Below are 53,540 nucleotides of genomic sequence, written 5' to 3'. Positions count from 1 at the left end.
TTGGGGTCCAGACCAGCCTCGGTGATCACCACACCGCCATAGGAGTGCCCCACCAGGGCCACCGGCCCGTCCTGCTCCGCCACGACCCGCAGCGTCGCCGCCACGTCCCCAGCAAGAGACTCGGTCGGATTCTGCACCACACTGACGTTGTAGCCCGCGTCCACGAGGCGCTTGTGAACGCCCTGCCAACCGGATCCATCAACGAATCCACCATGAACGAGGACCACATTCCGTACTGCAGGATGAGCAGTCACGACGGCATCTCCCCCTCAATATAGGGAATTTATTCGGACTCGCTCAGCTTAGGGATTCGCCCGGTGCATGGCTTCTGTCAGATGGCCTAGATCGGCCCCTTGCCGACGCCTGAACCGCGCGAGTGTCGGCGAGGGACGCCACCCATCCGTGCGCAGCCAACTTCTCTTGACAGTACGGTCGTTGTGCGGTCATTCGGTTGAGCGGGCCATGGGAATCGACTGGTACGCGGCCAGGGGGCGCAGAGTCTTACCTTCTTGCCGCTGCTGAGCGAATGGTGGCTTGCGCCCGGGGGCGGGGTTGTCAAGGAACCGGTTACGCATGGGCTGCCCGAGCGGCACCGGCATGTGTCGCTTCTCGTAGTGGACGCGTTGACTCATGTGCGGCGTGGACAAGGTGATCATGTCGCCCTGGCATCACGCCCCGTAAGACAGCATGCTTCTCAGCTTCGCCAGACAAGCGCCACTGAGGAGGAGTCGCCCCCGCTTCGCCGCCTCGCGTGCTGCCGTTTGCGCGGTGCACGACTCGGCCCAGTGGGCAGTTAGCCAACCGACGGCAGAGGCTCAGCGCTGGTCGGCCGGGGGCGGGACTGCGCCAAACCTGGCTTCGCTCGGTGTCATGCCGAACTCCTGCCTGAACACGGTGGCAAACGATGAATGAGAACCAAAACCGCATGAGTGGGCGATCTGGGAAATCGAATGATCGGCCCAGCTCGGGCTCGCCAGCCGGGTCCGGGCGAGCTGTAGTCTCTCCCGGCGAATCAGCTCACGCGAGGTCGTGTTGGCTGCCTGCAGCACCTGTTGGACGTAGCGTGTCGACCAGCCGAGAGCCCGCGCAATGCTGCTGACGTCAAGGTCCTCGTCGCAGGCATGTTGCCGAATGTAGCTCCGGATCTCCGCCTCGACGGTTGCCCGTTGCCCCGATGGCGCCGAGTCAGTGGCGCCATCGGCGGCTAGGCACACCAGATCGAGCAGGCGTTCGCACGCTATGTCGAAGGTTACCTCCGAGAACTGTTCGCGCTCCTCCTGCAGCGTAGTCATCATCGTGTGAATCACCCGGCCCAGGCCGCTGGCCCCGCTGAACAGTTGCGCCTCACGGGTAGCCTCAGGGCTGCGGTCAACGACTGCCTGGCCCGGCACGATCAACGAGATCGACTTGAAGCCGGCATCGTGCGCGTATGTCACTGGCCGATCAATGTCGCATAGGGCCATGAATCCGGGACGGATTTCGACCGACGACGGTCCCTGCTCCACCCAGGCCGCTCCCGAGAGCGGAACGAGCAGTTCGTACGTACCCCGAGGGTCGGACCGTATGTGGCGGGCCTGCCGGGTGACCTTTTGCTGACCGCCGTAGCACAGCGCGATGCCGTGCGCCCGAGACTGCTGCCACTCCAGGCGCCCCATCCACGGGGCGAGGTGATCCGCGATTGTGATCCGGCTCGCGCCGTGCAGGCCAGTGAAAACCTCGTCCCACGCGCCCGCCGAAGTGATGGACTCAATCCTCTTCCACTCGTACACACTTCATTCAACCACTTCGCCAACCACGCAAGCAACTCGGCATGTAAGAATTCATGACCACCATCTCGCAATTCAAATTGAATCCGCCGCGACATAGCCGAAGACGCAGAACGCATAATCGCCATGCGAGATTCCATCTTCTCGCCGGCACATGACAGCAGGCTTCAGAAATCCCCGCCTGCGAGTATCGCAATCGCCAACGTCTAATAGAGCCGTTTCCTGTGCGAGCACTGCAAAGGATAGGCCGCCCTCGACTGCTTCAGCGTGCCACGCAGACGTCGAGCCAGGAAAAACAGGGACGCAGAATTCAAGATGGACTGCTCTCTCCACCGCCCAGCTGGCACATCGGCAACCGGAAACTGCCGCGCCCCTGACCATTCCTCGCGAGGAGGATCAACGTAAGGGGGGTGGGTCTCCTCACCGTCACTACACTCGCGATTTCGCGAGTCAACTCACCCAACGGCCGTGGTGAAACCGTGAGCCTTTTACGACTTGGTGCGTGATAGCGGTTGAGATGTCTGCGTTGGCGAGTGTCATGATCTGTGTTTGGCGATCATGGTCAATCGAGCGGTCCTCGCGCATCGGCTGTTCACCGAGGTCTCGTAAGGTCATCTGGGCCGCCTGGTCGAGGAGTTGGCCCACCATGGCAGGCCGCGATCGAAGGCCGCCGTCACGCTGCACGTGGCGGTGTCAGGAAGCGGGCGGCGGGTGCCGGCGCCCGGCATCAACTGGTGTTCGTCGACCGGGTGGTGGCCACGCTCATTCATCTGCGGCATGACCTTCCGCATGCCGTGCTCGGGCGGCTGTTCGGCGTCGATCGTTCGACGATCACCCGGGCCGTCGCAGAGATACGCGCCCTCCTGGCCCAGCGAGGCTGTGCGGTCCCCGACCACCCTGACCTGCGGCTGCCCACGCTGGCGGACGTATTCCTCAGGCACCGGTCGACATGGCGCGGGAACCCGCGTGGCTGGACCTGGAACAGCACTTGGAGCACTGGTCACCGCCTGCGGCCCCTATGGCGCCTGCCGGTCCGGTGACGTACTGCGGGAGCTGCGGCTACGGGTGGGTCACCGGTGAGGACGGCCGAGCCAGCAAGAGCCCATGCTGGACCAGCGGGCCGCCATGACCGGGCCCCGATTTCACTCACCGAAATCAATGGTGACGTGCCGTGAAACTTCACCGCCCCGCATACTCAGGCAAACACGGAGGGAATGGGTCAGCATGATCATGATCCCTATTGGAAGCGGTGAGTTGGCGCCGTACGGTGCCACGTACATCGCACCGCGACACCCGCCGCATGATGCGCCGCCGTCTCGGGAGCACCATTCCCGTCACGTGCGTCGGGCGTCACCGAGGTTACGCAACCGATGCCAGGGGGAGGCCACCCGTGCCGAGCACCACCGACCAGCGCCACCTTCAGCTCCGCCGAGCACGCCAGGGCGCAACAGTGGCCGTAACCGTGATCGCGGGCATTCTCGCCCTGGCCGCATGCGGCGGCGACAAGGAGTCCACGAAGTCGGCCGCTGCCCCGGGCTCTGTGCAAGCGACCACCTCGAAGGCGGCCGCGGCGTCGCCGGACCCGTCGACGGCCGCGAAGGACCGGGCCGTGGCCGCGTTCCAGGGCCTGGTCGACGCGGAGACCGCAGGGTTCGCGAAGGCCACGTTCGAGGGCACCGACATCGAGCACTACGCCTCCGGTCAGGTGCTGGCCGACGGGAAGAAGACGCTGGTGATCAACCGGGCCAACGGCATCGTCACCAAGGGCAAGCCCGCGTTCACCGTCACCAAGGCCACCGTGGACCTGTCGGTGAGCCCGCACCGGGGCTCGTTGACCGTGTGCTGGGACGACACGAACTGGACACCGGTGAAGAAGGCGACCGGTAAGAGCGTTGCCGCGCCGAACCAGGCCCAGCGGTACGTGGTGAACTCCAAGCTCCGCACGATCGGGACCCGGTGGGTTGTTACCGACAGCACCGCCGCGCGGGACCAGACGTGCTGACGCGGATGCTGGCGGCCGCCGCCATGGCGGGCGCTCTCGGGCTCGGATCGGTCGGTCCGGCTGTTGCCGACAACGGGGTGGTTTGCCCCGCCATCGGCGACTGCTCGGTCGGGGTGACCGTGCCTGGCAAGCCCGGCGGCACCACGACCAGCGACACGGGAACAGGGGGCAGCAACGGTTCCCGCCGATGCGAGGACACCCTGCTGAACGTGGAGGTGCCCTGCTACCTGAAGGATCTGGGGTGGTGGAGTCCGAACTGCTACTTCAAGGTCATGGAGCCGCAGCCGCCGGCCGGGGATCCGGCCTGGCAGGGTCACAAGCCCGGTGACGGCGCCGTGTACGACGCGTACTGCCCCGATGAGGGGCCGCCGGTGCAGTGGCGTGCCGCTCCGCCGCCGGGCATGGACGGCGGAGTCGACCCGGCCCAGCTCGCTGCCGAGGCCGTGAAGCGGCTGCCGATCGACGGTCCGGACATCGGGATCGTGCCCGAGCCCGGCAGGACGGGTGTGGTCGGGATGCCGGTGTGGCTGTGGAACCGCACCAGCGCCCGAACCTGGGGCCCGGCGGCAGAGTCCGTATCCGCGGGCGGCATCACGGTGACGGCGACCGCGCACGTGTCGCAGATCGTGTGGGACATGGGAGACGGCCACACCGTCACCTGCGGCGCCGGCACCCCCTACAAGGAGTCGGAAGGCGCGAAGGACTCCCCCAGCTGCGGCTACCGCTACGCCACCACGTCCGACGGCGGTAAGGGCGATGTGTTCTGGGTGACCGCGACCGCCACCTGGGACGTGCACTGGGCCGGCGGCGGACAACGCGGCGACCTCACCACCACCCGCTCCTCCCAGGTCCAACTGCGCGTCGGCGAAGTCCAAGTCCTCGGCCAGTGACCCGCTGACCTCCCCACACAGGAGGCACCCTCATGAGCAGCATCACCCGATCCGTCGCCCCGCCCTCCGCGGCCGCGGACGCGCCGACAGCCCCGGCGGGGCCGCAGGCCGGACCGGTCGCCGCACCGCGGATGGTCCGGCAACGCCGGCGCCGCCCCGGGCTGATCGCCCTGTCGGTCGCGCTGATCGCCTCCGGGGGCCTGTCCGGAGCCGTCCTGTACTCCAGCTCCGGTCACCGCACCCCCGTGGTCGTCGTCGCCCGGGACGTACCGGTCGGCGCCCGCCTCACACCGCAGGACCTGACGACAGCCTCGCTCGCGCTGGATCCGGCCGTGCAGTCCGTGAAGGCCTCCCGAGCCGACGGGCTGGTTGGGCAGCGCGCAGCGACCGACTTGAAGGCGGGATCGCTGCTCGCGCCGTCCCAGGTCACCGACCGGTCCCTGATCGGACCCGGTGAGCAGCTGGTTGGGGTCAGCGTGAAGCCGCCCCAGCTTCCGGCGACGCCTCTGGTGCCCGGGGAGAAGGTGCTGATCGTGTCCACCCCCGACCCCAGCGCCGCACCAGGCCGAGACGCGACCAACGGCGACGGCCCCATGGCGGAGAACGGGGTGGAGCCGGTGACGCTGTCGGCGAAGGTCGTCGCGGTCGGCCGGCCCGCGGCCGTCACGGGAGCCGTGGTCGTCGACGTCGCCGTGCCCGCCACCGAAGGGCCCGCGCTGGCCGCCCGGGCAGCGACCGGGAACGTCGCCCTGATCGTGGTCGCCCGGGACGGTTCGTGATGGCGGTCATCGCGCTGGCCGGGGGCCTTGGTGCGCCCGGAGCGACCACTACGGCGATGGCGCTGCTGCTGACCTGGCCGCTGGAGGTGGGGCATCGGGTGGTGCTGGCGGAGTGCGACCCGGACGGCGGGGCGATCCTGCCCGGAGCGTTGCAAGGCACGCTCGGTGGTGCGCACGGGCTGCGGAACCTCGCGCTCGCAGCGCGGCAGGGTCAGCTCGGTGAGGCGTTCTGGCGGCAGTTGGTCGACGTCACCGACGCCGGCACCCGGGACCGGCTGGTTCTGCCAGGTCTGTACGACCCGGCGCACGCCTCCTCGATGAGCCCGGTGTGGAAGCCGCTGTCAGCGATGTTCGCCGGGATCGAAGCCCACGCCCATGATGTGCTGGTCGACCTCGGCCGGCGCGGGGCGTTCGGCCCGTCGCAGGTCCTCGCGCAGCGCGCGGATGTGGTGCTGCTGGTCGCCCGGAACACCCTGCGAGGGCTGCAGGGCACCGAAGTCCGTCTCGCCGCGCTGCGGGAGCAGCTCGGCACCACGGCGGAGGTGCGGCTGTTGCTGGTCGACGCCGGGCCGTTCCCGGCCGCCGAGGTCCAGCGGCAACTGGGTGTTGAGGTCGTCGCCACCCTGCCGTGGCGGCCGCGTGAGGCTGCGGTCCTGTCCGACGGCGGCGAGCAGCCGCGGAAGTTCGAGCTATCGGAAGTGATGCGCGCGGCCCGGTCGGCAACCACGCGGATCCGGCAACTGGTCGCCACCCGCCGGGCACGACTCACCGCTCCTGGCCCGGGTTCCCTCGAGGGAAGGGCGATGACCGGTGCGCGCTGAACCCCTGCATCACCAGCCTGGGCCCCCACCAGTTGACGCTGTCCCGGTCCGGGCGTTGCGAGCCGCACCGCGAGATCCCCTGCCTCGGCCTCCGGGCGTGGTCGACTACACAGCGGTGCGGCTGATCAAGAAGGAGGTCGGTGAGCGGCTCGGCGAGCTGCTGCGCGCCCGGCCGGGGATGAGCGCCGCCGCGCAGGAGCAGCAGGGACGTGCGCTGATCAATGAGCAGGTGGCTATCTGGTCGGACGCCGAGGCCGTGCGTCGCGGGCAGGCCACCAGCCCGGCGGAGGACGCGTCGATCGCCCAGGCGGTGTTCGATCTGCAGTTCCGCGCCGGCCGGCTTCAGCAGCACCTGGACAACCCGGCGGTGGAGAACATCTTCATCAACGGCTACCGCACCGTGGTCCTGGACTTCACCGACGGCCGCCGCGCCCACGTCGCGCCGGTCGCAGACTCCGACGAAGAGCTCCGCGAGCTCCTGCGCGATCTCGCACGCCGCACCACCGGGCAGGCGGAGCGGAGCCTGTCGACCGCGGACCCGTTCCTCGCTCTGCGGCTCGCGGACGAGTCGCGGCTGCAGGCGGTCATCGACGTCACGCCGGGGACGTATGTGACGATCCGTCGGCACTCCATGCGCCACGCCGACCTGACCGAACTTGTGCAGCGCGGCATGCTCGACTCCACGCTTCAGGCCTTCTTGTCCGCGTGCGTGCGGGCGGAGAAGAACGTCATGGTCGTGGGCGGTCAGGCTGCCGGGAAGACCACGCTCCTTCCTGCACTGCTGCGGGAGATCGACCCGCAAGAGCGGTTCGCCACGCTGGAGATGGAGTACGAGTTGTTCGCGCACGAGAACGGCTTCCACCAGCAGGTCGTGCCGATGGAGGCTCGGGAGTCCAACGGTGAGCGGGTCGACGGCCGGGCCGCCGGCGAGATCACGCTCATGGACCTGATGTACCGGGCGCTGCGGATGTCGCTGGCGCGGATCGTGGTCGGTGAGGTCCGTGGCCCGGAGATCGTGGCGATGCTGCAGGCCATGACGAATGGGCAGGGCGGCAACCTGTCCACGCTTCACGCGATCCACCCGTCGGTGGTGTTCGACCGGATCGCCGAGCTGTATCTCCTGGCGCAGGCGAACATGAGCGAAGCGCTGGCGTACCGGCAGGCCGCGAACGGGCTGGACTTCATCGTGTTCGTCGCGTCCATCGATGAGACCCGTATCGGCGGGCATCGGCATCGGTTCGTCTCCCACGTGCTGGAGGTGACCGGGATCGGCGAGGGTGGCCGCCCCGACACGAACCTCATCTTCGGGCCGCGCCCGGAGTGGGACGAGCCGAGAGCGATGCCGCTGATACACCCGCGGTGCGTCGCTGACCTGCGGCGGGCCGGCTTCGCCCCGGAGCTCCTGGACGAGCCGGCCGGCGCCTGGCCTGCTCAGCTGCAGCTGATGATCCGGGAGGCTTCGTGAACGGCACGGGCCTGCTGCTGTGGGGCATCACCGGCGCCGCGTTGGTCGCCGGGCTGGTCGGCATCGTTATCGGCGTGACCGGCACCGATGCTCCCCGAAGGCCGTCCATGTGGTCCCGGATACAGGCCGCAGGGGCTGCGGGTGTCGGACGTCGGGCGCTGGAACAGCGCAGGACCCGGCTCGCTGCCGGTGCCGTTGCCGGCGCGGTGGTGTGGGCAGTGACGGGGGTGTTTGTGGCCGGCGTGCTGGTGCTGCTGGCCGTGCCGGGGGTTCCGTGGCTGCTGGCGCCGACCAAGGGCGCGAGCCTTCGGATCGCCCGGCTGGAGGCGCTCGGGGACTGGACGCAGCGGCTGTCGAACGTGCTGCGGCTCGGCCGTGGCCTGGACGAAGCCCTCGCGCTGTCCGGGAAGGGGGTGCCGGAGCCGATCGCGGGCGAGGTAGGCGACCTGGTCGACCGGCTCGCCGTCGGCTGGCGGCCGGCCGATGCGCTGCGCGTCTTCGGTGACGCACTCGACGACGTGACCGCGGACAAGGTCGTCGCCGCCCTGGTGCTGTCAGCAGCGGATCGCGGGCCGGGGCTGGCGCAGGCGTTGGACGACCTGGCGACGTCGGTGCACGAGGAGGTCGCCAAGCGGCGGCAGATCGCAGCGGACCGGGCCAAGCCCCGCACCACCGTGCGGTGGATGACCCTGATTACGCTCGGTGTGGTCGCCTTCGGGTTCCTCATCCCCGGCTACACCGCCCCTTACGGTTCCCTGCTCGGTCAGCTGGTCCTGGCGCTGCTCGCTGCCGCCTTCGTGGCGGTGCTGGTGTGGATGCGGCAGCTCGCCGATCACCACCATGTGCCGCGGTTCCTGATCGCCGACCCCCGCAGCCGCGTCAGCGGACCGGCGACACCTCTCCACGCTGGCCCTGAGCCGATCGGTGGCCAGGTCGCCCTCCGTCGCGGGGAGGCACGGTGATCCCGGTGGGTGCGCTGCTGGCCGGCGCCACGGTCGGCGCCGGGATGGCGCTGCTGGTCAAGGAACTCCTCAAGCCTGCGCCCGCGTTGGGCCCAGCGCTGCAGCGCATGAATCACCCCGCTCCCCCGGCCCCCGAGCTGGACAGCGCGGACCGCGATGAGCGGTGGGGGGCGTGGCTGGTCGACCACCTCGGCGGTCTTCCCGGGCTGCGGTTCCCCGGAAGAAACTTGCACTGGTGGGCACGTCGCCGAGCCGGTTCCTGCTCGCCAAGACCGCTCTCGCGGCCGCGGGGCTGCTGGTGCCCCCGCTGGCGGGGATTCCGCTGCTGCTGCTCGGCCTGCCGCTGTATCTGCCGGCCGTAGTCGGTGCGCTGTTCGCCGCAGTGCTGTGGTTCGCACCCGATCTCGCCCTGCGCGACCAGGCCCGGCGCGCACGCGAGGAGTTCGCGCACGCCATGGCCGCATACCTGGACTTCGTCGCCCTGCGCCGCGCCGGGAACGTCTCCGCCGAGCAAGCTCTGGAACAGGCCGCGCAGGTCGCAGGCGGCTGGGCGTTCGCCCGGATCCAGCAGGCCCTGATGCAGTCCCGGGTGGACAAGGTCCCGCACTGGGAGAGCCTGATCCGGCTCACCGCCGAACTGGACCTACCGGCGCTGGAGGACCTGGCGGCCATCATGCGGCAGTCCACGGACGACGGCGCCGCCGTCTACGCCACGCTTCGCGCCCGCGCGCGGAACCTGCGCACGGAACTGCTGGCCGCGCAGGCCACGGAGGCGAACGCCAACAGCGAGAAGATGACCGCCCCCGGCGCCCTGCTGGCCGTGCTGGTCATGCTGCTCATCGCTTTCCCCGCAGTCATCCGCATCCTCACGACCTGACCTCCACGCCGAAGGAGCGCTGATCCATGCATCACCTGACCCGCGCCGCGACCGTCGCTGTCCTGTGGGTGCGCGGCCGCCTCGAGCAGGGCCGTGCCCGCGGCAGCGACCGCGGCGACATCTCCATCACCACCGTCATCATCTGGGTCGCCGCCGTCGGCGGCGCACTCGCCATCGCCGGCACCATCGGCGTGATCGTCGGCAAGTACAACGGCCTGCTCAACGGGATCTGACCAGCCGATGGCCAGGGCAACGGGGACGAGCAGCAGCGCGATACGGGTCGCCCGTCGGGTGGCGGCCGCAGCCGGGCGGCGTGGTGACCGGGGCGAGGCGTCGATCCAGATGGCGATCGTGTTCCCGTTCGTCATCTTGCTCACCCTGGCCGTGGTGCAGGCCGGCATGTGGTTCCACGCCCGCAACATCGCCCTGGCGGCCGCCCGCGAAGGCGTCACCGCCGCCCGTACCTACCAGGCCACCGATGCTGACGGCGCCGCCCGGGCACGCGAGGTCCTGGGGCGGATTGCCGGTGACAGCCTCCGGGCCGCGGCCGTCAGCACAGCAGGCAGCGGCACGGAGTCCGTGCGGGTCACCGTGACGGGGACCGCCCCGTCGCTGCTGCCCGGTATCGGAGGCTTGGACGTCAGCCAGTCGGCCACCGGCCCACGCGAACGATGGACTACGCCATGAGGCGCGCGACGGGAGATCGGGGAAGTGAGTCGGTCCAGGCCGCGATCGTCACGCCGCTGCTGATCGCGTTCCTGTGCCTGGCCGTCGCTGCCGGACGCCTCGCCGTCTCTGGTGGAAAGACCGATGCGGCCGCCGAGGACGCCGCACGCGCCGCGTCGCTGGAACGCACCCAGCTCGCCGCGCAGTCCGCGGCCGCCGAGGCTGCCACCCGCTCGCTGGAGGACCAAGGTGTCCACTGCGCCGGCATCGACGTGGACGTCGATGCTTCAGGACTCGCCGTCCCGATCGGTCAGGTCGGGTACGTCACCGTCACCGTCCGCTGCACCGTCGACCTGTCCGATCTGCTGCTCCCGGGAGCTCCCGGTTCCAAGACTCTGACCAGCAGCTTCACCAGTGTCGCGGACGCTTTCCGAGCGAGGCAGGGATGAAGCCGACCTCACAGCCATCCGTCCGCAGCCGCGGTGACCGGGGCGGGATCGCGGTGTTCGTCGCGATCTGCACCGTGGCGCAGCTCGCGATCGCCGGGCTGGTCCTGGACGGCGGCGGCAAGCTGCGTGCCACCGAACGCGCCGACGCCCTCGCGCTGGAAGCCGCCCGCGCCGGTGGCCAGGCACTCGATCCCGCCGCTGCTGTCACTGGCACCGCGATCCGCGTCGACCCCGCAGCCGCGCAGGCCGCCGCCACCGAGTACCTGCGCCAGGCCGGCGTCCACGGAACCGTGACCGTCTCGCCGGACCGCAGCGAGCTGACCGTCACCGTCGACACCACCTACGCCACCCGGTTCCTGCCCATCATCGGCATCGGCTCCATGGATGTCACCGGGCACGGCGCCGCGACGCTCCTGCACGGCGTCGAACAGCCGGAATAGCCCACGAGAAGGGCCACCCGCCATGCCCCAGCCCTCTGTTGTCCGTCCGCCGCGCAGACCACCCACCCGCCAGGCACGCACCCGGAGCACCAGCATCCGCGCGGTCGTACGCGCGGCCGCGAGCCTTCTGCTGCTGGCTGCACTCCTGCTCGGCCTGCCGATGCTGCTGTTGTGGGGCACCGCCATCGTCGGCCCGCCCGGCATCCAAGCTCTGGGCAACCTGCTGAGCACGCAGGACTCCGGACAGGTCTTCCTGCTCGTCCTCGCCGCGGCGGGCTGGGCAGGATGGGCCGGCTTCGCGGCCGCCGTAGCTGTCGAGGTGCCGGTTCAGCTGCGCGGCCGGACCGCACCGAAGCTACGGCTGCTGGTCGGCCAGCGCGCGGCCGCCGCACTGGTCGGCGCCATCCTCATCGCGCTGCCCACCGGCACCGCTCTGGCCTCACCGACCCCCGCCCACACTGTCACCACCACCGCGGCGGCCGCCAGTTCTCCCGCCCGAGGCGGACATGCCGCGGCCACCCCGGCCGCGACTGCTCAGGCAGAGCAGCAGGACGGGACGGTCACGCATACAGTGCGGGCGGTCCGTCCGGCGGAGAGCCTGTGGTCGATCGCCGAGGACCGGCTCGGCAACGGCTACCGCTGGGAAGAGATCGCCGCCCTCAACGACGGGCGCACCATGACCGGCGGCACCGTCTTCCGGGCGGAGGATCCGATCCGGCCCGGCTGGGTGCTGCTCCTGCCCGACGACGCCGCGCCCACCGGACCCCGTGCGCAGGGCGGCCGTGGGAGCGCCCTCGAGGAAACCGGGCCGGAGGGGTACACGGTACGGCCGGGCGACACCCTGTCGCAGATCGCCGAAGACGAGCTCGGCGACGCCGACCGCTACCCGGCAATCTTCCGCCTCAACCGGGGCGAAGCCCAGCCTGGCGGCCGCCACTTCACCGACCCCGACCTGATCTATCCAGGTCAGCACCTCGACCTCCCCGGATCGGACGCGTCCGCTACTGCTGCCAGCCCGCAGCAGGACAATCGCGAGCACTCGCGCGACCGCACCCCGCCCTCGGGCAACACCGACGTTCCCAGCGGACTCGACCGGACGGCGAGTCCCTCCACGGCACCGCAGGCGGCGCCCACTACCGCAGCTGCGACACCGTCGGCGGTCGCATCGCCGAACGGGGAGACGTCGCTGCCGACGTCCACGCCCAGGCCGACAGACCCCTCACGTCCGACCGAGACCGCTGTGCCCGACAGGAATCCTGACCACGCACGGCCGACGCAGCGCACCAGCGCAGCCACCGAACCGACCGCTGCTACCCCGCCCGAGTCGCCGCGGTCCGGGGCGCCCTCCGCAGCCGAGGCACCTGCCGCCTCGCCGTCGACACCTCCCGCGCCGTCACCCTCCGCAGACTTCGCCCCGGCAGGGCGCGCTGACACCGCGCCGGATTCCGGCATGGAGCGCCAGGTCGTGCTGATGGCCGGGATCGGTGCCTTGCTGGCCGCGTTGCTGACGGGGGCCCTGGGGGTGCGACGGATCCTTCAGCAGCGCCGGCGCCGGGCAGGCGAAACCATTGCGATCGACGACGACCCGACCCGGACCGAGCAGATCCTGCAAGCCGCAGGCGAGCCGGCCGGCGTCGCACTGCTCCATTCCGTGCTGCGCACCCTGGCCCACCGGGCGGCCGAGTCCGGCGACCAAGTGCCTGCAGTGCAGGGTGCCCGGGTCACCGCGTCCGGCGCGGTACACCTGGTCGTCGACGACCCCGAAACCAATCCGGTCCCGCCGTTCACCGCGGGCCAGTCGGCCGGGGTGTGGGTGCTGGACAACGGTCTGCCGCTGCTGCCAGCGGAGCAGGCGCGGCAGGTTCCCGCACCGTATCCGGGGCTGGTCACGCTGGGAGCCGCCGAGTCCGGTGACCTGGTGTTGATCAACCTCTTCCAGACCGGTGGACTGCTGCTGGACGGGACGCCGGAGGATGTTCTGGCGGTGGCCCGGGCGTTGGCGCTGGAGGCGGGCACCAGTGCATGGAGCGATCACACCGAAGTCCTCACCGTGGGACTGGGAAGCCGTCTCGCGGGGCTGTTGCCGAAGGGCCGGTTGCGGGCGATGCCGCATCTGGCGTCGGTGGTCTCCGACCTCGGGGCGCTTCTGGTGGAGGTGTATCAGCATGGCGAGGACCAGGCGGTGGAGCCGCTGCCGTGGATCCTGATCTGTGCGGCCGATGTCGATCCCGAGCAGGTCTGGCAGCTCGCCGACGCGATCGCCGCCGCCCGGCACCTGCCGGTCACCGTGGTCCTGCCCGAGACCCCGGCGACACGGCAGGCCTTCCCCGATGCCGGCGCCGTTCCGGTCGCCCGGGCCGCGAGGGCGGTCTTCCCCCAGTGGGCGTCTGGCCCGGTGGAGTTGCAGCGGCTGTCGGATGAGCACTACCGGGAACTGGTCCACGCTCTCGACGTCGCGGATCAGCCCGCGGACCGCGCGACGGGCACGTGGCAGCTCGCCGAGGACCATGCTCACGCTGCCGCGACCGCGCGGCCGGCTCCGCATCCCATGTTGCTGCACCCGATCGCCGACGACGCCGGCGCGGACGCGGGCGCCGAGGCAGGCAGCCCGTTCCCGGCTCTGCTGGCGACCGCCGACCCGGGCCGGATCCACCTGGTTAAGGCGCCCTCGCCGTCCGGCACGGACTCAGCTGCGGAGCCCGCGAACCAGGAAGACGCCATCGCTGCGGACAGCGGGGAGGTCGTCAGCGCTGCCGGTGAGGTGGCGTCGATACCTGAGCCATCCGGCCCGAGGGCTCCTGAGATCAATGTGCTCGGCTCTCTCCAGGTGTCCGGGATCACCGGCTCCGGGCATGGCCCTCGGCTGGAGACGCTCGCGGCACTGATCTACCTCAAGCCCGGGAGGAACGCCGACGCGCTGTGCACGTTCATGGATCCGGCCTCGCCGTGGACGACCCGCACCCTGCAATCCCGGATGTCGGAGATCCGAGCCCGACTCGGCTCCACCCCGGACAACCAGCCGTACCTGCCCCGGCCCAGAGCAGGGTCGGGATACGCGTTCCACCCGTCGATCCGCTCGGACTGGGCGACCTTCCAGGACCTCGCGACCCGGGGCCTGGCCTCGGGCCCGGCGGCGGGCATGGCGGATCTGGAAGCCGCTCTTGCTCTGGTGCGGGGCCGGCCGTTCGACGGTCAGGAGTATCCGTGGGCGGTGTCGGTGCAGCAGGAGATGCTGTCTCGCATCGTCGACGTCGTGCACACGCTCGCTACTTGGCACTGCGCAGGTGACGCGCCGGACTGGGACGCGGCCCGGGGGGCGGTGCTGCGGGGCCTGGACATCGATGAGACCGCCGAGGTCCTCTACCGCGACTGGATCGCGATCGAGCAGGCCGCCGGGAATCACTCGGGGGCCCGCAAAGCGGTGGCGCGGGTCACCGAGGTCACCCGGGCTTACGACATCTCCATGGACGCGCGCACCGAGCACGCCATCGCCGAGGTGCTTGCGGAGTCCGGGGACCTGGCGGCCGCACCCGGCGGCGCCTGACGCCCCACGCGAAGCGGGTGCCGGCCGCGACGGGGGAACGCGGCCGACACCCACTGCAGATCAGCCTAACGCCGATACGGGGGAGGTAAGTCATGGTCGCCGCACTGCGGCTTGAAGTCACCGGAGTGGTGGAGACGTTCGAGCTGCCCGAGGACTACCCCCGACAACGTCAGGTACTGCGCGCTCTGCTCAGTGGCGCCGTCGACGGCTCGGTCTACCACCGGCGTGCCCTGATCCACGTCCACGGCCAGGGCTCCTTCAGCCCGGCCCGGCAGCTCAACGTCGCCGCGTGGGCGCTGGCCAGCACCTGGCGCGGCACCGAGCTGCCGTACGGGCTGTATGGCACGGCTGTCGTGACCGGTCCGAACCGATCCGGCGGCGGCTCCCACGCGTTAGACGACGATCTGGTCCAGGAGGTTCAGGAGGTATCTGCGGCTGTGGCCGATGTCCTCACCACGTGGCAGGTCACACCGCCGCACGCCGAGGCCGCGGCCCGGAATGCGGTTCGTGCTGGCGTCCAGCTTCGACGGAGCCACCCTCGATGCATAGCGAGCCCGGGCTGGCGGCCGGGCGGTGCTCTGCGGTGATGCTGACGTCGGCTGCTTCTCGTCCGCAGGCTAGCGGCGCGGGACGAGAACGGACGAGAGGGTCGTAAGAGGTCGTCTCATTTGGTGAGTCTGCGGTAGCAGATGAGGGTGCAGGCGATGCTGGTGAAGGCCAGGAAGTGGTCGGCTGAGCGTTCGTAGCGGCGGTGGAGCCGGCGGCATCCGGCGAGCCAGCTCATGGTGCGTTCGATCTTCCAGCGGTACCGGCCCAGGCGCGCGGAGGATTCGATGCCCTTGCGGGCGATGCGGTGGGCGATACCTCGTTGCCGTAACCATCGTCGCAGGTGAGCGTAGTCGTAGGCTTTGTCCGCGTAGAGCTTCGCGGGCCTGCGCCGACGTGGACCACGGCGTGAGCGGGTCGGCGGTATGCCGCGGATTCGGCTGGCTGATGCGCTCACGCCGGCTGGCCAGCGATTACGAGCAGCGGCCCGACACATCCGAGGTGTGATCCTGTGGTCGATGACCATGCTCATGACCCGCCGCCTCGCAGCCCGGACACGAGCGCGAACCGCCCCGACGGTTCCTTGACCAGCCCCCCTCCGCCATCCGAGCCGCCTTCGACCGCACCCCCTCGACCTTCGCCGGCACGCACTCCAAAGCCGACCGCAGGCCAACGCCGCCGGAGAGGCGGCCAGGACCCCGACGATCCGCCGATAGTCCGGCGACAGCGCCGACACCTCGACGCCTTCACCCCTGACCGGCACCACCGCCCCCGAGGCCCTCCCGCCCTTCGGCGTCGGCGTCGGCGTCTGCGTCTGCGTCTGCGTCTGCGTCTGTGTCTGGGCAGTGTTCTCCGTAACCGGCGCTGCCGTCTTCTCTACGTCAGCACCACCGCCCGCACCAGCGAGAACCTCGACGAGAACCTCCCGCGCAGTCACGAACCGTTCCCAGAACAACTCCGCGTCACGCAACTCGGCAAGGACGCGGTCCGCTTCCTCACGCAACACCTCAACCCGCTGCCGGGCACCCCGTTCCCGCTCCTCCAGCAACCCGACCACCGACGGCATCCCCGAACCTCCACGATCAAGACGACACGACGTGTCCTGTCTGCCACACAACCCGCCGCACCATGCCTGACCAGCAGAAAGTCAGCGATCAAGTACGGAAAGACAACAGCGTCTAAGAATTGTCTGACCCCCGCCTGGCGTACTGGATACCGCTTCACGGACTCCGCATCGATCTCGAACCGGGTCACGTAACCGGGTCCAGAGGCGGGCACGTTCCAGTCGCAAGCGATGCGCACCGCACAGTCCTCGTTCAGGACTACCTCGTCAAAGTTGGCGACGAGGAGCGCCCTGTCTCACCACGTTGCTTCCTGCAGGGTTTTGATCACTTCGACTGCTCCGATCAGCTCGGCCAGGCCGAACCCATGACCTTCTCAACCATGCTGACGTGACGGAAACCGGGAATGAAGTGCACCAATACGTCCGAACTTATGGTGGCGTAGGTGGTGTCCGGGCGGTCTCTGGTTCCCTCGAGAAGGGCCTGCAGGAACCCGTTCTTGAAATCGCCGCGCGGATGAACAGCGGTGATCTCGTCTACCAGGCCGCGATCCAGCTCCTCCAAACCTACGCCCAGCACGTCGGTCAGCACGCCGTGGTTTGTGGCGGCGATCTCCGGGCCCATCCGGCCGGGAATACTCGGCGTGCTGTGCAGCGCGATCGCCTCCCAGACCACGTCGGCGGCCGTGGCCGAAAAGTCGCGGTCTAGCAGGAACTTGCGTGCGTGGTCGGCGCCATCGAGCTCGAAGCGCTGCTCCACGTCGGAGAAGGGCGTCAGCAGGCCGAGGTCGTGGAAAATGGCGGACAGGTAGAGCAGCTCCGGGTCCGGCCGCAGACCGACCTCGCAAGCATGAAGCGAGGCGAAGAAGAAGACGCGCCGGGAGTGATGGAAGATGAGGGGGCTGGTCATCCGCCGGATGTGGCGGGTGGCTTCGGCGACCGCCACCGTCTCGGGGACCTCCACCCCTGCGATAATTTCGGTCATGAGCTGTGCTCTTTCTGGTCTCGGCGCTGCGAGTGGAAAGTGCGTCCATCTGCATCAGAAGGTTGTGCGTTCGAGTTTTCTCGTCCAGGGGGAACTTGGAGTTCGCCCGCCTGTTCTCCGAGCCCTGATACGGCCTCAGGTCGTGCATTCGACACGGATGGGGTGGGACAGCACCGGGTGATAGCAGTAGCCCAGGTCATTCCAAGGGACGGTGTCGGGCTGGGTACGGCCCTGGTCGTCGGTGGCGCGTACCCGGATGGTGTGATCGCCGGGTTCGGGATCCCAGCTGAACTGCCAGCGTACCCACGCCCCCGGTATCTCCGGCGGAGCCAGGGACGCCTCCTGCCAGGAACCCTCGTCGATGCGGTATTCCACCGCTGTGACCTGGTTCTCTCCCGCGAACGCACGCCCCCGGATGACTTGCGGTACCGGCCGCAGCCTTGCTGGCCAGGTCAGTTCTACCAGGCTCGCCACCGGTATGCCGGTGATCGGCATACCGAGTGAGGGCGCCTGCGGAGGGTAGTCCGGACCGATCAGTACGTAGTCCTCGGTGTTCCACGGAACGTGCAGCGCATGTTCGGAGACTTCGATCCGGCCCACCCACTTGATGCTGGCGGCACCGAGCCATCCGGACACCACGACCCGAGCCGGGTACCCATGATCGAGCGGCAGCGTCTCGCCGTTCATGGTCAGCGCCAGCAGGGTGTCGTCGGCAAGCGCCTTGGCCAGCGGCATGGGCCGGCGGGCCCTGATCTCGTCGAGCGCTTCCGGCATGACCTCGCAGGCTCTCGGGGTGATCCCCGCCGGTTCGATCAGGTCGCGCAACCGGATGCCGGTCCATTCGGCAGTACTGATCGCGCCGCGGCCCCACTGGGTACCTTGGAATTTATGTTTGTACTCTGCGCCGAACAGCACACGGCGGTTACCGGCGCACTCGATCGTTCGGACCATTGAGACCAGCGGAAAGTGATCCACCAAATCGGCGTAGGTGTAGGTGATCGGCTCCCGTACCCCGCTTCCTTCGATCCGGAGCGACCATCTCGCCGCGTCTAGATGGGGGGTCGGTGTGTGGCTGCGAAGGAAGAAGCGGTCGATAGGGGTGATGTAGCCAGGTATGCGGTCCGGCCGAATCCCGTAGTCTAGACCGGTCCCGGCGTCCTCCATGAGCTCGAGGGGAGTCGGCTTGACAACTTTTAGTTTTCTAACCCCCTCAAGTGAGGGATGATCAGGCTCGCTTCCGCGTAGGGGACCACTCAAGGCGCATCGCCTCCCAAGGCTGGCTTGAGTCTCTTCCCGAGGCCCCCACCTGGCCTAACCTCTTATATTATTGTGCCATAGCGGATTGCGGCTTGCCGTTCAAAGAGATCGGAAACGGGCAGCGCGTCCGACTCCAGCGGGATACGGAAGACCGTCCATTGGGGTCCGGAGATCTCTTCTGGGAGCTCCGGCGGTGCGACGGGTTCCAGGGCGAGATCGGCGAACCGCACGTGGAAGGGGTGGCAGTAGACTTCCCAGGTGTTGTGAGTGCTCTGAGCACGGGCGGCCGCGGGCACGAAGAAGGGGCGCCCCCGTCTCTTGGGGCACCCCTTCTGCCCAGCGCCTTCGCCGGCCTAGTGCGGAGAGCGTGGGATTTGAACCCACGGTGACCTCGCTGCCACGACGCTTTTCAATACCGCTCGCCGATCACGTACGATAACAGAAAGGCGCAAGCCCTTTGGCTGGCCTGCCATAGGCACTTCCTGCGCTCGCACTTACCGATCAGTCCCGGACGCTTCGTGTCTACCAAGCATTCCTGAGCCCGCCGTGACGGTGGCGAACCGGATCGGTCGCTCCCGCGTGCCGCGGCCGCGGCTACGGCTCGGCGGTGACCTCAGCGGCGATCTCCGCTGAGCGGGACTGTGGGGCGAGAGCGGCATACCTGCACTCGAGCCCTATGGGGATCTCGGTTTACCAGGCGCTGGGATTCAGGACGATGGAACATTGGACGCACTTCACCTCGTGACCTGCCTCGTGCGGAAGGTGGCGGACGGGGAACGTTCTACTCCGAGACATTTTCGGCGCTCATCATCCAGGCGTGCTTCTCGAGGACGTCGGTGATCATGTGCAGTAGGTCGGCGGTGACGGGATCCTCGCGGTCGACCACGTCGTGCAGATCCCGAACGGTGCTGGTCGCTGTCCGAAGGCGGCTGGTGACGATGTCGATGACGACTGTGGTGTCCTGCTCGCCTGCCGGGAACTCCGGCAGTGTCGTGGTGGTCACCACTGTCTGTGAGCGGCCGTCGGGGACCGCATGGACCGCTCGCATTCGTTCTGCGACGGTGTCGCCGGCGTCGCGGCTGGCATCGGCGATCTGGTCCAGGTGGAGGTGAAGATCGCGGAAGTTGCGGCCGACCAGGTTCCAGTGGGCCTGCTTGGCCTGCAGATGCAGCTCGATCAGATCGACAAGGATCTGTTGCAGGGCATCGGCCATGTGCGGGGACGCCGTGAACCCGCTGACAGCTCCCTCCTTCCGTCGTCGCGTACCGAAAGCTGTGCTCGACACGGTCATGGGGATTCCTTTCTGTACATCTTGAAAACGCACGGCCGCCGGATCGCGGTGTCGAACGTTTGTGGGGCGCTGACGGCGCTCCCGGTGCCAAGAAGCCCGGGAGCGCCGTATCTCACGTCCTTGGCCGTGAGCAGAGATCGCATCCGCCGCCGGAGCGGCGTGCCGAAACTCAGTGCTTGTCGTGCAGCCCGTCGTAGAGGTAGGCGTTCGCCTGGCTGATCCCCGCCTTGTCGGCGTTGGTCTTGCCGAGGGCGTTGAGCATGAGGAAGTCGTGGATCATGCCCTGGTAGCGCACCGAGGTCACGTCGTTTCCGGCGGCGCGCAGCTTGTTGGCGTAGGCCTCGCCCTCGTCGCGCAGTACATCGGCTTCCTCGGTGATGACGAGGGTCTTCGGGAGCCCCTTGAGCTGGTTGAGGTTGGCGCGCAGCGGAGAGGCGAGGATGTTCTTGCGGACCTTGTTGTTCGGGGCGTAGGCGTCCCAGAACCACTGCATGGCCTTGCGCGTCAGCCACGGTCCGTCGGCGAACTGGCGGTACGAGGAGGTGCTGAAGTTGGCGTCGGTGACCGGGTAGAAGAGGACCTGCTCGCGCAGTGCCGGGCCGCCTCGCTGCTTGGCCATGAGTGCGACGACGGTTGCCATGTTGCCGCCCACGGAGTCGCCGGCGACGGCGAGGCGAGAGCCGTCGACATCGATGTCGCGGCCGTGCTGCGCAACCCACTGTGTGGCGGCGTAGGCCTGCTCGATGGCGATGGGGAAACGCGCTTCGGGCGAGGGGGTGTAGTCGACGAAGATGACGGCCGCGTGGGCGCCGTTGGCGATCTGACGGACGAGGCGGTCGTGGGTGCCTTCATCGCCCAGGACCCAGCCGCCGCCGTGGAAGTACATGATGGCGGGCAGCTTTCCGGTGGCGCCCTTGGGCCGGACGATGCGGACCGTCACCTTGCCGGTCGGCCCGGCCGGCAGGGTGCGGTGGCTGATGTCGGCCGGCAGCAGATCGGTCGGGTTGCTCTGTACGTCGTCGAGCGCCTTGCGGGCGTCGGCGTAGCTGAGCGTGTAGATCGGCGGGTTCTGTGCAGCGGCGGTCGCGAAGACCTGCGCGTCGCGCTCGAGAACGGGCTCGGTGGCCTTGCGGACAGCCGTGGTGGAAGTCGTAGCGCTGGCCCCGGCATTGACTTCGAACAGGATTCCGAAAGCGAGGGGCAGAGCGGCGGCAACTGAGGCAGAGCTGGAGATGCCGGAGCTGCCGTCGCCGGTGTTCGTGCCGGTTCTGGGCCGGATCGCGGCGGGCGTCCCGATCCTGGCCGAGGAAGTCGTAGAGGAGTTCTTCCCTCTGCCGCGTGAACTGGTCGGTGATGGCGAGTTGTTCGCGCTGAAGGTGGCTGGGGATTCCATGACGGGCGCCGCGATCTGCGACGGGGACTGGGTGACGGTGCGGCAGCAGCCGGCGGCGGACAACGGTGACATCGTGGCTTCTAGCGGGGTCAACCGTCGTGCAGCGTGATCCGGTAAGGATCAGTGCAGCTCAGCAGCAGTACGAAGGACGCTACCTCGTGCAACAGGTGTGGCCCTATCACCCGATCAGGTTCTAAGGGGCGCGCCGTAGGCGCCCCGAGGCGATGCAGGCCTGCCCGGGCAGGCCTGCGAGCTGGTCGCCGTGGCCGACATCGAGTGTGGCGGCGACCTTGCCGCCGAAACCGTGCGGGTCCGCTCCACAGCCGACTGGCTACGACGCCCGGGGAGACGGTGTTCACGCGAACACCGCGCGGCGCCAGGTCCTCGCCGGTGGACGCCACTGCTGTGCCCGCATGGTCGCCCAGCGGCGCCTCACCTCCACCACCTTGCGGGGTCGCCCGGCGCTGGGAAAGCCAGCATCGGCCGGCTCGTCGCAGACGGCGGCGCCATGTCCTTGAGTCGGTACCGACCACCTTCTCCGGCAGTGCCGGACCGCTTCAGGTCCTAAGGTAAGTGGATCGACTTGCCATAGAGGTAGCGCGGGAGCTACCTTCAAAAAGGTAAGTCCATCGACTCACCTTCGACTCGGCAAGGAACAATGAACATGACTCGTCTTGCGGGCAAGCGCGCCCTCATCACCGGCGGCACCAGCGGGATCGGTCTGGAGACCGCGCAGCGTTTCATCGCGGAGGGGGCCGACGTGCTGGTCACGGGCGTAACCCCGGCCAGCATCGACAGGGCGCGGCAAATCCTCGGGGACAAGGTGCCGGTGGTGCAGGCCGACGCACGCGATCTCGATGCGCAGCGCGGCCTGGCCAAGCAGGTGGGTGAGCACTTCGGGGGGCTGGACGTGGCGTTCCTGAACGCCGGCGTCTCGGACTGGCGGCCGTTCGAGGACCACACGGAGGACAGTTTCGACCGGCTCTTCGACATCAACGTCAAGAGTGTCTTCTTCCTGACGCAGGCCCTGGTGCCGGTGCTGGCCAACCCGTCCTCGGTCATCCTCAACGCGTCCGCCAGCGCGCACGGCGGCTACGGGAATTCGAACGCCTACGCCGCCACGAAGGCCGCTGTCGGGTCCCTGATGCGGTCGTGGAACGCGGACCTGCTCAAGTCGCACGGCATCCGCTTCAACGCGGTCAGCCCCGGCCCGGTGGACACCCCGCTCTACTCCAAGCTCGGGATCGAGGACCCCGCGGTGCAGGCGGCGGTCCTGGAGGGGATCAGCGCCGGCATCCCGCTGGGTCGCATGGGTCTGCCCGAGGAGGTCGCGGAAGCCGTCGTGTACCTGGCCTCCGATGTCTCCGCCTTCGCGGTGGGCCAGGACCTTATCCTGGACGGAGGCCAGACCGTCCTCTGACAGCGAGGACGCGGCCGGGCGACGGGCGAGGGACGTTAGGTATGTCGGTGGAGGACCGAGCGGTAACCGGTGGCGACACGTGCCAGGCCGGGTATCACGCGCAGATCAAAGAGGAGAACCGCGCGCGCATCATCCGCGCCGCCCGCGACCTCTTCCTCGCGCGGGGATATGACAAGACCTCCCTCGCCCAGATCGCCAAGCAGGCCCGCGTCTCCACCGGCACCCTCTTCAAGCGGTACCCCACAAAGGCCGCGCTGTTCGCGGCCGTCACCTCCGAGCAATGGCAGCTGGACGTGGAGTACGCCGCACCGCCCCCGCCCGGTGATCCCCGGTTCGGTCTGGACCACATCGGCCGCGATTACGCCTGCCTGGTCGCGCGGCCCGGCACGGCGGCGCTGTGCCGGCTCATCATCACCGAGCTTCCCCAGATGCCGGAACTCGCCGACATCGTCGGCACCGGCTTCGCCATCGACCGCGGACCCTTCTTCGACCGGCTCCGCGACTACCTGGAGGCCGAAGCACACGCCGGCACACTCGACTTCCGTTCGGCCGACGGACAGCCGCAGTCCGCATCCGTCGTGGCCGAGCAGTTCCTCGGCATGATCTGCAGCCAGTTGCTGTGGCCTCAACTCGTACGGACCGACTTCGTCCCGCCCAGCCCCACTGATCCCGCGATCGTGGACGAAGCCGTCGCCCTCATGCTCAAGCGCTACAGCACCGGATCCTGAACCCCGCACCACCACTTCACCCTGCCACAACCCCGATACGTCCCCTTACCGGGACAGGTGCACGCGCCCTCCCGGTACTGCCGGCGTACACCCCGGCCTTGCGCCCGGTGGCGTGAGCATCGACCAGTGATCAACGCGATGGCAGGTCCCGGCTGTCGCCCAGTTCGTAGAGCTGCCCGAGCGCCGACCGCGGCGCCTCGGCGATCGACACCGCGTACGAAAGGAACCCGCGCGCCGCCGAGAGCACGACGTTAATCCGCCGCTCGCGGCGACCCGGCGTGCCGCCCGGACCGGACCGGACAACGACAGGACCATCGTCATCCGCTCGGGAGGGGGTGTGCTTCAGCCAGACGATGAACAAGCCGAGGTCGCGAGCGCCCTTCCTCCAGTCACGACCCGTTGCGCCGCACCAACGGAGGTAGAGCGCCGCACCTCCCGCGTTCGTCTTGGTCGTGAGTTCAGCTCGGCTGCGACCGAAGCGCTGGTATCGCCCCCAGCTGTCGGCGATGGGGACGACGAGGAGGTCGTCATCGAGGACGGTCCAGTACCGCGTGCCCGAGGGCAGGGCCACGGGGAAAGCCCGCATGTGAAACTCCGGTGTTCTGACGGATCATGCAACAACCCGCCCCAGAGCCACACCCCGCGAGTACGAGCGTCCAAGCACCAACGAGGCACACTCGCACCACGTCACACCACACTTGTAGGAACCCCGTAGAACGTGGCTGCGCTCATCGAGGGCGAGGCGACCGTGAAGCGGCTGAAGCGGGAGCGCGACCGGGTATGGCTGCTGCCGGAAAATCCGGCGTTCGCTCCGATCGAGGGGGAGAACGCCACCGTCCTGGGGAAGGTCGTGGCGGTGGTGCGAGCCCTGTGACCAGGCCGTCGGCAGCGGCTCTCAGTCGACTTCGAGATAGGCCACGATGATGATCGTATTCCGAATGGTCAAAAAGTAAACGAAACGGACGCCGGATTCGTCGTCGCGGTAGTCCCGCAGGCCGTCGGGCCTCAGCACGCCGATGTCCGGTCGGGCCTCCAGGGCCCCGCGAGCCCGCTCGACCGCGCTCGCCTGCTGAACCGTGCTGATCTTCTCCAGTTGGCTGTGCGCGAGGGGGCTGTAGAAGACCTCCGCCTTGCGCGGCCGGGAGTGACTAGGCGACACGCCCCGCCCCACTGACCCGGGCCCACATCGCTTCGTGCGCCTCGGCGGCCGGCACGCAGTCCTCCAAGGCAGGCACACCGTGCGCAGCGATGTCTTCCAGGACGCCAGCCAGTGCTTCCGCTGACTCACGTTCGGCGGCCGCGGACGCAAGCAGCGCCTCCGGCTGGCCCTCTTCGAGGCCTTCGGGAACGGACTGGGGGTGCTGTGCTGTCATCGCGGCGTCTCCTGGGATGGAGCTGGGGACCGAATCGTGGCTGGCGGTCACGTGGCCGGTGGTGGCACGCACGCTGGGTGCGTGCCACCACGGTACGGGAAATCCGACCGGGGTTGAATTGGGATGCCGTGATCGTCCACTGGCCCTTCCCTTCACACAGGGGATTCGTCAGATGCCTCGGCAGGGCCGTCGACCTCGCCGTCCCGAGTCCACCGCTGAGGACCTTGCGGTGGCCGTCGGTCTCCTCCAGCAGCTTAATGATCACCTCTGAGTCCGGGTCCGGGTTGCCATAGAGACCGACGTAGCTCCGGTAGGCGCGCAGCGCCGTGTCGTGGGTGTCCCAGCTTCCGGTGACAGTCGGGCCGCCGCGGTGGAACTGCAGGTAAGCGACGAAGGTGGTGGCCATCGGCTAGGGGTCACGCTGCGCTTCGAGCGGACGGCAGCGCCCAGTCGTGGGCATCGGCCTCTCGTTCGGTGATCCCCGCCGGATTGACCAGGTCGGTCAGGGCCACTCCGCACAGGCGGTCTTTGGGCAGGCCGGTGATCCTGGTCATCAAGTCGGTATCGACTCGCACGGTGATCTGTCCATGGGCCCAGGCGTCCAGGGCCACGTGCGTGGTCGACTCGCCAGCGCGCACTATCCACGCGCGGCTTCGCTCGTAGGTTGCCATGCCTGCCTCCGTGCACATCGTGCCTGATCAGCCTTGCCCAAGCGGCGAGGCACGTCAACGCAAATGTCGCTGAGCCCTGACGTCAGCCTCTGGTCAGAGCAGACCGACCTGCTGGAGGACTCGGGTGTCTGCGGTGTACGGGTAGTGGTGGCCGTGCTCGAGGCTCTTCTGAACGAGCTGCCCCCTCTCCTTGTCCGCGTGGAAGGTCGACCAGTTGTGGCACGTCTGGCACACCTCGGTCGTGAGGAAGGGTCGCAAGAGGTGGAGGCCGCGGTCGCGGTCGACCAGGTACAGACTGCCGCTCTCGATCGTGTTGCTCCGGTACTTCATCGTCGACATGGGCACCACGGGATGGTCGCCCATCAGCCGTCAGAACATGATCGAAGCCTCGGCCTCAAAGGCGTCCCACGACACGGATCTCACGTGGATGAGCGGCAGGTCGGCGAGGAACCAGCTGTGTTCCAGGAGCAGTTGAAGCCCCTGCATCACCCGTCTCCCATCAGGCCGGAGTACGTGACGTAGCTGTTGTGATCCTCGGTCGCCCCGGAGGACGACCGCCACCCGGTCGTGGAGATCGCCACGACCCTGCGCGTCCACAAGTTGCGATCCTCGGTCGTCCCGGGGGACGACCGCCACCGTCCGGGCCGCGCACGGACCTGGTCGTCGCCCGCGTGGTTGCGATCCTCGGTCGTCCCGGAGGACGACCGCTACACGGGGGCGTTCGGCCAAAGTCGCTTCACCTCTCGCACTTTGTGATCCTTGGTCGCCTCGGAGGACGACCGCCACCTCTGGATCGGTGTGGCGCCGGCTCCGCTCGCCATGTCCGATCTTGGCCGTCCGGAAGGACGACCGCCACACTGAGAGAGGAGAGGATTCCGGTGGCGCTCACGGAGTTGCGATCCTCGATCGTCCCGAAGGGCGATCGCCACACGAGGGGCCACTGGAGCGGTCGGGCCGGGTCGTCATGTCGCGATCCTCGGTCGTCCCGGAGGACGACCGCCACCCCGAGGAGGTCGACCTCGACCGTGCCGCCGAGGGTGTTGCGATCCTCGGTCGTCCCGGAGGACAACCGAGGATCGCAACCCCAAGCTGGCCAAGGCGATCTTCGCGGGCCACGGTTGCGGTCGTCCTCCGGGACGACAACAGTCACCCGGAGACCGACGTAAAGCTCCCCCACTGAACTGGCGCGTCCTGGGCAAGGTCTGAACGAAGGCGCGTCAACGTAATTGCCCGTCCCGGCGCATCTGCGCCCTGGCCTCCGTCCACTGCGGCTGGCTGCGCCGTGGACACGGAGTCACGCTGCTGGCCGGGACGCTCGTCATGCGGAGCGGTGCATTCTGGCTCGCCGGAGGGCTGGAGGCTGGCCTTTTTGCGATGCCGTTGGTATTCCAGGCCGCAGAGCCGCGCGTCGTCGCTTCTGCTCACGGCCCGGGATGGTGCGGCCTCGATAGCGGCCTGGCCGTCGGCGAAGACCTCCTCCGGCTCCCGGTTGCTGCGCAACGCGGCATCATGCTGTGCAGCCCGTTCTCGGCTCTCCCGCTCGAAGCCCGTCTGTTCGGCGGCTCCAGCAGCGTCTCGGATGGCAGCGAGCGCGAGGTGATACCCGGCTGGCGCGTCGGCTCGGGACCGAACCGGGTGCTCCGCCTGCGCAGGAGCGGTAAGCGGTGAGCCATGGGTCGGCTCGGGAACCGGGCGTGTCGCCCGGGTGATGTTGCCGGGCTGGTGGATCTTGATGGTGCAGACTGCCTCGAGCCCGGCCGTCTCGGCGATGCGCTGCAGCAGCACATTCTGCAGGAGGCGGGCTTGGGTGGCGTAGGCGGGTGAATCGGCCAGCAACTCCAGGGTGGCGGTGGTCTCGTCCCAGGTCAGAACAGCGACGTGGGCGGCGAGTTCCGGAGCCAGTGTGGCCCACTGGTCGACCAGGCTGCCGCTGGCGACCGGGTCTCCCAGCCGCAGGCCGCGATGAGTCCGCTGATCGCGGCTCCGAGGCCGACCGGATCCCGTCCCGCGCCGCGTGCCAGCGTCGCGCCGGTTCGCCGCCTGCTGTGCTTCGTCGACGCGGTCGCGCGGCGCTGCTTGGCATCCTCCTGCGCGGCCCGTAGCGCTACGCGGGCGAGGTCGATGCCGCTGGGCTCGATGGCGGCGTCCTCGTCGTCGACGAAACCGGCTTCCTGAAAAGGGGGCGGGTCTTCGGCCGGAGTGCAAAGGCAGTACACCGGCACCGCAGGGCGCATCGAGAACGCGCAGATCGGTGTGTTCCTCGCCCCGGCCACCGGCCGGGGACGGGGCCCTGATCGACCGACGACACTCCTGGTCCAATGACCCCGAACGCCGTGACACGGCCGGGATACCCGAGACGGTGCACTTCGCCACCAAGCCCCGTCTGGCCCAGGAGATGATCGAGGCTGCGCTGGACGCCGGGATCACTGTCCCCTGGGTGACCGGGGCTTCGCCGTACGGAGACACCGGTGCCCCGCGCGCACGGATCGCGCGGGGCACCCGTGGGTCTGTCCGGGTCAGACGATGATCTTGCCCTCACGCAGCCTGGCGATGTCGTTCGCGTCGTACCCCAGGTCCGCCAGGACCTCGCTGCCGTGCTCGCCGAGCAGCGGGGCACCCTTGATCTCGGGCTTGAAGTTGGAGAACTTGATGGGGCTGCCCACCGTCAGGTAGGTGCCGCGGCCCTTCTGCTCGACCTCGACGATCGTGCCGCTCTTGCGCATGTCCGGGTCCTCGGCGAGCTCCTTCATGCTGAGGACGGGCGCGCAGGGCACCTCCCACTTGCGCAGGATGTCGACCGCCTCGTACTTGGTCTTGTCGGCCAGCCACTTCTCGATCTCCGCGAAGATCTCGAAGATGTGCGGCTGCCGCGCCCTGGCGGTCGTGTACTCCGGGTCGTCGACCCACTCGGGCCGGCCGATGGCCTCGGCGGTGCGCTTCCAGTTCTGCTCCTGGACCGTGAAGTAGATGTAGGCGTTGGGGTCGGTCTCCCAGCCCTTGCACTTCAGGATCCAGCCCGGCTGGCCGCCGCCGCCAGCGTTGCCGCCGCGGGGCACCGCGTCGCCGAACTCGCCGTTCGGGTACTGCGGGTACTCCTCCAGGTAGCCGATCTTCTCCAGGCGCTGCTGGTCGCGGAGCTTGACGCGGGTCAGGTTGAGGACGGCGTCCTGCATGGACACCGACACCTTCTGCCCCACACCGGTCGCGTTGCGGTGGATGATCGCCGTCAGGAGGCCGATCAGCAGGTGCATGCCGGTGTTGCTGTCGCCGAGGGCCGAGCCGCTGATGGTCGGCGGGCCGTCCCAGAAGCCGGTGGTGGACGCGGCGCCGCCGGCGGCCTGGGCGACGTTCTCGTAGACCTTGAGGTCGTTCCAGGACGAGTCGTCGTTGAAGCCCTTGACCGACCCGAAGATCAGGCGGGGGTTGAGCTCGTGGATGTGGTCCCAGCCCAGGCCCATGCGGTCCATGGCGCCCGGCGCGAAGTTCTCGACCAGGATGTCCGCCTCGCGGATCAGCTTCTCCATGACCTCCTTGCCCTCGGGGGTCTTGGTGTTGATGGCCAGCGAGCGCTTGTTGCTGTTGAGCATCGTGAAGTACAGCGCGTCGAGGTCGGGGTCGTCCCGCAGCTGGTTGCGGGTCACGTCGCCGCCCTGGGGACGCTCGACCTTGATCACGTCGGCGCCGAACCAGGCGAGCATCTGGGTGCACGCGGGGCCGGCCTGGACCCCGGTGAAGTCGATCACCTTGATCCCGGCGAGCGGCTTTTCACTCATGGTGGCTTCCTTCTTGTCTGTTCGCGGTGCGCGGGTGGGCGGTACTGGGGAACGGTGCTTCGGGGTGCGGTGCGTCGCCTACGGGGCGGTCACTTCTTGGCCGGCACGATGTTGCCGACGGTGATGCCCTTGGGGTTGAGGTGGGAGATGTGGCCGCTCTCGGTGCCCGCCGAGGGGTCGATCACGCAGTCGATGAGGGCCGGCCCGCCCGAGGCGAGCGCCTCGGTGAGGGCGGCGGTGACCTCGGCGGGGGTGGTCGCGCGGTAGCCCTTGCCGCCGAAGGCCTCGAACATCACGTCGTGGCGGGCCGCGGACATCAGCGTCGTCGGCGACGGGGCCTCGTCGTAGGGGTTGACGTCGTCACCGCGGTAGACACCGCCGTTGTTCATGATGACCGTGACGACGGGCAGCTTGTAGCGGCAGATCGTCTCGATCTCCATGCCGCTGAAGCCGAAGGCGCTGTCGCCCTCCACGGCCACGACCGGCTCCCCGCTCTCGACGGCGGCGGCGATCGCGTAGCCCATGCCGATGCCCATGACGCCCCAGGTGCCGCTGTCGAGGCGGTGCCGCGGCACGTGCATGTCGATGACGTTGCGCGCGATGTCCAGGGCGTTGGCGCCCTCGTTGACGAGGTAGACCTCGGGCCGCTCGCGGATGACGTCGCGCACGGCCTTCAGGGCGCCCATGAACTGCATCGGGTGCGGGTCGGCCTTCAGGCGCTCGGCCATCTTGGCGACGTTCTGCGCCGAGCGGGCGCCCAGCTCCTCGCGCCAGGCGGCGGGGGCCGCGATCTGGCCCGGCTTGCTGCGCTCGATGAGGGCCTCGACGACCGACTCGATGTCACCGACGAGCGGGGCGGCGATGGGCTGGTTGCTGTCCATCTCCTTCGCCTCGATGTCGATCTGCACGAACTTCGCGTCGGGGTTCCACTGCGGTGCCTCGCCGTGGTTCAGCAGCCAGTTCAGGCGGGCGCCGACCAGCATCACGACGTCGGCCTTCTTCAGCGCCAGCGAGCGGGCGGTGGCCGCGGACTGCGGGTGGTCGTCGGGCAGCAGGCCCTTCGCCATCGACATCGGCACGTAGGGGATGCCGGTGGACTCGACGAACTCGCGGATCTGCGTGTCCGCCTGAGCGTAGGCCGCGCCCTTGCCGAGGACGATCAGCGGCCGCTGCGCGCCGGCCAGCAGCTCGATCGCGCGGTCCACCGCCTCGGGGGCGGGCAGCTGGCGCGGTGCCGGGTCGACGAGGCGGCTGAGCGTCTTCGCGCCCTCCCCGGCGTCCATGATGGAGCCGAGCACCGCGGCGGGGATGTCGAGGTAGACGCCGCCGGGGCGCCCGGAGACGGCGGTGCGCAGGGCGCGGGCGATCCCGCGGCCGATGTCCTCGACCCGGCTGACGCGGTACGCGGCCTTGCAGAACGGCTGCGCGGCGGCGAGCTGGTCCATCTCCTCGTAGTCGCCCTGCTTGAGGTCGACGAGGTGGCGCTCGCTGGAGCCGGAGATCTGCACCATCGGGAAGCAGTTGGTGGTGGCGTTGGCGAGCGCCACCAGCCCGTTGAGGAAGCCCGGCGCCGACACCGTCAGGCAGATGCCCGGCTTCTTGGTGAGGTAGCCGGCCGCCGCCGCCGCGTGTCCCGCGTTGCTCTCGTGGCGGAAGCCGATGTAACGGATGCCCTGCGCCTGGGCGAGCCGGGCCAGATCCGTGATCGGGATGCCGACCACCCCGTAGATGGTGTCGACGTCGTTCATCTTGAGCGCATCGACGACCAGGTGGTACCCGTCGGTGAGCTCGGCCGGTGCGTCGGCGTTCGCCGCTGTCTCCAGTGGTGAGGGGGCGGTCATGGTCCGAGGTCCTCCTTGGGCGGGTCATGCGTGCGGCTTCTCCCTTCACCATCCGCAGCCCGCTCCCCCGCGTCCAAGACCTATCGGCGACCAGCCGATAGACGGCGTTTATCGACGCACGCCACAGGGGCGTTGAGGTGGGTTGATAGACCTCCGCTATCGACCGTTCGCCAGTGCGTATTGGACGGGTGCTCCGCGCCCCGCGCAGTCTCGCTGGGGACGGTTCATCAGACATTCCAGGCGCGAGGAGGTGCGGCCATGGCCGTTCCGGCCGCTGCATCGGTGCGCGACCCCGACCGTTACCGGCCGCCCGCGGTCACGGGCCTGACCGATCTCCTCGACCGGCACGCCCGGGGGCGTCCGCAGGCACCGGCGCTGATCGCCGGCGCGGACCGCGCGGAGGTCTCCTACCGCGCCCTGGACGAGCTGGCCGACGCGGTGGCCGCGCGCCTGACCTCGGCGGGGCTGCGCCCCGGGGACCCGGTCGGCCTCGTCGGCGCCAACACCGTGGAGTTCGTCGTGGCGTTGCTGGGCGGGGCGCGGGCCGGGCTGGTGGTGGCCCCCGTGGACCCCGCGCTGCCCGAGCCGCGGATGACGGCCCGGCTGGAGGCGCTGGGGGTGCGGGCGGTCCTGCTGGGCCCGGCCGCGGGCGGCGCCCCGCCGGCGGCCGTGGGGCCCGGTGTCCCGGCCTGGACCCTGCGGGTGGACCTCTCCCCCGCCGGGACGGCGGCGGCCGTGCTCGGAACGGGCGCGGGCGCGCCGGCCGCCGCGCGGGGCGCGTCCGGCGAACTGACCGCGCACGACGCCCTGGTGCTGTTCACCGCGGGGACCACCGACCGGGCGAAGATGGTCCCGCTGACGCACGGCAACGTGGCCGCCTCGGTCCGCGGCGTGTGCGCCGCCTACGAGCTGGTGCCGGGCGACGCGACGGTCGCGGCGATGCCGTTCTTCCACGGGCACGGGCTGTTCGCCACGCTGCTGTCCACGCTGGCGAGCGGGGGCTGCGTGCTGCTGCCCGCGCGCGGGCGGTTCTCGGCGCACACCTTCTGGGACGACATGCGGGCGGCCGGCGCCACGTGGTTCACCGCGGTCCCCACCGTCCACGAGCTCCTCCTGGAGCGGGCGGCGACGGACCTCACGGGCCCGCAGGTGCCGGGCTTGCGGTTCCTGCGCAGTTCCAGCGCGCCCCTCAACACGGCCACCCAGCGGGCGCTGGAGCGCACCCTGGGCGCGCCCCTGCTGTCGGCGTACGGCATGACCGAGTCCGCGCACCAGGCGACGAGCGAGCCGCTGCCGCAGTACGGGTCGCTCAAGCACGGTTCGGTCGGCCGGCCGACCGGGATCGAGCTGCGGGTCCTGGACCCGGACGGGAAGCCGTGCCCGCCCGGCGGCGAGGGCGAGGTGTGGGTGCACGGTCCCACGGTGGCCCGCGGTTACCTGGGCAATCCCGCCGAGACGGCACACGGCTTCGCCGACGGCTGGTTCCGCACCGGCGACCTGGGCGCGCTCGACGAGGACGGCCACCTGTTCCTGACCGGCCGCCTGAAGAACCTGATCATCCGCGGGGGCGAGAAGGTCGTGCCCGAGCACGTCGAGGACGTCCTCGCCGGGTGTCCGGGGGTGGCCGAGGCCGCCGTGTTCGCCGTGCCCGACGCGACGTACGGGCAGCGGGTCGGCGCGGCCGTGGTCCTGGGCGGCGCGGAGGCGCCGGGGGCCGAGGCGCCCGGGGCCGAGGAGATCCGCCGGTACTGCCGCGCCCGGCTGGCCCCGTTCGAGATCCCCGACCGGATCCGGGTCGTCGCCTCGCTCCCGCACACGGCGAAGGGCGGTCTTGACCGGGCGGCGGTGGACGTCCTGTACTCCGAGGGCCCCGTATGGCCCGGGCTCACCTGACGCGGTGCTCCGCGGGCAACGGCTCGTCGAAGAACTCGTCCAGCGACAGACCGGCCGCCGCGGTCATGAACGCCCGCGCCGCGACCGACCCCGGGGTCGCCGCGTGGATCGCGACGGAGACCTGCGCCCTGGCGTCCGGGTCGACGAGGCGCACGGCCCGCATCCGGCCGAGCGGCGGCATCGCGCGCAGCCAGGTGTGCGGGACGATGCTCGCGCACGCGCCGGCGCCCACGCTGGCGTAGAGGGCCGCCACCGAGTCCGTCTCGACCTGCGGGGTCACCACGACCCCGCTCTCGGCGAACGCGTCGTCGATGACCTGGCGGATCCTCATGTCGGGGGTCAGCAGGGCGAGGGGCATCGTGGCCGCGTCCGCCCACTTCATGGTGTCGGTCTGCGGCAGCAGCTGGTCGCTTGAGGCGAGGAGCATGTACCGCTCCTCGTACAGCGGCATCACCTGCAGGTTCTCCCGGTCGTGCGGGGCGAAGTGCGCGATCGCGGCGTCCAGCTCGAACGCGAGGAGCTGGCGGTGGAGTTCGGTGGTCGACAGCCGGGAGCGGACCTGGACCTTGGCCAGCGGATGGGCCGCGCAGAAAGCGGCGACGGGCAGGACCAGGGTGGTGGACGCGGTGGGCTCGGTGCCCAGCCGCAGGGTGCCGGTGATGCCCGACTGGACGGCGGCCACCTCGGCCTTGAAGGCCTCCTGCTCGGCAAGGATGCGTTTGGCCCAGACCACCAGCCGTTCGCCCTCCGGGGTCAGGCCCTGGTAGTTGTGCCCGCGGTTGATCAGCGTGACGTTGAGCTCCCGCTCCAGCTTGGCTATCGCCGCCGAGAGCGCGGGCTGCGAGACGTAGCAGGACTCCGCCGCCCGGGCGAAGTGCCGCTCCCTGGCAACCGCCACGAAGTACTCCAGCTGACGGAACAGCATGAACGACTCCTCTCTGCCTGGGCCGCGGCCGCGCCGGCACTTCCTGCTGGAGTCGCAACGCCGTCGGTGCCGGCGGACCGGCGCTCCCGGGACCGGGAACGTCCCCGGGCGGCCGACGGCGGACGGGCTGGTTGCGGTGTGACCGGGCACAGCCTACCGAGCCGGATCGCGGCCCTCGTTCGCGCCCGCCAAGCCGGTGCGGGCCCCTGCCCGGGGCCCGGTCCCGTCGCCGCCGCGACGGGACCGGGCTCCGGAGGTGCTGCGGCGGTCGTCCGGCGGTGGACCGGCGATCCGCGGGTGTCTCGGGTTCGGATACGCGGGGGACGGGTCAGGCGGGGACGGGTTTGCGCGCGCCGGCCCCGTCCTCCCGGTCCGCGGTGACGCCGCGGGCCAGCAGGTCGGTCGCGGCGTGGACCGCCCGCAGGTTGGGGGCGTCCGCGCCGGAGATGTCGGCCATCTCCACGACGGCCGTCACGATGGCGTCGAGTTCCAGCTGCTTGCCGGCCTCGAGGTCCTGGAGCATCGAGGTCTTGTGGTGTCCCACCCCCTCGGCGCCCCGAAGCCGCTTCTCGATGGAGATGTCGGGGGTGCTGCCGACCCTGGCCGCGATGTCGAGGGTCTCCTCCATGAGCTGGGCGACCAGCCGCCGGGTGTGCGGGTGCTTGCAGATGTCGACCATCGTCGCCCTGGTGAGGGCGCTGATCGGGTTGAAGGCGACGTTGCCCATCAGCTTGATCCAGATGTCGTCGCGCAGGTTGGGCTCCACCGGGCACTTGAGGCCGCCGGCGATCATGGCCTCGCTCAGCTCCGTGCACCGGTCGGAGACACCGCCGCCCGGCTCGCCGATGGAGAACCGGGTGCCCTCCAGGTGCCGGATGACCCCGGGGGCCTCGATGACCGTCGCGGGGTAGACGACGCAGCCGATGGCGCGTTCCGGCGCCAGCACCGCGCTGGTGGCGCCGCCGGGGTCGACCGCCTCGATCCGCCGCCCCTCGTAGGGGCCGGCCAGCTCGTGGAAGTACCACCAGGGAATGCCGTTCTGACCGGCCACCACCGCGGTCTTGTCGTCGAGCAACGGGGAGATCAGCGGTCCTGAGGTCGCGTAGGAGTGTGCCTTCAGGCCCAAGAAGACGTAGTCGACGGGGCCGATCTCCTTGGGGTCGTCCGTGGCGTGGGGCTTGGCCACGAAGTCACCGCGCGGGCTGTTCACCCGGACTCCGTGGGCGCGTATCGCCTGAAGATGCTCACCCCGGGCGATCAGGTGGACGTCCGCGCCACCACGGTGCAGTGCCGCGCCCACGTAAGCGCCGATCGCACCGGCTCCGAGGACTGCGATTTTCACGGCGACTCCTCTCCATTCGAAGGGGGAGTGAATACTGTATGCAGTACTCTCTTGGGATGTACAGTCCCCTCACGCGAAGTCGCGCGCCCGGAACCGAACAGGGTCCCGCCCGGCGCCGCGGCGGAGGTCTCCGGCGTCGCCCGGGACCATGAACCGGGTCACACACGCTCCGGACAGGTTGATCGAGCACGCAGCGGGGGAACGCTTCGCCGCACACGCGGTCCCGGGCACGCACGGCCGCACCACGAGGCCGGGGAGCACGCAGTGCGGACGACGGCTCGGCTGACGACGCCGTGACGTCGGTCAGTAGCGACGGAAAAGGAGAGCGATGTCTGATTCACCCCCACAGCAGATCGGTGTCGTCACCGAGTCCACCGCCGGGGAGACGCGGGTGGCGGCCACACCGGACAGCGTCCGCCGGCTCCTCGGCCTCGGCTACGAGGTCGTCGTGGAGTCCGAGGCCGGAGCGGCCTCCGGCTTCCCCGACGAGGCCTACACCGATGCGGGCGCGCGGATCGGCGACGCCTGGCAGGCGGACGTGGTCCTGAAGGTCAACGCCCCCTCGCACGAGGAGATCGGGAAGCTGCGCGAAGGCGCGACCCTGATCGGGCTGATCGCCCCGGCCCACAGCCCCGACCTGGTCGAGGAGCTGGCGGCACGGCCGATCACCGTGCTGGCGCTGGACGCCGTCCCGCGCATCTCCCGGGCCCAGTCGATGGACGTGCTCAGCTCGATGGCGAACATCGCCGGGTACCGGGCGGTGATCGAGGCGGCCCACGTCTTCGGGCGCTTCTTCACCGGCCAGGTCACCGCGGCCGGCAAGGTGCCGCCGGCGAAGGTCCTGGTGGCCGGCGCGGGCGTGGCGGGTCTGGCCGCGATCGGCGCGGCCGGCAGCCTCGGCGCGGTGGTGCGGGCCACCGACCCGCGGGCCGAGGTCGCCGACCAGGTCCGTTCACTGGGCGGCGAGTTCCTCGCCGTCGAGGTGGAGCAGGAGGCGAGCGGCGACGGCTACGCCAAGGCGACCTCGCAGGCGTACGACCGGCGCGCCGCGGAGATCTACAGCGAGCAGGCCGCGGACGTCGACATCATCATCACCACCGCGCTGATCCCCGGCCGCCCGGCCCCCCGGCTCATCACGGCGGCCGACGTGGCGTCGATGAAGCCCGGCAGCGTCATCGTCGACATGGCCGCCGCGCAGGGCGGCAACGTCGAGGGCACGGTCAGCGGTAAGGCGATCGTCACCGACAACGACGTGACGATCATCGGCTACACCGATCTGGCGGGCCGGCTGCCCGCCCAGGCCTCGCAGTTGTACGGGACCAACCTCGTCAACCTGCTCAAGTTGCTGACGCCGGGCAAGGACGGGCGGCTGACGCTCGACTTCGACGACGTCGTGCAGCGGGCCGTCACGGTGGTGCGGGAGGGCGAGAAGACCTGGCCGCCACCGCCCGTCCAGGTGTCGGCGGCGCCCGCCGGGCAGGCACCGGCGCCGGTGGCGACCGCGCCTGCGCCGAAGGAGCCCCGTCTCTCACCGGCCGCGCGCTACGGCCTGATCGCCTCCGGCATGCTCGCGATGTTCTTGTTGATCGCCTTCTCCCCGGCCCAGCTCGTGGGCAACTTCACGGTGTTCGCGCTGGCCGTCGTCATCGGTTACTACGTGATCGGAAAGGTCCACCACGCCCTGCACACCCCGCTGATGTCGGTCACCAACGCCATCTCGGGGATCGTGGTGGTCGGAGCACTGCTGCAGATAGGCCACGCCGGACCGGCCGTCACCGTGATGTCGGTCGTAGCGATCATGTTGACCACCGTGAACATCTTCGGAGGATTCGCCGTCACCCGCCGTATGCTCGGCATGTTCTCGAAGGGCTGAGGATCGATGAACGCAACCACGGCCGCACAGGCCGCCGACATCGTCGCCGCGCTGCTGTTCATCTTCAGCCTGGCCGGACTCTCGCAACACCGCACCTCCCGCGCCGGAGTGGCGTACGGCATCGGCGGCATGGCGCTGGCGCTGGTCGCCACCGTCGTCGCCGCGGCACAGGACATCCCGGGCACCGCCGTCGTGCTGATCGTCGCCGCCACGGTCGTCGGCGGTGCCATCGGCCTGTGGCGGGCGCGCCGGGTCGAGATGACCCAGATGCCCGAGCTCATCGCCGTCCTGCACAGCCTCGTCGGCCTGGCCGCGGTGCTGGTCGGCTGGAACAGCTACTACGAGGTGGAGGCGCACGGCGCCGCGCAGACCCGGGTCGCCGGCGACCTGCTCGGCATCCACCACGCGGAGGTGTTCATCGGCATCTTCATCGGCGCGGTCACCTTCACCGGATCCATCGTCGCCTACCTGAAGCTGTCAGCGCGGATCAAGTCCCGTCCGCTGACCCTGCCCGGCAAGAACGCCCTCAACCTCGGGGCGCTGGCCGCCTTCGTGGCCCTGACGGTGTGGTTCACGGTGAGCCCGGACCTCGGCCTGATGATCGCCGTCACCGCGCTGGCGCTCGTGCTCGGCTGGCACCTGGTCGTCTCGATCGGCGGCGGTGACATGCCCGTCGTCGTCTCGATGCTCAACAGCTACTCGGGCTGGGCCGCGGCCGCGGCGGGATTCCTGCTCAACAACAACCTGCTCATCGTCACCGGCGCGCTCGTCGGCTCCTCCGGCGCCTACCTGTCGTACGTCATGTGCAAGGCGATGAACCGGTCCTTCCTCTCGGTGATCGCCGGGGGCTTCGGCGCCCCGGCGCCGACGGGCGGCGACGCCGTACAGGGCGAGCACCGCGAGACCTCCGCGGAGGAGACCGCCGAACTCCTGGAGAACGCCACGTCGGTGATCATCACGCCCGGCTACGGCATGGCGGTGGCCCAGGCGCAGCACCCGGTGGCGGAGCTGACCCAGGCGCTGCGGCGGCGCGGGGTCGAGGTCCGCTTCGGCGTCCACCCGGTGGCCGGCCGGCTGCCCGGGCACATGAACGTGCTGCTCGCCGAGGCCCGGGTGCCGTACGACGTCGTGCTGGAGATGGACGAGATCAACGACGACTTCGGCGACACCACGGTGGTACTGGTGATCGGCGCCAACGACACCGTCAACCCGGCGGCGGAGGAGGACCCGTCCAGCCCCATCGCCGGCATGCCGGTGCTGCGGGTGTGGGAGGCGGAGAACGTGATCGTCTTCAAGCGGTCCATGTCCTCGGGGTACGCGGGGGTGCAGAACCCGCTGTTCTTCCGCGAGAACAGCCGCATGCTCTTCGGCGACGCCAAGGAGAGCGTGGACGCCATCCTGCGCTCGCTGAGCACGCCCGACCCCGCTTCCGCGGCGTCGCGGGGCCTGCGCACCGACCAGCAGCCCGCCCCTGCCTGACGGGTGCTGCACCCACGGCGGTGGGGCGGGGGAAGCGCGGCTTCCCCCGCCCCCGTCCGCCGTGCCGCCGGTGCTCCGCCGCGGGCCTTCGCATGCCGACGGCCGATTTCCGACCAAGCCTTGTCCATCCTGCGGCTGAATTGCATACCGAAATCTGTATTCTTGGCACTGTGCAAAGAACTCAGCCGACAGGGGGGCTCATGCGCGAGAGAAGCACCGCGGCCGCCGTCGTCCGGGTCACCCGGCCGGCACCGTTGCGCCAGGCCGTCTACGAGGCCCTGATCGACCTGATCGTCAACGGCACCCTCAGACCGGGCCAGCACCTGGTCGAGGCCGAACTCGCCGACCACCTCGGGGTCTCCCGCCAGCCGGTGCGCGAGGCGCTGCAACGGCTGCAGACCGACGGCTGGGTCGACCTGCGCCCCGCCCAGGGCGCCTTCGTCCACTCCCCCACGCAGGAGGAGGCCACCCAGCTCCTCAGCGTCCGCGCCGTGCTGGAGACCCACTCCGCGCACGGCGCAGCGCTGCACGCCACGGACGCGGACGTGGCACACCTGTGGGAACTGCAGGACGCCGGCATCGCCGCCCTGGCGGCGGACGACGCCCGCGGGATCGTCGAGGCCAACGCCGCACTGCACGGCTTCATCACCGAACTGTCCCGCAACCAGGTCCTCGGCGAGCTGATCCTCCAGGTCGACCGGCGGGTGCGCTGGTACTACATGCCCATCGCACGGCCCCGCGGCCGGGACGCCTGGAACGAGCACGCCACCATCATCGAGGCCATCGCCCTGGGCGACGCGGAGCGTTCCGAGGAGCTGATGCGCCGCCACACCCGGAACACCACCGACTTCTACTGCCGGCAGATCGCCGCCGCCGTCGACGCCGGGAGGGCGTGAGGGCCCACGGGAACGCCGGACGGTCCGGGGGCAGGGGGGCACCCGGACCGTCGTCGAGGGGGGAACAGGAGTACGGGGAGCACGGGAGGGACGGGCGGGGCCGGGCGGAGCAGGGAGCGCACCCCACCGGCCGGCCCCGCCTCCGTGACGCGGGCACCCGGTGCGGAACTGCCGCCGTCCCGGGCCGGGCTCCTACGCCCGCGCACGTTCGATGGGGGGCTCCTCGCGGAGCCCCGGTACCGCAACCGTCAGGTGGTCGCCTCGGCAGGGGCGGCGGTGAGGCCGCCCACCGGGGCCACGGGGCTCCCGTCGCCGCTGCGGCGGGGGGCGCCGGGCTGCCGCAGGAACACCGTGATCAGCGCGGAGAGGAAGGCGATGCCCCCGGCCAGGCAGTACGCGCCGGTGTAGCCCCAGGCCGCGACCACCCCGGCGGCCACACCACCGCCGCCGACGCCGCCGACCAGCTTGGCGCTGTAGACCAGCCCGTAGTTCTGCGCGTTGTTGTTCTCCCCGAAGTAGTCCGGAGTGAGCGCGGCGAACAGCGGGTAGAACGCCCCGCCGCCGAAACCGTTGAGGAACGCGAAGAACAGGAACAGGGGTTCGTTGTGCGCCTGGCCCGACCACAGCACGCCGAACTGCGCCAGTCCCGCCACCACCAGGACCAGACCGAGCGTCTGACGCCGGCCCAGGTAGTCCGACAACCAGCCCACGATCGCCCGGCCGACACCGTTGACCACGGCGAGCACACCCGCCGAGGAGGCCGCGACCAGCGGGCCGAAGCCCAGGCTCTTGGCGAACGGGACCTGGAAGTTGATGCCGAAGAGCGACACGCCGCCGATGCAGACCAGGGCGAACCACATCAGCGGCAGCTGCCCGGTCCTGATCGCCTCCATCGGGGTGAACTGGCCCTTGGCGGGCGGGTTCTTGGCCAGGCGCTTGGCGACCCGCCTCGCGTCCTCGGTCACACCGCGGTTCAGCGGGTCCACGTCGTGCGGCCACCAGCTCTTCGGCGGGTCGCGGAAGAACATCCCGCAGAAGGCGACGACCAGCACCATGCCCAGCGCGATCAGGTCGAGGACCATCTTGTAGTTGGACGGGTGGAACCAGTAGTTGAAGACGAAGATGAGCGGGAGGGTTCCGTAGGCGAAGCCGCCGTTCACGAACCCGGTACGGGCGCCCTTGTTGTCGGGGTACCACTTGCCGACCATGTTGATGCAGGTGGCGTACACCAGGCCGGCGCCCGTACCGCCCAGCACCGAGTAACCGGCGATCACCACGTAGGGGTTGCCGAGGTGCGAGAGCGCCAGGAAGCCCAGACCGGAGAAGACCGCTCCGGCGAGCATGGCCGTCCTGGCCGGCAGGACCCCGGTCTCCCGCAGCCGTCCCGCGGGGAACGCGACGCCCGCCTGGAAGACCGCCCAGATGCTGGCGATCCAGAACGTCTCGGTGAGGGTCCATCCGTGGGCGTGCTCGAGCACCGCCTCGGCGGAGCTGTAGCCGTACTCGTAGACGCTGACGCCCATCATCGCGATCCAGGGGAGCCAGACCATCCAGGCCCTGGGCCTCCCGAGGAGGGAGGCGTCGGTCTCCCCGACCCGGTAGACGCGGCCGTTCGCGTCGGTGACCTCCCGGTACTGGCCGGGAGTCACGTGCGGTGTTGCTGACATCGGTGCCTTCCCTTGCGTGAAAAGAACCTGGCGTGCGCCCCCTGGGCCTTTCTCTTCATGCGGAGGGGTGGAGCGGACCATCCCTGCGGCTCGGCCCGGCATGGCCGGGCCCGGTGGTACGTCGTCCGGGCGACTGAGGTCCAGGGCGGCAACCCGGACCGTGACAGCGCGCAGGCGGGTGACACGGTGGTACGGCCCCGGGCATGGCTGTTCGGCCGTGCTCAGGGAGTGTTGAGGCAGACATTCAGCTGGTCAGCGCGATTCTCCATACTGGAGATTGCATACGGTATGGACCTGCGAAACGGGGTGTCCAGGGGACGACGGGAAGATTGACCAGCGCATTACCAACCGATCAAGCCCGCACCGCGCCCGTCCCGGCGGGCAACTCAGGCAGCTCCAGGGCGCGTTGTCCCAGGTCGGAGGGGTAACTGCCACTGCCCGTCGGATGGTTGCCCGGGGCATCCGATGCCTTCGCGCCGCGGACCGGGCCGGGTCCGGGTAAAGGATCGGTAAGGAGGGGGCGGCACCCTTGTTACGCGCTCAGGCGCCCGAACCTCCGTAGCGCCAGCGGCAGGAACACCGCCAGCAGGGCCAGCGGCAGGCCACCGCGGCCCAGACGTGGCCGGATTCACCACCGGGACCGCCGAACAGGTCGCGTACCGCCGTCGCCGTCCGGGACATCGGGTTCCACTGGACGGCCGTGCCCAGCCAGCCGGGCATGGAGTCGGGCGTGGCGAGGGACGCGGCGAGGTCGAGGCGGCGCCGCATGCCGCCGCTGTACTGCCGGACCGCCTTGCGTCCGGTGTCCGCGAGGCCGAAGCGCCCGAGCAGTTCGCCGGCGCGCTCGCGCGCCCGGCGGGCGCCGAGATGGTGCAGGCGCGCGAACATCTCCAGGTTCTGGCGGCCGCCGAGTTGCTCGTCCAGGGCCGCGTGCTGCCCGAGCAGGCCGATGCGGAACCGCACCTCCCGGGCCTCGGTCACCACGTCGTACCCGGCCACCTCGACGCGGCCGCGGTCCAGCCGGAGCAGGGTGGACAGGATCCGGACCAGGGTCGTCTTGCCCGCGCCGTTGGGGCCGAGCACCCCGTGCACGGTGCCGCGCGCGACCAGCAGGTCGAGCCCGTCCAGCGCCGGTTTGTCGCGGTACTTCTTGTACGCCCCCTCGACGGTGATGGCTGCGTCGGTCATGGGCCACTCCCCCACTGGGCAACTAGTCAAACTTGACTACCGGCGCAAAGTAGCGGGCGCGGAATCCATTCGTCAAATGTGACTAGTGCTCGTCCCCGGGATGCGGTTCGCCCGTCGTGTACGGGTTCTCCTCGCCCTGCGCGAGCACGCCCACGAAGGGCTCGCCCTCCCCGGCGAAGGTGTAGGCGCCGCCCTCGATCCGCTCGACGAGCCCACGGGTCCACGCGGCGTCGGAGTCGGCCGTGTGCACCCAGAGGTTCATGATCTCGCCGATGTGGCCGAGCCGGCCGGGGCCCTCCTCGGGGACGTAGTGCTCGGTGACGGCGGCCCGCCACTCCCCGATCCTGCGGATCCGCTCCCTCAGCAGGTCCAGTGCCTCGTCCCGGCGCAGGTCGACGATGAAGCCGATGGCCGCGGACTGGAGGTCCATCTTCTGGTCGTAGGCGACCAGCGCCTCGTGCAGGAGGCGCAGGAACTCCTCGGTCCCGGTGTCCGTGATCTCGTACTCGGTGCGGGGCGGGCCGCCCGCCGTCGACGGGGCGACCTCGTGGGCGTGCAGCAGTCCCTGCTTCGCCATCTGCTTCAGGGCGTGGTAGATCGAGCCGGGCTTGGCGTTGGACCACTCGTGCGCGCCCCAGTACTCCAGGTCGTTGCGCACCTGGTAGCCGTGGGCCCGCCCGTGCTGGCGGACCGCGCCCAGGACGAGGAGACGGATCGCTGACATGCCGTCCAGGTTAGGCCGAACGGCACCGGGCCCCGCACGCGCCCCGGCACCGCCGTGCCGCAGCAGGTGCCGGTCCGGTGTCGGGCCCCGTGTACGTCCCCCGTCCGGTCAGCCCGCGGGGTTGCGGCGGCCGCTCCGGCCGCCCCGGCCCTCGGTGCCGGCCACCGGCCGCCGCCCGGAGCCGCGGGTCCCCGTACCGGAACCGGCACCGGAAGCCGCGCCCGCCGCTCCCCGGCGGTCGGCTCCCCGGCCGCCCGAACTGCCTGCGCCACCCGTCGTCCCGCGCGCGTCCGCCCGGCGGGCGCCACCGCGAGCACCGGTCCCGGTGGCGGCACCTGCCGCCGCCCCGGCTCCGCCGCCGCCGCTGCGGCGTCGGCGAGCGGGCCGCCCGCCGTTCTCGGTGCCGTTCTTCTGGCGGGACGCCTTCGGCGCGGCCGGCGGCTGGGGCACCTCGATGGTGACGGCCACGCCGGACGGCTCACGGGCGCCGGTGATGGTCGCCAGTTGCGCGTCGCTCGAGGTGATGCGGGCCGTCCGGGGGCGGATGCCCGCGTCCGACATGAGCCGGGTCACGTCCCGCTTCTGGTCGGGCAGGACCAGCGTGACCACGCTGCCGGAGCCGCCGGCGCGGGCCGTGCGGCCGCCCCGGTGGACGTAGTCCTTGTGGTCCATGGGGGGATCGACGTTCACGACGAGGTCGAGGTCGTCGATGTGTATGCCGCGGGCCGCGACGTTCGTGGCGACCAGCGCGGTGACCTGGCCGTTCTTGAACTGCTCCAGGGTGCGGTTGCGCTGCGGCTGGGAGCGGCCCCCGTGCAGCGCCGCCGCGCGGACACCGACGGCCAGCAGCCGCTTGGCGAGCCGGTCGGCGGACCGTTTGGTGTCGAGGAAGAGGATGACCCGGCCGTCGCGTGCCGCGATGCGCGTGGTGACGGCCTTCTTGTCGGTCTCGTCCAGGACGTGGAGCACGTGGTGCTCCATCGTGGTCACCGCCCCCGCGGACGGGTCCACGGAGTGCACCACGGGGTCGGTCAGGAACCGCTGCACCAAGCGGTCGATGTTGCCGTCCAGGGTGGCCGAGAAGAGCATCCGCTGCCCGTCGGGCCGCACACGCTCGATCAGCCTGGTGATCTGCGGCAGGAAGCCCATGTCCGTCATCTGGTCGGCCTCGTCCAGCACCGTGATGCCCACGCTGCCGAGCACGCAGTCGCCGTGCTCCACCAGGTCGTTCAGCCTGCCGGGGGTGGCCACGAGCACCTCGACGCCGCGCCGGAGCGTGGCGGCCTGCTTGGTCATGGACAGCCCGCCGACCACGGTGGCCATGCGGAGGTTCACCGCCGTCGCGTACGGGGTCAGCGCGTCCGTCACCTGCTGGGCGAGTTCCCGGGTGGGCACCAGCACGAGGGCGAGGGGCGCCTTGGGCTCCGCGCGCAGTCCGGCCGTACGGGCGAGCAGCGCCAGTCCGAAGGCGAGGGTCTTGCCCGAGCCGGTGCGGCCCCGTCCCAGCAGGTCACGGCCGGCCAGCGAGTTGGGCAGCGTCGCGGCCTGGATGGGGAAGGGGGTGGTCACCCCCTGCGCGGTGAGGGTCTTCAGCAGCCCCGCGGGCATGTCGAGAGCGGCGAAGTCCTCGACCGCGGGAAGTGCGGGTGTCGTGCTTTCCGGCAGCCGGAATTCTCTCGGCGACGATGCGGACGGTGCGGACGACGGCGCGCGCCGATTCGATTTCTGGGGCCTGCGGGACATGCGGATATTTGCCTTCCTGGAGCAGCGCAAACCGGGGTCCGCACCATGACGGTGCGGACCCCGGTGAGCAGGTACGCGTCCGGCGATCAGGCGGGGACGATGTTCTCCGCCTGCGGGCCCTTCTGGCCCTGCGTGACGTCGAAGGTGACCCGCTGGCCCTCCAGGAGCTCACGGAAGCCCTGGGTGGCGATGTTCGAGTAGTGGGCGAAGACGTCGGGGCCGCCGCCGTCCTGCTCGATGAAGCCGAAACCCTTTTCGGCGTTGAACCACTTCACGGTTCCCTGTGCCATGACATTCTCCTTCAGTAGGCAGAGGGCCCATCCGGGGAATGCCGGAGAACAAATAATGCGCCTGCGGGAGATGAATTCCGTCAGGCGCACATAGGTTTCATGGGTACCACAACTGCAACCAGGACACCTTAGCACAGGCCGCGCCCCGGACGACGGGGCGCAAGCGGCGGCAGGCACGGGACGGCGGGCGGGCACCGTCGGTCACGACGCGTTCACGCCGCAGGGTGAAACACCCACCGGTTCATGTGCCGGAGGCTCGGCACGCCCCCGCCCGGGGGCGCGGGGACAGGTCCCCGCGCTCCCCGGTGTCCGGGATCCCGGCCGGCCGGGACCGGCCGGGATTGCGCGTCGTCAGCGCAGCAGCTTCACCGCCTCGACCACCAAGGGGTCCAGCCCGTCCGCCCCGGCGTCGACGAAGTCGAGGAGACGGGTGCGCATGCGCGGGTCCCAGAACCTGCCGATGTGCCCCGCGACGGCCTCGGCCGCCCGGTCGCCCGGCAGATGGACGAGGTTGGCCGCGATGTCGTTGGCCATCCGGCGCTCGGCCGGCACTGCGCCGGCCACCTCAGTCCACCACCGTCAGCAGCTGGTCCCTGTCCCGGTCGTGTTCCGCGCCGTCGGCCCGCCGCGGGCGGGCGAGCCCCACCTGCACGGCGGTCACCTTGTACTCCGGGCAGTTGGTCGCCCAGTCGGAGTTCTCCGTGGTCACCACGTTCGCCCCGGTCACCGGGTGGTGGAAGGTGGTGTACACGACCCCGGGCGGCATGCGGTCGGAGATCTCGGCCTTCAGCGTCGTCTCCCCCACCCGGCTCGCCAGGGTCACCGTGTCGCCGTCCACGATGCCGCGGACCTCGGCGTCGTGGGGGTGCAGCTCCAGCACGTCCTCCGGGTGCCAGGCGACGTTGCCGGTACGGCGGGTCTGCGCGCCCACGTTGTACTGGCTGAGGATCCGTCCCGTGGTCAGGATCAGCGGGAAGCGCCGGGTGCTGCGCTCGGCGGTCGGCACGAAGGTGGTGACCACGAACTTGCCCTTGCCCCGCACGAACTCGTCCACGTGCATGATGGGCGTGCCCTCGGGGGCCTTCTCGTTGCACGGCCACTGGACGCTGCCCAGCTTGTCCAGCAGCTGGAAGGAGACACCGGTGAAGGTCGGCGTGACCTGGGCGATCTCGTCCATGATCTGACCGGGGTGGTCGTACGCCATGGGGTGGCCCATGGCGGTGGCGATCTCGGAGACGATCTGCCACTCGTGCTTGCCCGTCTTCGGCTTCATCACCGCGCGCACCCGGTTGATGCGGCGCTCGGCGTTGGTGAAGGTGCCGTCCTTCTCCAGGAAGGACGCGCCGGGCAGGAAGACGTGCGCGAACTTCGCCGTCTCGTTGAGGAACAGGTCCTGGACGACGACCAGTTCCATGGCCTCCAGCGCGGCGGTGACGTGCTTGAGGTTGGGGTCGGACTGGGCGATGTCCTCGCCGTGCACGAACAGGCCGCGGAACGTCCCGTCGATGGCCGCGTCGAACATGTTCGGGATGCGCAGCCCGGGCTCGGCAAGGATCGTGCCGCCCCAGAGGTTCTCGAACACGGTGCGCACGGCGTCGTCGGAGACGTGCCGGTAGCCGGGCAGCTCGTGCGGGAACGAACCCATGTCGCAGGAGCCCTGGACGTTGTTCTGGCCGCGCAACGGGTTCACCCCGACGCCGTCGCGGCCGAGGTTGCCGCAGGCCATCGCCAGGTTGGCCATGCCCATCACCATGGTCGAGCCCTGGCTGTGCTCGGTGACGCCAAGACCGTAGTAGATGGCGCCGTTCGGGGCCTGCGCGTACAGCCGTGCCGCCGCGCGCAGTTCCCCGGCCGGCACCCCGGTGAGCTCCTCCGTGGCCTCCGGGCTGTTCTCCGGGCGGGCGATGAACTCCGCCCACTCGTCGAAGTCCTCGCACCGCGCGTCCACGAAGGCCCGGTCGACCAGCCCCTCGGTGACCACCACGTGCGCCATGGCGTTCACGACGGCCACGTTGGTGCTGGGCCGCAGCTGCAGGTGGTGCTCGGCCTGGACGTGCGGGGAGCGCACCAGGTCGATGCGGCGCGGGTCCACGACGATGAGCTTGGCGCCCTCGCGCAGCCGGCGCTTCATCCGCGAGGCGAACACCGGGTGCCCGTCCGTGGGGTTGGCGCCGATCACCATGATGACGTCGGCCTCGGCCACGGACCGGAAGTCCTGGGTGCCGGCCGACTCGCCGAAGGTCTGCTTGAGCCCGTACCCCGTCGGGGAGTGGCAGACCCGGGCGCAGGTGTCGACGTTGTTGTTGCCGAAGGCGGCGCGCACCATCTTCTGGACGACGTACACCTCTTCGTTCGTGCACCGCGAGGAGGTGATGGCGCCGATCGCGCCCGACCCGTACTGCTGCTGGAGCTCGCGCATCCGGCGGGCGACCGTGCCGATCGCCTCGTCCCACTCGACCTCGCGCCACGGGTCGGTGATCTTCTCGCGGACCATGGGCTTCAGCACCCGGTCGGGGTGGCTGGCGTAGCCGAAGGCGAAGCGGCCCTTCACGCAGGAGTGGCCCTCGTTGGCGCCGCCGTCCTTGTACGGCACCATCCGCACCAGCTCGTCGCCGCGCAGCTCGGCCTTGAAGGAGCAGCCGACGCCGCAGTACGCGCAGGTGGTGACCACCGAGCGGGTGGGCATGCCGAGTTCGACCACCGACTTCTCCTGGAGCGTGGAGGTCGGGCAGGCCTGCACGCAGGCCCCGCAGGAGACGCACTCGGACTCCATGAAGCTCTCGCCGGCGCCGGCGGAGACCTTGGAGTCGAAGCCGCGCCCCTCGATGGTCAGCGCGAAGGTGCCCTGCACCTCGCCGCAGGCGCGGACGCAGCGGGAGCAGGCGATGCACTTGGACGCGTCGAAGTCGAAGTAGGGGTTGGAGGTGTCCTTCTCCGCGTCGAGGTGGTTCGCGCCCTCGTAGCCGTAGCGGACCTGCCGCAGCCCGACCACGCCGGCCATGTCCTGCAGCTCGCAGTCGCCGTTGGCCGGGCAGGTCAGGCAGTCCAGCGGGTGGTCGGAGATGTACAGCTCCATGACGCCCTGGCGGAGCTTCTCCACCTTGGGGGTCTGGGTCCGCACGCTCATCCCGTCCGCCACCGGCGTGGTGCAGGACGCCGGGGTGCCCCGCCGGCCGTCGATCTCCACCACGCACAGCCGGCAGGAGCCGAAGGGCTCCAGGCTGTCGGTGGCGCAGAGCTTGGGGATGTCGATGCCGGCGAGCGCGGCGGCGCGCATCACCGATGTGCCCTCCGGCACGGTCACCGGCATCCCGTCCACTTCCACCGCGACCGTCGCCGCGCCGGGGCGCTCCGGTGTGCCGAAGTCGGGTTCCTTCAGGAGTGTCATGCCGTGCCCTCCGTCCTTCCTCCATGGGCGTGCGTGCGTGGGATCGCCCGGCCGGGGTCGCGGGCGAGGAAGTCGTCGGGGAAGTGCGCGATGGCGCTGCGCACGGGCATCGGCGTGAGCCCGCCCATCGCGCACAGGGAGCCGTCGGTCATCAGCTCGCACAGGTCCTCGAGCAGGGCCAGGTTCTCGTCCCGCTGCTGACCGGCCACGATCTTGTCGATCACCTCGACGCCGCGGACCGATCCCACCCGGCAGGGCGTGCACTTGCCGCAGGACTCCTCGGCGCAGAACTCCATCGCGAACCGGGCCTGGGCGGCCATGTCGACGCTCTCGTCGAAGACGACGACGCCGCCGTGGCCCAGCATGGCACCCGCCTCGGCGAACGCCTCGTAGTCCATCGGCAGGTCGAACATCGACGTCGGCAGGTAGGCGCCGAGCGGCCCGCCGACCTGCACCGTGCGGACCGGCCGCCCGGAGAAGGTGCCGCCGCCGTACTCCTCGACCAGTTCGCGCAGCGTGACGCCGAAGGCGGTCTCCACGATCCCGCCGCGGGCGATGTTGCCGCCGAGCTGGAACACCTGGGTGCCGCGCGAGCGCTCCACGCCGAGTTCCCGGTACGCCTTGGCGCCCTCGGCGAGGATGACCGGCACCGTGGCGAGGGTGAGGACGTTGTTCACGACCGTCGGCTTGCCGAACAGCCCCTCGATGGCGGGGATCGGCGGCTTGGCCCGGACGGTGCCGCGCTTGCCCTCCAGGCTCTCCAGCATGGAGGTCTCCTCGCCGCAGATGTACGCGCCGGCGCCGACGCGTACGTGCAGGTCGAAGTCGAGCGGGGACCCAAGGATGCCCTCGCCGAGCCACCCCTGCTCGCGCGCGATGCCGATCGCCGCGCGCATCGTGGCCACCGCGTCGGGGTACTCGGAGCGGATGTAGAAGTAGCCCTCGCGGGCGCCCACGGCGTGCGCGGCGATCGTCATGCCCTCGATGAGCATGAAGGGGTCGCCCTCCATGACCATGCGGTCGGCGAAGGTGCCGCTGTCGCCCTCGTCGGCGTTGCAGCAGACGAACTTGAGTTCGTCGGCGCAGTCCATGACGGTCTTCCACTTGATGCCGGCCGGGAAGCCGGCGCCGCCGCGGCCGCGCAGGCCGGAGTCGGTGACCTCGGTGACGACGTCGGCGGGGGCCATGCCGAGGGCGGTGCGCAGTCCGGCCAGGCCGCCGTGGCGCAGGTAGTCCTCCGGCGAGAGGGGGTCGGTCACCCCGACCCGGGAGAAGGTGACCCGCGTCTGGCGGGCCAGCCAGGGCAGTTCGTCGACGACGCCGAGGCGCAGCGGGTGGTCCGCGCCTTCGAGCATGCCCGCCGCCAGCAGTCCCTCCACGTCCGAGGGGGCCACCGGCCCGTAGCCGACACGGCCGGCCGGGGTGACCACCTCGACCAGCGGCTCCAGCCACAGCATGCCGCGGGAGCCGTTGCGCACCACGTCGACGGGCGCCTCCCGCTCCGCCGCGACGCGCCGCAGCGCGTCCGCCACCTCGTCCGCGCCGACCGATCTGGCCGCCGAGTCACGCGGGACGTAGACCGTCACCGTGGAGTCGGAAGAGTTCTTCGTCATGCGACCGTCCCCTTGAGGATGGAGCCCAACCGGGCCGTGCCCACTCGTCCGTACAACCGGCCGTTCACCTCGACCGCCGGCCCCAGGGCGCAGTTGCCGAGGCAGAAGACCTGCTCGACGGTGACCGAACCGTCGGGGGTCGTCTCCCCCAGGGCCAGTCCCGCTTCCCGCGCGTAGCCCACCAGCGCGTCGGACCCGAGGGCCTGGCAGGCCTCGGCGCGGCAGATGCGCACCGTGGTCCGTCCCGCCGGCTCACGGCGGAAGTCGTGGTAGAAGGTCACCACTCCGTGGACGTCCGCCCTGGAGAGGTTGAACTCGTCGGCGAGCACCGGTATCGCCTCTTTCGGCACGCAGCCCAACTCGGCCTGCAGGGCATGCAGTACCGGTAGCAGGGCACCGCGCTGATCCCGATGGTCGGCCACAACCGTCCTGACCACGTCTTCGACCGTCATGTCACTCCCGCCGATCGTCATTGACCACTCCGCCTTCGCCAGGTCAGGGAGTTCGGGCGCGGGATCGTCACGAAGCCGCTTCGCCTTCCCGACGGTGCCGGCAGTACACGGCGACGATACCGCATACAAACTTCTGCATACAGAATCCTGCAGCCGGGACTTTCCCCAAGTCCCGGCACCCGGGCGCGTCTTGTCGCGACCGAAAGGCATGTTGCATACCAAAACCTGTATACTGACCGTTCCCGCCGCCGGCGACCCTCACGGCGGCCACCAGTGCAGAGCCGTCGGCCCACAGGCTCGGTGGCAGAACGGGGGAACCATGCGTGAGGCCCTGACGGCCGCGGCGACCCGCCGGGTCGCCCGCCCCGCACCACTGCGCCAGGCCGTGTACGACGCCCTGATCGAACTGATCATCAACGGCTCCCTCACACCGGGCCAGCACCTGGTCGAGGCCGAACTCGCCGAGCACCTCGGGGTCTCCCGCCAGCCGGTGCGCGAGGCCCTGCAGCGGCTGCAGACCGACGGCTGGGTCGACCTGCGCCCCGCCCAGGGCGCCTTCGTCCACTCCCCCACGCAGGAGGAGGCCGCCCAGCTGCTCGGCGTCCGCTCGGTGCTGGAGACGTACTCGGCCCGGCTCGCCGCCGAGAACGCCAAACCCGAGGACGTCGAACGCCTCTGGGAGCTGCAGAAGGAGGGCGTCGAGGCGCTCGCCGGGGGTGACGTGGAGCGCCTGGTCACGGCGAACACGGCGCTGCACTCCTTCATCACGTCCATCGCCGCGAACGCCGTGCTGGCCGAGCTGATCTCGCAGGTGAGCCGGAAGGTGCGGTGGTACTACACCCCCATCGCCAAGCCCCGCGGCAAGGACGCCTGGAACGAGCACGCCCAGCTCATCAAGGCCATCGCCAAGGGCGACGGCGACCGCGCCGGCGAGATCATGCGCAAGCACACCGAACGCACCGGCGACTACCGCAAGGCGGTCGCGGCGGGGGCGACGGCGCTGAGCTGAGCCGCCCCGCCCACCGCCGCCGACGCGGCCGTGTCCGCGGCCTCGACCGACGGGTGGACGGCCGAGGAGCCCAGGGCGTCGCGCAGTTCGTGCAGCCACGGCAGCACGGTGCGCAGCACGACCTCGTGCCCCGCGCCGTCCTCCCCGAGCATCGCGTCGGCGGGGACGAGGACCGGATCGGCCAGGACCGTGGAGGTGGCACTGCCGTGCGGTCCGCCTCCGTCCGGCCGGGCCGGGACGAACAGGTCGGGCGCGTGCGCGGGCACCAGCCACAGGGTCAGCCCGTCCCCGGCGGCCAGCGGCAGCGACGACCAGACGTAGCTGTCGGCCTCCCCCGCCGCGACCACCTCGCGCTTGCGGGCGCGCAGGGCGACCACCTCTCCCGAGCGGGTGGCGGTCGCGCCCGCGGCACCGTACGCGCCGTCCGTACCGTCCGCCAGGGCGAGGCTGCTGAGGTGGCGTCCGGCGGCCGTCTCGCCGCGCACCCAGCGGCTCCCGCACGCCTCGATCACGGCGACCGCCGCGTAGTGGGACTGCAGCACGGCCGCGGTCACCGGGCAGGTCCCGGCGATCCGCGCGACGACCTCGGCGGCCTCGGCCGGACCCAGGCCACCGCCGCCCAGGTCGGTGGAGACGGTCAGCCCGAGCAGCCCCGCCTCGCCCAGGGCGCTCACCGCGCGGCGCGGGAAGCTCCCCTCCCTGCCGGTCCGCTCGGCACGGGGCGCGATGACGTCGCTCAGGACACGGGAGAAGGCGTTGCGGTACGACACGAGGTGACCCCCTCGGGAACGGTTGCTGATCTGCCGTCAGGCAGCGGATGTGGGCACGACGACGGACGGGGCGGCCGGGCACGCGGGTGCGTGCGGGCCGGCCGCCCCGCCGGCGTGCGCGCGGACCAGCCGCCGGGAGCAGCCGTCCCGCGTCTCCCGGCAGGTTGCCGTCCGCCGGTCCGCGCGCAGGTCCTGGTGGGGGCTTGCGTGCCCCGGGTGGTTCAGGGGCGCGGGTCGATCTCCCGCAGCAGCCCCGTCGTGACGTCGAAGACGAATCCCCGGACGTCGTCGGTGTGGGGCAGGAACGGGGACGTACGCACCCGCTGCATCGACTGCCGGACGTCCTGGTCGACGTCCTGGAACGCCTCCACCGCCCAGGCAGGGCGCTGGCCGACCTCCAGCTCCAGCTCGTGGCGGAAGTCCTCGGTGAGGGTCTGCAGACCGCAGCCGGTGTGGTGGATCAGTATCACGCTGCGGGTCTTCAGGGCGCGCTGGCTGATGGTCAGCGACCGGATGGTGTCGTCGGTGACCACACCGCCGGCGTTGCGAATGGTGTGGCAGTCGCCCAGTTCCAGGCCGAGGGCGGCGTGCAGGTCGATCCGGGCGTCCATGCAGGCCACCACGGCCACCTGGAGCACGGGCCGGGCGCCCATGCCCGGGTCGGTGAACCCGGCGGCGTACTTGCGGTTGGACTCCACGAGGCGGTCGGTGACCGTCTCCCCGCCCGGGGCGCTGCCGCCGGGCTGTGCGGAACCGTACGTTGACGTCGTCATGACTTCCGGTGCGCTCCTTTTCTGGTGCGGCCGTCCACGTGCTCCGATCATCCACGCGGGCTGCCGGTCCGGGGCGGACCACGGCGGCACCTGCCGCTCCCGTGTCCGCCCGGCGGTCGATAGACGGGGTGTATCAACGCAGGCCGGACCGCACGGCGCACCGGCCCCGGTACGGCGGCGGGGTCCGCGGCGCCGGCGGGCCGCACACCGGGCGCCGCCCGTACGGCGGCGGGGCGCACCGCCGGGTCGTGTCACTGCCGGTGGAACGGCGCGCGTGGTCCGCGGTCATGTCAGATCACTCCCAGTGCCTTGAGCCCCGGCAACTCGTCCTCGTGGATGCCGAGTTCGGTGGTGTAGATGTCGTGGTTGTGTTCGCCGAGGAGGGGTGAGCGGTGGATGGTGGTGGGTGAGTCGGAGAGTCTGAGGGGGTTGCCGACGGTGGTGTAGGTGCCGCGTTCGGGGTGGTCGACTTCGACGACGATGTCGTTGGCCTTGAGGCTGGCGTCGTCGATGATC

Annotated in this window: 48 protein-coding genes and 8 pseudogenes; 26 read left to right on the top strand and 30 right to left on the bottom strand. The window is 70.2% G+C overall.

What is annotated here, in order from left to right; genetic code table 11:
• Positions 1-254, bottom strand: a 254-nt coding sequence (locus ABZ312_RS37180; RefSeq protein WP_500439642.1) for an esterase/lipase family protein, incomplete at its 3' end; no start/stop codon positions are given.
• Positions 255-815: 561 nt separating this feature from the next.
• Positions 816-1,769: a helix-turn-helix transcriptional regulator gene (locus tag ABZ312_RS37175; RefSeq protein ID WP_500439641.1), complete on the bottom strand. Its 954-nt coding sequence runs from the start codon at positions 1,767-1,769 to the stop codon at positions 816-818.
• Between the two features lie 612 nt (positions 1,770-2,381).
• Between ABZ312_RS37175 and ABZ312_RS37170 the strand changes: the two are divergent.
• The 14 genes and pseudogenes from ABZ312_RS37170 to ABZ312_RS37105 all read left to right on the top strand — a co-directional run.
• Positions 2,382-2,698 (top strand): annotated as a pseudogene (locus ABZ312_RS37170) (helix-turn-helix domain-containing protein); the annotation flags it as partial.
• A gap of 530 nt (positions 2,699-3,228) precedes the next feature.
• On the top strand, positions 3,229-3,768 hold the full coding sequence (locus ABZ312_RS37165; protein ID WP_500439640.1) for a hypothetical protein: 540 nt from the start codon (positions 3,229-3,231) through the stop codon (positions 3,766-3,768).
• The gene (locus ABZ312_RS37160; protein WP_500439639.1) at positions 3,762-4,658 is read left to right on the top strand and encodes a hypothetical protein; all 897 of its coding nucleotides are present in this window, start codon (positions 3,762-3,764) and stop codon (positions 4,656-4,658) included. Before ABZ312_RS37165 ends, ABZ312_RS37160 begins: the two co-directional genes overlap by 7 nt.
• 32 nt (positions 4,659-4,690) lie before the next feature.
• Positions 4,691-5,437 carry an SAF domain-containing protein gene (locus ABZ312_RS37155; protein ID WP_500439638.1) on the top strand — a complete coding sequence of 249 codons (747 nt, stop codon included), beginning with the start codon at positions 4,691-4,693 and terminating at the stop codon, positions 5,435-5,437.
• A complete protein-coding gene (locus ABZ312_RS37150; RefSeq protein WP_500439637.1) occupies positions 5,437-6,258 on the top strand; it encodes a CpaE/TadZ family protein in 822 nt (273 codons plus the stop codon). Before ABZ312_RS37155 ends, ABZ312_RS37150 begins: the two co-directional genes overlap by 1 nt.
• A 178-nt stretch (positions 6,259-6,436) precedes the next feature.
• On the top strand, positions 6,437-7,723 hold the full coding sequence (locus ABZ312_RS37145) for a TadA family conjugal transfer-associated ATPase (protein ID WP_500439636.1): 1,287 nt from the start codon (positions 6,437-6,439) through the stop codon (positions 7,721-7,723).
• A complete protein-coding gene (locus ABZ312_RS37140) occupies positions 7,720-8,685 on the top strand; it encodes a type II secretion system F family protein (RefSeq protein WP_500439635.1) in 966 nt (321 codons plus the stop codon). The genes ABZ312_RS37145 and ABZ312_RS37140 overlap by 4 nt, the downstream gene beginning before the upstream one ends.
• Positions 8,686-8,920: 235 nt before the next feature.
• Positions 8,921-9,562 (top strand): type II secretion system F family protein, encoded by a 642-nt coding sequence (locus ABZ312_RS37135; RefSeq protein WP_500439634.1) that lies wholly within the window; start codon positions 8,921-8,923, stop codon positions 9,560-9,562.
• A 26-nt stretch (positions 9,563-9,588) separates the two neighbouring features.
• On the top strand, positions 9,589-9,795 hold the full coding sequence (locus ABZ312_RS37130; RefSeq protein WP_500439633.1) for a hypothetical protein: 207 nt from the start codon (positions 9,589-9,591) through the stop codon (positions 9,793-9,795).
• A 7-nt stretch (positions 9,796-9,802) separates the two neighbouring features.
• A complete protein-coding gene (locus tag ABZ312_RS37125) occupies positions 9,803-10,249 on the top strand; it encodes a TadE/TadG family type IV pilus assembly protein (RefSeq protein WP_500439632.1) in 447 nt (148 codons plus the stop codon).
• Entirely contained in the window at positions 10,246-10,677 is a 432-nt protein-coding gene (locus ABZ312_RS37120; RefSeq protein WP_500439631.1) for a TadE/TadG family type IV pilus assembly protein, read from the top strand. The genes ABZ312_RS37125 and ABZ312_RS37120 overlap by 4 nt, the downstream gene beginning before the upstream one ends.
• Positions 10,674-11,117, top strand: coding sequence for a hypothetical protein (locus ABZ312_RS37115; protein WP_500439630.1), 444 nt, complete (start codon positions 10,674-10,676; stop codon positions 11,115-11,117). The genes ABZ312_RS37120 and ABZ312_RS37115 overlap by 4 nt, the downstream gene beginning before the upstream one ends.
• A gap of 22 nt (positions 11,118-11,139) precedes the next feature.
• On the top strand, positions 11,140-14,661 hold the full coding sequence (locus ABZ312_RS37110) for a LysM peptidoglycan-binding domain-containing protein (RefSeq protein WP_500439629.1): 3,522 nt from the start codon (positions 11,140-11,142) through the stop codon (positions 14,659-14,661).
• Positions 14,662-14,753: 92 nt separating this feature from the next.
• Entirely contained in the window at positions 14,754-15,248 is a 495-nt protein-coding gene (locus ABZ312_RS37105) for a hypothetical protein (RefSeq protein ID WP_500439628.1), read from the top strand.
• Positions 15,249-15,325: 77 nt separating this feature from the next.
• Here the strand turns inward: ABZ312_RS37105 and ABZ312_RS37100 are convergent.
• From ABZ312_RS37100 to ABZ312_RS37090, 3 genes and pseudogenes are all read right to left on the bottom strand, one after another.
• Positions 15,326-15,643, bottom strand: a pseudogene (locus tag ABZ312_RS37100) (transposase); the annotation flags it as partial.
• A gap of 970 nt (positions 15,644-16,613) precedes the next feature.
• On the bottom strand, positions 16,614-17,252 hold the full coding sequence (locus ABZ312_RS37095) for an HD domain-containing protein (RefSeq protein WP_500439627.1): 639 nt from the start codon (positions 17,250-17,252) through the stop codon (positions 16,614-16,616).
• Between the two features lie 135 nt (positions 17,253-17,387).
• Positions 17,388-18,416: a sulfite oxidase gene (locus ABZ312_RS37090; protein ID WP_400805131.1), complete on the bottom strand. Its 1,029-nt coding sequence runs from the start codon at positions 18,414-18,416 to the stop codon at positions 17,388-17,390.
• A gap of 673 nt (positions 18,417-19,089) precedes the next feature.
• Here ABZ312_RS37090 and ABZ312_RS37085 point away from each other — a divergent pair.
• Positions 19,090-19,254: pseudogene (locus tag ABZ312_RS37085) on the top strand (GNAT family N-acetyltransferase); the annotation flags it as partial.
• A gap of 36 nt (positions 19,255-19,290) precedes the next feature.
• Here the strand turns inward: ABZ312_RS37085 and ABZ312_RS37080 are convergent.
• On the bottom strand, positions 19,291-19,800 hold the full coding sequence (locus tag ABZ312_RS37080; RefSeq protein WP_500439626.1) for a Dps family protein: 510 nt from the start codon (positions 19,798-19,800) through the stop codon (positions 19,291-19,293).
• A gap of 169 nt (positions 19,801-19,969) precedes the next feature.
• Positions 19,970-20,740 carry an alpha/beta hydrolase gene (locus ABZ312_RS37075; protein ID WP_500439625.1) on the bottom strand — a complete coding sequence of 257 codons (771 nt, stop codon included), beginning with the start codon at positions 20,738-20,740 and terminating at the stop codon, positions 19,970-19,972.
• A 30-nt stretch (positions 20,741-20,770) separates the two neighbouring features.
• Here ABZ312_RS37075 and ABZ312_RS37070 point away from each other — a divergent pair, with 30 nt between their 5' ends.
• The 4 genes and pseudogenes from ABZ312_RS37070 to ABZ312_RS37055 all read left to right on the top strand — a co-directional run bounded on the left by ABZ312_RS37070 (position 20,771) and on the right by ABZ312_RS37055 (position 23,341).
• A complete protein-coding gene (locus tag ABZ312_RS37070; RefSeq protein WP_500439624.1) occupies positions 20,771-21,019 on the top strand; it encodes a hypothetical protein in 249 nt (82 codons plus the stop codon).
• Positions 21,020-21,059: 40 nt separating this feature from the next.
• Positions 21,060-21,275: pseudogene (locus tag ABZ312_RS37065) on the top strand (LexA family protein); the annotation flags it as partial.
• Between the two features lie 582 nt (positions 21,276-21,857).
• Positions 21,858-22,613 (top strand): SDR family oxidoreductase, encoded by a 756-nt coding sequence (locus ABZ312_RS37060; protein WP_500439623.1) that lies wholly within the window; start codon positions 21,858-21,860, stop codon positions 22,611-22,613.
• A gap of 41 nt (positions 22,614-22,654) precedes the next feature.
• Positions 22,655-23,341 carry a TetR/AcrR family transcriptional regulator gene (locus ABZ312_RS37055; RefSeq protein ID WP_500439622.1) on the top strand — a complete coding sequence of 229 codons (687 nt, stop codon included), beginning with the start codon at positions 22,655-22,657 and terminating at the stop codon, positions 23,339-23,341.
• A 130-nt stretch (positions 23,342-23,471) separates the two neighbouring features.
• Here ABZ312_RS37055 and ABZ312_RS37050 read toward each other — a convergent pair whose 3' ends face one another.
• Complete coding sequence (locus ABZ312_RS37050) at positions 23,472-23,927, bottom strand: hypothetical protein (RefSeq protein WP_500439621.1); 456 nt, start codon at positions 23,925-23,927, stop codon at positions 23,472-23,474.
• 132 nt (positions 23,928-24,059) lie between these two features.
• Here ABZ312_RS37050 and ABZ312_RS37045 point away from each other — a divergent pair.
• Positions 24,060-24,215 (top strand): annotated as a pseudogene (locus ABZ312_RS37045) (LexA family protein); the annotation flags it as partial.
• Between the two features lie 21 nt (positions 24,216-24,236).
• Here the strand turns inward: ABZ312_RS37045 and ABZ312_RS37040 are convergent.
• The 6 genes and pseudogenes from ABZ312_RS37040 to ABZ312_RS37015 all read right to left on the bottom strand — a co-directional run.
• Positions 24,237-24,500: a hypothetical protein gene (locus ABZ312_RS37040; protein WP_500439620.1), complete on the bottom strand. Its 264-nt coding sequence runs from the start codon at positions 24,498-24,500 to the stop codon at positions 24,237-24,239.
• A complete protein-coding gene (locus ABZ312_RS37035; RefSeq protein WP_500439619.1) occupies positions 24,490-24,714 on the bottom strand; it encodes a hypothetical protein in 225 nt (74 codons plus the stop codon). The genes ABZ312_RS37040 and ABZ312_RS37035 overlap by 11 nt, the downstream gene beginning before the upstream one ends.
• Before the next feature lie 416 nt (positions 24,715-25,130).
• Positions 25,131-25,385 (bottom strand): hypothetical protein, encoded by a 255-nt coding sequence (locus tag ABZ312_RS37030; protein ID WP_500439618.1) that lies wholly within the window; start codon positions 25,383-25,385, stop codon positions 25,131-25,133.
• A gap of 93 nt (positions 25,386-25,478) precedes the next feature.
• Positions 25,479-25,748, bottom strand: coding sequence for a hypothetical protein (locus ABZ312_RS37025; RefSeq protein WP_500439617.1), 270 nt, complete (start codon positions 25,746-25,748; stop codon positions 25,479-25,481).
• 783 nt (positions 25,749-26,531) lie between these two features.
• Complete coding sequence (locus ABZ312_RS37020; RefSeq protein WP_500439616.1) at positions 26,532-27,170, bottom strand: hypothetical protein; 639 nt, start codon at positions 27,168-27,170, stop codon at positions 26,532-26,534.
• A pseudogene (locus tag ABZ312_RS37015) lies at positions 27,171-27,287 on the bottom strand (DciA family protein); the annotation flags it as partial. It lies immediately after the preceding gene.
• 233 nt (positions 27,288-27,520) lie between these two features.
• Here ABZ312_RS37015 and ABZ312_RS37010 point away from each other — a divergent pair.
• Positions 27,521-27,846, top strand: a pseudogene (locus ABZ312_RS37010) (transposase); the annotation flags it as partial.
• Between the two features lie 55 nt (positions 27,847-27,901).
• Here the strand turns inward: ABZ312_RS37010 and frc are convergent.
• Both frc and oxc read right to left on the bottom strand, forming a co-directional pair.
• A complete protein-coding gene (frc, locus tag ABZ312_RS37005) occupies positions 27,902-29,158 on the bottom strand; it encodes a formyl-CoA transferase (RefSeq protein WP_500329811.1) in 1,257 nt (418 codons plus the stop codon).
• An 89-nt stretch (positions 29,159-29,247) separates the two neighbouring features.
• Entirely contained in the window at positions 29,248-30,999 is a 1,752-nt protein-coding gene (oxc, locus tag ABZ312_RS37000; protein WP_500439615.1) for an oxalyl-CoA decarboxylase, read from the bottom strand.
• 258 nt (positions 31,000-31,257) lie between these two features.
• Here oxc and ABZ312_RS36995 point away from each other — a divergent pair, with 258 nt between their 5' ends.
• Complete coding sequence (locus ABZ312_RS36995; protein ID WP_500329814.1) at positions 31,258-32,892, top strand: FadD7 family fatty acid--CoA ligase; 1,635 nt, start codon at positions 31,258-31,260, stop codon at positions 32,890-32,892.
• Here ABZ312_RS36995 and ABZ312_RS36990 read toward each other — a convergent pair.
• Together ABZ312_RS36990 and ABZ312_RS36985 are read right to left on the bottom strand one after the other, a co-directional pair.
• Complete coding sequence (locus ABZ312_RS36990; protein ID WP_500360052.1) at positions 32,885-33,817, bottom strand: LysR family transcriptional regulator; 933 nt, start codon at positions 33,815-33,817, stop codon at positions 32,885-32,887. The genes ABZ312_RS36995 and ABZ312_RS36990 overlap by 8 nt on opposite strands.
• A gap of 328 nt (positions 33,818-34,145) precedes the next feature.
• Positions 34,146-35,159 (bottom strand): 2-dehydropantoate 2-reductase, encoded by a 1,014-nt coding sequence (locus ABZ312_RS36985; protein WP_500329816.1) that lies wholly within the window; start codon positions 35,157-35,159, stop codon positions 34,146-34,148.
• A gap of 328 nt (positions 35,160-35,487) precedes the next feature.
• Here ABZ312_RS36985 and ABZ312_RS36980 point away from each other — a divergent pair, with 328 nt between their 5' ends.
• The 3 genes from ABZ312_RS36980 to ABZ312_RS36970 all read left to right on the top strand — a co-directional run bounded on the left by ABZ312_RS36980 (position 35,488) and on the right by ABZ312_RS36970 (position 39,407).
• Complete coding sequence (locus ABZ312_RS36980; protein ID WP_500439614.1) at positions 35,488-37,032, top strand: Re/Si-specific NAD(P)(+) transhydrogenase subunit alpha; 1,545 nt, start codon at positions 35,488-35,490, stop codon at positions 37,030-37,032.
• Between the two features lie 6 nt (positions 37,033-37,038).
• A complete protein-coding gene (pntB, locus tag ABZ312_RS36975) occupies positions 37,039-38,511 on the top strand; it encodes a Re/Si-specific NAD(P)(+) transhydrogenase subunit beta (RefSeq protein ID WP_500329819.1) in 1,473 nt (490 codons plus the stop codon).
• Between the two features lie 200 nt (positions 38,512-38,711).
• Positions 38,712-39,407, top strand: coding sequence for a GntR family transcriptional regulator (locus ABZ312_RS36970; RefSeq protein ID WP_500439613.1), 696 nt, complete (start codon positions 38,712-38,714; stop codon positions 39,405-39,407).
• Positions 39,408-39,655: 248 nt separating this feature from the next.
• On the opposite strand, the gene ABZ312_RS36965 is transcribed toward ABZ312_RS36970, so the two are convergent.
• From ABZ312_RS36965 to ABZ312_RS36925, 9 genes and pseudogenes are all read right to left on the bottom strand, one after another.
• Positions 39,656-41,074: an OFA family MFS transporter gene (locus ABZ312_RS36965; RefSeq protein WP_500360064.1), complete on the bottom strand. Its 1,419-nt coding sequence runs from the start codon at positions 41,072-41,074 to the stop codon at positions 39,656-39,658.
• A gap of 532 nt (positions 41,075-41,606) precedes the next feature.
• A pseudogene (locus ABZ312_RS36960) lies at positions 41,607-42,262 on the bottom strand (ATP-binding cassette domain-containing protein).
• A gap of 82 nt (positions 42,263-42,344) precedes the next feature.
• On the bottom strand, positions 42,345-42,986 hold the full coding sequence (locus ABZ312_RS36955; protein WP_500360066.1) for a PadR family transcriptional regulator: 642 nt from the start codon (positions 42,984-42,986) through the stop codon (positions 42,345-42,347).
• A gap of 108 nt (positions 42,987-43,094) precedes the next feature.
• A complete protein-coding gene (locus ABZ312_RS36950; RefSeq protein ID WP_500439612.1) occupies positions 43,095-44,729 on the bottom strand; it encodes a DEAD/DEAH box helicase in 1,635 nt (544 codons plus the stop codon).
• A gap of 86 nt (positions 44,730-44,815) precedes the next feature.
• Positions 44,816-45,019 carry a cold-shock protein gene (locus tag ABZ312_RS36945; protein WP_319137404.1) on the bottom strand — a complete coding sequence of 68 codons (204 nt, stop codon included), beginning with the start codon at positions 45,017-45,019 and terminating at the stop codon, positions 44,816-44,818.
• Between the two features lie 351 nt (positions 45,020-45,370).
• Positions 45,371-45,553: a formate dehydrogenase subunit delta gene (locus tag ABZ312_RS36940; RefSeq protein WP_500329841.1), complete on the bottom strand. Its 183-nt coding sequence runs from the start codon at positions 45,551-45,553 to the stop codon at positions 45,371-45,373.
• A gap of 31 nt (positions 45,554-45,584) precedes the next feature.
• Complete coding sequence (fdhF, locus tag ABZ312_RS36935) at positions 45,585-48,407, bottom strand: formate dehydrogenase subunit alpha (RefSeq protein ID WP_500439611.1); 2,823 nt, start codon at positions 48,405-48,407, stop codon at positions 45,585-45,587.
• Entirely contained in the window at positions 48,404-50,020 is a 1,617-nt protein-coding gene (locus ABZ312_RS36930) for a formate dehydrogenase beta subunit (protein WP_500329828.1), read from the bottom strand. Before ABZ312_RS36930 ends, fdhF begins: the two co-directional genes overlap by 4 nt.
• Positions 50,017-50,472 (bottom strand): NAD(P)H-dependent oxidoreductase subunit E, encoded by a 456-nt coding sequence (locus ABZ312_RS36925; protein WP_500329830.1) that lies wholly within the window; start codon positions 50,470-50,472, stop codon positions 50,017-50,019. Before ABZ312_RS36925 ends, ABZ312_RS36930 begins: the two co-directional genes overlap by 4 nt.
• Positions 50,473-50,791: 319 nt before the next feature.
• Here ABZ312_RS36925 and ABZ312_RS36920 point away from each other — a divergent pair, with 319 nt between their 5' ends.
• Positions 50,792-51,481: a GntR family transcriptional regulator gene (locus tag ABZ312_RS36920; RefSeq protein ID WP_500439610.1), complete on the top strand. Its 690-nt coding sequence runs from the start codon at positions 50,792-50,794 to the stop codon at positions 51,479-51,481.
• Here the strand turns inward: ABZ312_RS36920 and ABZ312_RS36915 are convergent.
• From ABZ312_RS36915 to ABZ312_RS36905, 3 genes are all read right to left on the bottom strand, one after another.
• The gene (locus ABZ312_RS36915; protein WP_500439609.1) at positions 51,439-52,251 is read right to left on the bottom strand and encodes an acyl-CoA dehydrogenase family protein; all 813 of its coding nucleotides are present in this window, start codon (positions 52,249-52,251) and stop codon (positions 51,439-51,441) included. The two genes, ABZ312_RS36920 and ABZ312_RS36915, sit on opposite strands and share 43 nt — an antisense overlap.
• A 221-nt stretch (positions 52,252-52,472) precedes the next feature.
• Positions 52,473-53,024, bottom strand: a complete 552-nt coding sequence (locus ABZ312_RS36910; protein ID WP_500329835.1) for a beta-class carbonic anhydrase — start codon at positions 53,022-53,024, stop codon at positions 52,473-52,475.
• Between the two features lie 290 nt (positions 53,025-53,314).
• Positions 53,315-53,540, bottom strand: a 226-nt coding sequence (locus tag ABZ312_RS36905; protein WP_500439608.1) for a CoA transferase, incomplete at its 5' end; no start/stop codon positions are given.

It is taken from the genome of Streptomyces sp. NPDC006207 (genome assembly GCF_040613835.1).
GTDB lineage: Bacteria > Actinomycetota > Actinomycetes > Streptomycetales > Streptomycetaceae > Actinacidiphila.
Note: the sequence above shows the minus strand (reverse complement) of the source record. Positions and strands in the feature narration are given on the sequence as shown.

Coding starts and splice junctions, on each gene's coding strand:
- ABZ312_RS37120 (WP_500439631.1), top strand. CDS start 10,246: ATGAGGCGCGCGACGGGAGATCGGGGAAGTGAGTCGGTCCAGGCCGCG.
- ABZ312_RS37055 (WP_500439622.1), top strand. CDS start 22,655: ATGTCGGTGGAGGACCGAGCGGTAACCGGTGGCGACACGTGCCAGGCC.
- ABZ312_RS37095 (WP_500439627.1), bottom strand. CDS start 17,252: ATGACCGAAATTATCGCAGGGGTGGAGGTCCCCGAGACGGTGGCGGTC.
- ABZ312_RS36995 (WP_500329814.1), top strand. CDS start 31,258: ATGGCCGTTCCGGCCGCTGCATCGGTGCGCGACCCCGACCGTTACCGG.
- ABZ312_RS36955 (WP_500360066.1), bottom strand. CDS start 42,986: ATGTCAGCGATCCGTCTCCTCGTCCTGGGCGCGGTCCGCCAGCACGGG.
- ABZ312_RS37130 (WP_500439633.1), top strand. CDS start 9,589: ATGCATCACCTGACCCGCGCCGCGACCGTCGCTGTCCTGTGGGTGCGC.
- ABZ312_RS37105 (WP_500439628.1), top strand. CDS start 14,754: ATGGTCGCCGCACTGCGGCTTGAAGTCACCGGAGTGGTGGAGACGTTC.
- ABZ312_RS36910 (WP_500329835.1), bottom strand. CDS start 53,024: ATGACGACGTCAACGTACGGTTCCGCACAGCCCGGCGGCAGCGCCCCG.
- ABZ312_RS37035 (WP_500439619.1), bottom strand. CDS start 24,714: ATGACAGCACAGCACCCCCAGTCCGTTCCCGAAGGCCTCGAAGAGGGC.
- ABZ312_RS36990 (WP_500360052.1), bottom strand. CDS start 33,817: ATGCTGTTCCGTCAGCTGGAGTACTTCGTGGCGGTTGCCAGGGAGCGG.
- ABZ312_RS37125 (WP_500439632.1), top strand. CDS start 9,803: ATGGCCAGGGCAACGGGGACGAGCAGCAGCGCGATACGGGTCGCCCGT.
- ABZ312_RS37080 (WP_500439626.1), bottom strand. CDS start 19,800: ATGACCGTGTCGAGCACAGCTTTCGGTACGCGACGACGGAAGGAGGGA.
- ABZ312_RS36940 (WP_500329841.1), bottom strand. CDS start 45,553: ATGGCCAACGACATCGCGGCCAACCTCGTCCATCTGCCGGGCGACCGG.
- pntB (WP_500329819.1), top strand. CDS start 37,039: ATGAACGCAACCACGGCCGCACAGGCCGCCGACATCGTCGCCGCGCTG.
- ABZ312_RS37115 (WP_500439630.1), top strand. CDS start 10,674: ATGAAGCCGACCTCACAGCCATCCGTCCGCAGCCGCGGTGACCGGGGC.
- frc (WP_500329811.1), bottom strand. CDS start 29,158: ATGAGTGAAAAGCCGCTCGCCGGGATCAAGGTGATCGACTTCACCGGG.
- ABZ312_RS36965 (WP_500360064.1), bottom strand. CDS start 41,074: ATGTCAGCAACACCGCACGTGACTCCCGGCCAGTACCGGGAGGTCACC.
- ABZ312_RS36980 (WP_500439614.1), top strand. CDS start 35,488: ATGTCTGATTCACCCCCACAGCAGATCGGTGTCGTCACCGAGTCCACC.
- oxc (WP_500439615.1), bottom strand. CDS start 30,999: ATGACCGCCCCCTCACCACTGGAGACAGCGGCGAACGCCGACGCACCG.
- fdhF (WP_500439611.1), bottom strand. CDS start 48,407: ATGACACTCCTGAAGGAACCCGACTTCGGCACACCGGAGCGCCCCGGC.
- ABZ312_RS36970 (WP_500439613.1), top strand. CDS start 38,712: ATGCGCGAGAGAAGCACCGCGGCCGCCGTCGTCCGGGTCACCCGGCCG.
- ABZ312_RS37025 (WP_500439617.1), bottom strand. CDS start 25,748: ATGGGCGACCATCCCGTGGTGCCCATGTCGACGATGAAGTACCGGAGC.
- ABZ312_RS36945 (WP_319137404.1), bottom strand. CDS start 45,019: ATGGCACAGGGAACCGTGAAGTGGTTCAACGCCGAAAAGGGTTTCGGC.
- ABZ312_RS36930 (WP_500329828.1), bottom strand. CDS start 50,020: ATGACGAAGAACTCTTCCGACTCCACGGTGACGGTCTACGTCCCGCGT.
- ABZ312_RS37090 (WP_400805131.1), bottom strand. CDS start 18,416: ATGGAGGACGCCGGGACCGGTCTAGACTACGGGATTCGGCCGGACCGC.
- ABZ312_RS36950 (WP_500439612.1), bottom strand. CDS start 44,729: ATGTCCCGCAGGCCCCAGAAATCGAATCGGCGCGCGCCGTCGTCCGCA.
- ABZ312_RS37110 (WP_500439629.1), top strand. CDS start 11,140: ATGCCCCAGCCCTCTGTTGTCCGTCCGCCGCGCAGACCACCCACCCGC.
- ABZ312_RS37030 (WP_500439618.1), bottom strand. CDS start 25,385: ATGGCAACCTACGAGCGAAGCCGCGCGTGGATAGTGCGCGCTGGCGAG.
- ABZ312_RS37050 (WP_500439621.1), bottom strand. CDS start 23,927: ATGCGGGCTTTCCCCGTGGCCCTGCCCTCGGGCACGCGGTACTGGACC.
- ABZ312_RS37150 (WP_500439637.1), top strand. CDS start 5,437: ATGGCGGTCATCGCGCTGGCCGGGGGCCTTGGTGCGCCCGGAGCGACC.
- ABZ312_RS36920 (WP_500439610.1), top strand. CDS start 50,792: ATGCGTGAGGCCCTGACGGCCGCGGCGACCCGCCGGGTCGCCCGCCCC.
- ABZ312_RS37155 (WP_500439638.1), top strand. CDS start 4,691: ATGAGCAGCATCACCCGATCCGTCGCCCCGCCCTCCGCGGCCGCGGAC.
- ABZ312_RS36925 (WP_500329830.1), bottom strand. CDS start 50,472: ATGACGGTCGAAGACGTGGTCAGGACGGTTGTGGCCGACCATCGGGAT.
- ABZ312_RS37145 (WP_500439636.1), top strand. CDS start 6,437: ATGAGCGCCGCCGCGCAGGAGCAGCAGGGACGTGCGCTGATCAATGAG.
- ABZ312_RS37060 (WP_500439623.1), top strand. CDS start 21,858: ATGACTCGTCTTGCGGGCAAGCGCGCCCTCATCACCGGCGGCACCAGC.